The organism is Guyparkeria hydrothermalis (assembly GCF_023555375.1).
Taxonomy (GTDB): Bacteria; Pseudomonadota; Gammaproteobacteria; order Halothiobacillales; family Halothiobacillaceae; genus Guyparkeria; species Guyparkeria hydrothermalis.
Map to the genome: position 1 here is coordinate 113,829 of NZ_JAJSEE010000003.1, position 55,683 is coordinate 169,511.

The 55,683-nt window shown below is 63.8% G+C and carries 55 protein-coding genes and 1 tRNA gene (1 of these 56 cut by a window edge); 23 read left to right on the forward strand and 33 right to left on the reverse strand.

Annotation, left to right across the window (positions count from 1 at the left end):
- Positions 1–442 precede the first annotated feature (442 nt).
- From lspA to ispH, 3 genes are read left to right on the forward strand one after another with little or no spacing between them, the layout of a single operon-like run.
- Positions 443–940 carry a signal peptidase II gene (lspA, locus tag LV475_RS05435; RefSeq protein WP_250105885.1) on the forward strand — a complete coding sequence of 166 codons (498 nt, stop codon included), beginning with the start codon at positions 443–445 and terminating at the stop codon, positions 938–940.
- On the forward strand, positions 933–1,430 hold the full coding sequence (locus tag LV475_RS05440) for an FKBP-type peptidyl-prolyl cis-trans isomerase (protein WP_250105886.1): 498 nt from the start codon (positions 933–935) through the stop codon (positions 1,428–1,430). Before lspA ends, LV475_RS05440 begins: the two co-directional genes overlap by 8 nt.
- Positions 1,427–2,368: a 4-hydroxy-3-methylbut-2-enyl diphosphate reductase gene (gene ispH, locus LV475_RS05445; RefSeq protein WP_250105887.1), complete on the forward strand. Its 942-nt coding sequence runs from the start codon at positions 1,427–1,429 to the stop codon at positions 2,366–2,368. Before LV475_RS05440 ends, ispH begins: the two co-directional genes overlap by 4 nt.
- A gap of 69 nt (positions 2,369–2,437) precedes the next feature.
- Here the strand turns inward: ispH and LV475_RS05450 are convergent, their stop codons facing one another.
- Both LV475_RS05450 and LV475_RS05455 read right to left on the reverse strand, forming a co-directional pair.
- Complete coding sequence (locus LV475_RS05450) at positions 2,438–2,749, reverse strand: DUF3817 domain-containing protein (RefSeq protein WP_250105888.1); 312 nt, start codon at positions 2,747–2,749, stop codon at positions 2,438–2,440.
- 65 nt (positions 2,750–2,814) lie between these two features.
- Positions 2,815–3,180 carry a metalloregulator ArsR/SmtB family transcription factor gene (locus LV475_RS05455; protein ID WP_250105889.1) on the reverse strand — a complete coding sequence of 122 codons (366 nt, stop codon included), beginning with the start codon at positions 3,178–3,180 and terminating at the stop codon, positions 2,815–2,817.
- Positions 3,181–3,302: 122 nt separating this feature from the next.
- Between LV475_RS05455 and LV475_RS05460 the strand changes: the two genes are divergently transcribed.
- On the forward strand, positions 3,303–3,536 hold the full coding sequence (locus tag LV475_RS05460) for a CsbD family protein (protein ID WP_250105890.1): 234 nt from the start codon (positions 3,303–3,305) through the stop codon (positions 3,534–3,536).
- 114 nt (positions 3,537–3,650) lie between these two features.
- Here LV475_RS05460 and glnA read toward each other — a convergent pair whose 3' ends face one another.
- From glnA to LV475_RS05500, 8 genes are all read right to left on the reverse strand, one after another.
- On the reverse strand, positions 3,651–5,042 hold the full coding sequence (gene glnA, locus LV475_RS05465; protein ID WP_430886865.1) for a glutamate--ammonia ligase: 1,392 nt from the start codon (positions 5,040–5,042) through the stop codon (positions 3,651–3,653).
- Positions 5,043–5,661: 619 nt separating this feature from the next.
- Positions 5,662–5,991, reverse strand: a complete 330-nt coding sequence (locus LV475_RS05470; RefSeq protein WP_156227364.1) for a hypothetical protein — start codon at positions 5,989–5,991, stop codon at positions 5,662–5,664.
- A 119-nt stretch (positions 5,992–6,110) separates the two neighbouring features.
- Positions 6,111–6,809, reverse strand: a complete 699-nt coding sequence (locus LV475_RS05475) for an SDR family oxidoreductase (protein ID WP_156227366.1) — start codon at positions 6,807–6,809, stop codon at positions 6,111–6,113.
- Positions 6,810–6,846: 37 nt separating this feature from the next.
- On the reverse strand, positions 6,847–7,602 hold the full coding sequence (locus LV475_RS05480) for a hypothetical protein (protein ID WP_250105892.1): 756 nt from the start codon (positions 7,600–7,602) through the stop codon (positions 6,847–6,849).
- 57 nt (positions 7,603–7,659) lie between these two features.
- Positions 7,660–8,433 (reverse strand): metal ABC transporter permease, encoded by a 774-nt coding sequence (locus LV475_RS05485; protein ID WP_136866837.1) that lies wholly within the window; start codon positions 8,431–8,433, stop codon positions 7,660–7,662.
- Positions 8,430–9,002: an ATP-binding cassette domain-containing protein gene (locus LV475_RS05490; RefSeq protein WP_136866836.1), complete on the reverse strand. Its 573-nt coding sequence runs from the start codon at positions 9,000–9,002 to the stop codon at positions 8,430–8,432. The genes LV475_RS05485 and LV475_RS05490 overlap by 4 nt, the downstream gene beginning before the upstream one ends.
- Complete coding sequence (locus LV475_RS05495; protein ID WP_136866835.1) at positions 9,003–9,878, reverse strand: metal ABC transporter substrate-binding protein; 876 nt, start codon at positions 9,876–9,878, stop codon at positions 9,003–9,005.
- 12 nt (positions 9,879–9,890) lie between these two features.
- Positions 9,891–11,180, reverse strand: a complete 1,290-nt coding sequence (locus LV475_RS05500) for a TonB-dependent receptor (protein ID WP_136866834.1) — start codon at positions 11,178–11,180, stop codon at positions 9,891–9,893.
- Between the two features lie 202 nt (positions 11,181–11,382).
- Here LV475_RS05500 and LV475_RS05505 point away from each other — a divergent pair, with 202 nt between their 5' ends.
- Positions 11,383–13,032 (forward strand): methyl-accepting chemotaxis protein, encoded by a 1,650-nt coding sequence (locus tag LV475_RS05505; RefSeq protein WP_156227378.1) that lies wholly within the window; start codon positions 11,383–11,385, stop codon positions 13,030–13,032.
- A 94-nt stretch (positions 13,033–13,126) separates the two neighbouring features.
- Here LV475_RS05505 and gpmI read toward each other — a convergent pair whose 3' ends face one another.
- The 10 genes from gpmI to hisB form a co-directional block, all read right to left on the reverse strand.
- A complete protein-coding gene (gene gpmI / locus LV475_RS05510) occupies positions 13,127–14,662 on the reverse strand; it encodes a 2,3-bisphosphoglycerate-independent phosphoglycerate mutase (RefSeq protein WP_156227380.1) in 1,536 nt (511 codons plus the stop codon).
- Positions 14,663–14,828: 166 nt separating this feature from the next.
- Entirely contained in the window at positions 14,829–15,980 is a 1,152-nt protein-coding gene (gene tatC / locus LV475_RS05515; protein ID WP_250105893.1) for a twin-arginine translocase subunit TatC, read from the reverse strand.
- Entirely contained in the window at positions 15,949–16,509 is a 561-nt protein-coding gene (tatB, locus tag LV475_RS05520; RefSeq protein WP_250105894.1) for a Sec-independent protein translocase protein TatB, read from the reverse strand. Before tatB ends, tatC begins: the two co-directional genes overlap by 32 nt.
- A gap of 26 nt (positions 16,510–16,535) precedes the next feature.
- Positions 16,536–16,826 (reverse strand): Sec-independent protein translocase subunit TatA, encoded by a 291-nt coding sequence (tatA, locus tag LV475_RS05525; protein WP_156227386.1) that lies wholly within the window; start codon positions 16,824–16,826, stop codon positions 16,536–16,538.
- Between the two features lie 26 nt (positions 16,827–16,852).
- Positions 16,853–17,188 carry a phosphoribosyl-ATP diphosphatase gene (locus LV475_RS05530; RefSeq protein WP_250105895.1) on the reverse strand — a complete coding sequence of 112 codons (336 nt, stop codon included), beginning with the start codon at positions 17,186–17,188 and terminating at the stop codon, positions 16,853–16,855.
- Positions 17,175–17,615 (reverse strand): phosphoribosyl-AMP cyclohydrolase, encoded by a 441-nt coding sequence (gene hisI, locus LV475_RS05535; protein ID WP_136866828.1) that lies wholly within the window; start codon positions 17,613–17,615, stop codon positions 17,175–17,177. Before hisI ends, LV475_RS05530 begins: the two co-directional genes overlap by 14 nt.
- A 112-nt stretch (positions 17,616–17,727) precedes the next feature.
- A complete protein-coding gene (hisF, locus tag LV475_RS05540) occupies positions 17,728–18,501 on the reverse strand; it encodes an imidazole glycerol phosphate synthase subunit HisF (RefSeq protein ID WP_136866827.1) in 774 nt (257 codons plus the stop codon).
- Positions 18,502–18,504: 3 nt separating this feature from the next.
- Entirely contained in the window at positions 18,505–19,260 is a 756-nt protein-coding gene (gene hisA, locus LV475_RS05545; protein ID WP_136866826.1) for a 1-(5-phosphoribosyl)-5-[(5-phosphoribosylamino)methylideneamino]imidazole-4-carboxamide isomerase, read from the reverse strand.
- Positions 19,261–19,303: 43 nt separating this feature from the next.
- Positions 19,304–19,936, reverse strand: a complete 633-nt coding sequence (gene hisH / locus LV475_RS05550; RefSeq protein WP_136866825.1) for an imidazole glycerol phosphate synthase subunit HisH — start codon at positions 19,934–19,936, stop codon at positions 19,304–19,306.
- Positions 19,936–20,529, reverse strand: a complete 594-nt coding sequence (gene hisB, locus LV475_RS05555) for an imidazoleglycerol-phosphate dehydratase HisB (RefSeq protein WP_136866824.1) — start codon at positions 20,527–20,529, stop codon at positions 19,936–19,938. The genes hisH and hisB overlap by 1 nt, the downstream gene beginning before the upstream one ends.
- A gap of 244 nt (positions 20,530–20,773) precedes the next feature.
- Between hisB and LV475_RS05560 the strand changes: the two genes are divergently transcribed.
- The 5 genes from LV475_RS05560 (at position 20,774) to LV475_RS05575 (ending at position 25,468) form a co-directional block, all read left to right on the forward strand.
- Positions 20,774–20,849 (forward strand) — tRNA-Phe (locus tag LV475_RS05560).
- A 188-nt stretch (positions 20,850–21,037) separates the two neighbouring features.
- On the forward strand, positions 21,038–22,246 hold the full coding sequence (locus LV475_RS05565) for a tyrosine-type recombinase/integrase (protein WP_250105896.1): 1,209 nt from the start codon (positions 21,038–21,040) through the stop codon (positions 22,244–22,246).
- Between the two features lie 81 nt (positions 22,247–22,327).
- The gene (locus LV475_RS05570; protein WP_250105897.1) at positions 22,328–23,104 is read left to right on the forward strand and encodes a hypothetical protein; all 777 of its coding nucleotides are present in this window, start codon (positions 22,328–22,330) and stop codon (positions 23,102–23,104) included.
- A 104-nt stretch (positions 23,105–23,208) separates the two neighbouring features.
- The gene (locus LV475_RS11180) at positions 23,209–23,463 is read left to right on the forward strand and encodes a helix-turn-helix transcriptional regulator (protein WP_430886864.1); all 255 of its coding nucleotides are present in this window, start codon (positions 23,209–23,211) and stop codon (positions 23,461–23,463) included.
- A gap of 463 nt (positions 23,464–23,926) precedes the next feature.
- On the forward strand, positions 23,927–25,468 hold the full coding sequence (locus LV475_RS05575) for a YfjI family protein (protein WP_250105898.1): 1,542 nt from the start codon (positions 23,927–23,929) through the stop codon (positions 25,466–25,468).
- 392 nt (positions 25,469–25,860) lie between these two features.
- Here LV475_RS05575 and LV475_RS05580 read toward each other — a convergent pair whose 3' ends face one another.
- On the reverse strand, positions 25,861–26,472 hold the full coding sequence (locus LV475_RS05580; RefSeq protein WP_250105899.1) for a hypothetical protein: 612 nt from the start codon (positions 26,470–26,472) through the stop codon (positions 25,861–25,863).
- A 582-nt stretch (positions 26,473–27,054) separates the two neighbouring features.
- Between LV475_RS05580 and LV475_RS05585 the strand changes: the two genes are divergently transcribed.
- Positions 27,055–27,201 carry a hypothetical protein gene (locus LV475_RS05585; RefSeq protein WP_250105900.1) on the forward strand — a complete coding sequence of 49 codons (147 nt, stop codon included), beginning with the start codon at positions 27,055–27,057 and terminating at the stop codon, positions 27,199–27,201.
- A 2,541-nt stretch (positions 27,202–29,742) separates the two neighbouring features.
- On the opposite strand, the gene LV475_RS11050 is transcribed toward LV475_RS05585, so the two are convergent.
- The 6 genes from LV475_RS11050 to merT all read right to left on the reverse strand — a co-directional run bounded on the left by LV475_RS11050 (position 29,743) and on the right by merT (position 32,834).
- Complete coding sequence (locus tag LV475_RS11050; RefSeq protein WP_008957399.1) at positions 29,743–29,877, reverse strand: hypothetical protein; 135 nt, start codon at positions 29,875–29,877, stop codon at positions 29,743–29,745.
- Between the two features lie 81 nt (positions 29,878–29,958).
- Complete coding sequence (merA, locus tag LV475_RS05590; RefSeq protein WP_082051506.1) at positions 29,959–31,608, reverse strand: mercury(II) reductase; 1,650 nt, start codon at positions 31,606–31,608, stop codon at positions 29,959–29,961.
- The gene (gene merF, locus LV475_RS05595) at positions 31,601–31,840 is read right to left on the reverse strand and encodes a mercury resistance system transport protein MerF (RefSeq protein ID WP_027965777.1); all 240 of its coding nucleotides are present in this window, start codon (positions 31,838–31,840) and stop codon (positions 31,601–31,603) included. The genes merA and merF (LV475_RS05595) overlap by 8 nt, the downstream gene beginning before the upstream one ends.
- Positions 31,841–31,913: 73 nt before the next feature.
- Positions 31,914–32,171: a mercury resistance system transport protein MerF gene (gene merF, locus LV475_RS05600; RefSeq protein ID WP_033988342.1), complete on the reverse strand. Its 258-nt coding sequence runs from the start codon at positions 32,169–32,171 to the stop codon at positions 31,914–31,916.
- Positions 32,172–32,173: 2 nt separating this feature from the next.
- Complete coding sequence (merP, locus tag LV475_RS05605) at positions 32,174–32,470, reverse strand: mercury resistance system periplasmic binding protein MerP (protein ID WP_022519794.1); 297 nt, start codon at positions 32,468–32,470, stop codon at positions 32,174–32,176.
- Positions 32,471–32,483: 13 nt separating this feature from the next.
- The gene (merT, locus tag LV475_RS05610) at positions 32,484–32,834 is read right to left on the reverse strand and encodes a mercuric ion transporter MerT (RefSeq protein WP_027965778.1); all 351 of its coding nucleotides are present in this window, start codon (positions 32,832–32,834) and stop codon (positions 32,484–32,486) included.
- A gap of 73 nt (positions 32,835–32,907) precedes the next feature.
- On the opposite strand from merT, the gene merR reads away from it, so the two are divergent.
- A complete protein-coding gene (merR, locus tag LV475_RS05615) occupies positions 32,908–33,354 on the forward strand; it encodes a mercury resistance transcriptional regulator MerR (protein ID WP_006911920.1) in 447 nt (148 codons plus the stop codon).
- Positions 33,355–33,432: 78 nt separating this feature from the next.
- Positions 33,433–34,734 (forward strand): ISL3 family transposase, encoded by a 1,302-nt coding sequence (locus LV475_RS05620; protein WP_250105901.1) that lies wholly within the window; start codon positions 33,433–33,435, stop codon positions 34,732–34,734.
- Positions 34,735–34,809: 75 nt separating this feature from the next.
- Here LV475_RS05620 and LV475_RS05625 read toward each other — a convergent pair whose 3' ends face one another.
- Genes LV475_RS05625 through LV475_RS05640 form a run of 4 tightly spaced genes read right to left on the reverse strand, consistent with a single transcriptional unit; the run spans position 34,810 to position 41,809 of the window.
- Positions 34,810–35,979 (reverse strand): GIY-YIG nuclease family protein, encoded by a 1,170-nt coding sequence (locus LV475_RS05625; RefSeq protein ID WP_250105902.1) that lies wholly within the window; start codon positions 35,977–35,979, stop codon positions 34,810–34,812.
- Positions 35,972–38,026 (reverse strand): DEAD/DEAH box helicase, encoded by a 2,055-nt coding sequence (locus LV475_RS05630; RefSeq protein ID WP_250105903.1) that lies wholly within the window; start codon positions 38,024–38,026, stop codon positions 35,972–35,974. The genes LV475_RS05625 and LV475_RS05630 overlap by 8 nt, the downstream gene beginning before the upstream one ends.
- 13 nt (positions 38,027–38,039) lie before the next feature.
- Positions 38,040–39,050: a virulence RhuM family protein gene (locus LV475_RS05635; RefSeq protein WP_250105904.1), complete on the reverse strand. Its 1,011-nt coding sequence runs from the start codon at positions 39,048–39,050 to the stop codon at positions 38,040–38,042.
- On the reverse strand, positions 39,047–41,809 hold the full coding sequence (locus LV475_RS05640; RefSeq protein ID WP_250105905.1) for a class I SAM-dependent DNA methyltransferase: 2,763 nt from the start codon (positions 41,807–41,809) through the stop codon (positions 39,047–39,049). Before LV475_RS05640 ends, LV475_RS05635 begins: the two co-directional genes overlap by 4 nt.
- Before the next feature lie 544 nt (positions 41,810–42,353).
- On the opposite strand from LV475_RS05640, the gene LV475_RS05645 reads away from it, so the two are divergent.
- From LV475_RS05645 to LV475_RS05660, 4 genes are all read left to right on the forward strand, one after another.
- Entirely contained in the window at positions 42,354–44,018 is a 1,665-nt protein-coding gene (locus tag LV475_RS05645; protein WP_250105906.1) for a diguanylate cyclase domain-containing protein, read from the forward strand.
- A gap of 20 nt (positions 44,019–44,038) precedes the next feature.
- On the forward strand, positions 44,039–45,124 hold the full coding sequence (gene dinB, locus LV475_RS05650; protein WP_136866822.1) for a DNA polymerase IV: 1,086 nt from the start codon (positions 44,039–44,041) through the stop codon (positions 45,122–45,124).
- A gap of 63 nt (positions 45,125–45,187) precedes the next feature.
- Entirely contained in the window at positions 45,188–45,934 is a 747-nt protein-coding gene (locus tag LV475_RS05655; protein ID WP_136866821.1) for a ZIP family metal transporter, read from the forward strand.
- A gap of 233 nt (positions 45,935–46,167) precedes the next feature.
- Positions 46,168–46,926 carry a tetratricopeptide repeat protein gene (locus tag LV475_RS05660; RefSeq protein ID WP_136866820.1) on the forward strand — a complete coding sequence of 253 codons (759 nt, stop codon included), beginning with the start codon at positions 46,168–46,170 and terminating at the stop codon, positions 46,924–46,926.
- An 81-nt stretch (positions 46,927–47,007) separates the two neighbouring features.
- Here LV475_RS05660 and cls read toward each other — a convergent pair whose 3' ends face one another.
- Positions 47,008–48,438, reverse strand: a complete 1,431-nt coding sequence (gene cls, locus LV475_RS05665; protein WP_250105907.1) for a cardiolipin synthase — start codon at positions 48,436–48,438, stop codon at positions 47,008–47,010.
- Positions 48,438–49,298 carry an SDR family NAD(P)-dependent oxidoreductase gene (locus LV475_RS05670; protein ID WP_250105908.1) on the reverse strand — a complete coding sequence of 287 codons (861 nt, stop codon included), beginning with the start codon at positions 49,296–49,298 and terminating at the stop codon, positions 48,438–48,440. The genes cls and LV475_RS05670 overlap by 1 nt, the downstream gene beginning before the upstream one ends.
- Positions 49,299–49,407: 109 nt before the next feature.
- On the opposite strand from LV475_RS05670, the gene LV475_RS05675 reads away from it, so the two are divergent.
- The 6 genes from LV475_RS05675 to aspS all read left to right on the forward strand — a co-directional run.
- Positions 49,408–50,076, forward strand: a complete 669-nt coding sequence (locus tag LV475_RS05675; RefSeq protein WP_250105909.1) for a Bax inhibitor-1/YccA family protein — start codon at positions 49,408–49,410, stop codon at positions 50,074–50,076.
- A gap of 119 nt (positions 50,077–50,195) precedes the next feature.
- The gene (locus LV475_RS05680; protein WP_136866817.1) at positions 50,196–50,384 is read left to right on the forward strand and encodes a hypothetical protein; all 189 of its coding nucleotides are present in this window, start codon (positions 50,196–50,198) and stop codon (positions 50,382–50,384) included.
- Positions 50,385–50,558: 174 nt separating this feature from the next.
- The gene (locus LV475_RS05685) at positions 50,559–52,568 is read left to right on the forward strand and encodes a methyl-accepting chemotaxis protein (protein WP_250105910.1); all 2,010 of its coding nucleotides are present in this window, start codon (positions 50,559–50,561) and stop codon (positions 52,566–52,568) included.
- Between the two features lie 161 nt (positions 52,569–52,729).
- On the forward strand, positions 52,730–53,206 hold the full coding sequence (locus LV475_RS05690) for a DUF3429 domain-containing protein (protein WP_136866815.1): 477 nt from the start codon (positions 52,730–52,732) through the stop codon (positions 53,204–53,206).
- The gene (locus LV475_RS05695; RefSeq protein WP_250105911.1) at positions 53,203–53,949 is read left to right on the forward strand and encodes a DUF502 domain-containing protein; all 747 of its coding nucleotides are present in this window, start codon (positions 53,203–53,205) and stop codon (positions 53,947–53,949) included. Before LV475_RS05690 ends, LV475_RS05695 begins: the two co-directional genes overlap by 4 nt.
- Positions 53,950–54,032: 83 nt before the next feature.
- Positions 54,033–55,683, forward strand: partial view of an aspartate--tRNA ligase gene (gene aspS / locus LV475_RS05700; RefSeq protein WP_250105912.1) — the 5' portion only. It continues 143 nt past the right edge of the window; 1,651 of the gene's 1,794 nt are visible here — the first part of the coding sequence; its start codon is at positions 54,033–54,035; the stop codon falls past the right edge of the window.

Sequence of the window (55,683 nt, forward strand, 5' to 3'; positions counted from 1 at the left end):
CGATGACGTCTCTGCGGGACCTCCAAGGGCCCAGATGCAAGGCGCAGTCCGCCGTGAAGGGTCGTCGCCCTTTACAAGGGCTGCAACGCCGCAGATGGACCCTTGGAGGCCCGCCCGGATGGGGCTCGCGGGTTTGCCCGCACTCGGCGTTGCCGTCCCTCGACGGGCAACGAGCCCGTCTTCGGGCCGGCACCAGAAAAGCGAGCAAACCCGCGAGCCAGAGATGCCATCGAATCGTGCAGAGTTTCCCTAATGGTGGCCACGGCGAGGTGTCGCGCCTGAAGGCGCTCCTACGGTTGCCCTTTGCCTTCGTGGGAGCCCGCCTTGCAAGCGAAACGCGCCGGCAGGCGCGTGTGCCGTTTTCCTCTTGCTGCCACTCTCAAGCGGGGACGGCGGCTAATGCCGCCTTCGCGAGCGAGGCTCGCTCCCACGGGGGGCTCGCATGAGCATCGACAAGGCGAACCTTCGCTGGCTGTGGTTGTCCTTCGGGGTGCTGGTCGTCGACCAGCTGACCAAGTGGGCGGCGCTCGTGGGGCTGACCTACGCGCGTCCGGTCGAGATCCTGCCGTTCTTCGATTTCACCCTGCTGTACAACACTGGCGCGGCGTTCTCGTTCCTCGCCGATCACGACGGTTGGCAGCGCTGGTTCTTCGTCTTTCTGGCGGTGGTGATCACCGCGGTCCTGCTGGGCTGGCTGGCGTTCGTCGCGATCCGCGACCGGCGTATCCAGGCCGGGATCACGCTGGTGATCGGCGGGGCGGTTGGGAACGTGATCGACCGGGTGCTCTATGGCCACGTGGTCGATTTCCTCGACTTCCACGTCGCCGGCTGGCACTGGCCGGCCTTCAATATCGCCGATGCGGCCATTACCATCGGCGTGGCACTGATCATCTGGGCCGAGTTGCGGCCCGTCGACCGGGAGAGCGCATCCGATGAGTGACGCCAAGTCCGACCTGCCGACCATCGGAAAGGACTCCGAGGTGACCATTCATTACGAGATCCGCCTGCCCGACGACCGGGTGGTCGACAGTAGTTTCGATACCGACCCGTTTACCGTGAAGCTGGGCAGCGGTGCCTTCGAGCCGCGCCTCGAGGAGGCGCTGATCGGCCTGCCGCTGGGCGAGTACACCCGCATCCTGCTCACGCCGCAATACGCCTTCGGTCAGCCGGACCCGGGCAACGTGCACACCATGCCGCGCGGCCGGTTCCCGGACGACATGAACCTCGAGCCACAGCTGGTGGTCGAATTCGATCTGCCCAACGGCGAATCGGTGCCGGGCACGATCACCGCCGTCACCGAGGACGCCGTGACCGTGGATTTCAACCACCCGCTGGCCGGGCAGAACATCCAGTTGATCGTCCAGGTGCTGGCCGTCGACGGACAGGCCGCACCCGCCGATTCACCCGCACTGCAGGGAGAGGCGCCATGAAGATCCAGCTTGCCAACCCGCGCGGCTTCTGCGCCGGCGTCGACCGCGCGGTCGAGATCGTCGACCGGGCACTCGACTCCTTCGGCGCGCCCATCTACGTGCGCCACGAGATCGTCCACAACCGCTACATCGTCGACAACCTGCGCGACAAGGGTGCGATCTTCATCGAGGAGCTGGCGGACGTGCCGGACGGCGCGACCCTGATCTTCTCTGCCCACGGGGTGTCAAAGGCGATCCAGGACACGGCCGCCGAACGCGGGCTGACCGTTTTCGATGCCACCTGCCCGCTGGTCACCAAGGTGCACATGGAGGTCGCTCGCCATGCGCGTGCCGGGCGTGACGTGGTGCTGATCGGTCATGCCGGGCACCCGGAGGTCGAGGGCACCATGGGCCACTTCGACCCGGCCTTCGGCGGGCAGATCCACCTGGTGGAGAAGATCGCCGACGTCGAGACGCTCGAGGTGGACAACCCCAAGGGCGTGGCCTGGGCGACCCAGACCACGCTCTCGGTCGACGAGACCCGCGCGATCATCGGCGCGCTGCAGGAGCGCCTCCCCCACATCGAGGGGCCGCGCAAGGACGACATCTGCTACGCCACGCAGAACCGTCAGGACGCCGTGCGCGAACTGGCCGAGAGCTGCGACGTGGTGCTGGTGGTCGGTTCGAAGACCAGCTCCAACTCCAATCGCCTGCGCGAGCTGGCCGAACAGGCGGGCACGCCCGCCCACCTGATCGATGGGGCGGAGGACATCGACCCATCCTGGTTCGGCGATTGCAGTCGCGTGGGCGTCACGGCCGGCGCCTCGGCCCCGGAGATCCTCGTGGGTCAGGTGATCGAGCGGCTCAAGCTCGAGTGCGACGCCACGCTAGAGGAGCGCGAGCCGACCGTGGTCGAGAACATGGTCTTTCCCATCCCGGTCGAGCTGCGTTCCTCCTGATCGTCCCGGGCGCGCAAAGCGTAAAAGGCCGGACGGGGGTGGCCCCGGTCCGGCCTTTTTGTTGGATGGTCAGTTGCCCTCAGCGAGGCGACGTCTGACCAGGTGGTGCGAGAACAGCCCGCCGAAGGGGATGAATGCGGCGATCGCGACCACGGCCCCGTGGGGGATGGGCAGCAGTCGCCGGTAGAGCGTGATCGCCAACACGGCCATGGTCCAGAGGAAGAGCACCCCGTGAACCGGGCCCACGACGCTCACGGCCTCCGGTAGGTCGGCCATGTATTTCAACGGCATGGCGATCGCGACCAGGGCGATTAGCGAGCCACCTTCGAGTAACGTCATCACGCCGAGGTGGCGGAGTGCGGGATTGGCCTGGCCTGCCATGCGGATTGCCCTTTCATCGATTGGCCAACCAGCTTATCTCAACGGCTCGTCTCGATGGGATGTGATTAGCCCCGTGCCGGCCGGCCGACCATCTTTTTCAGTCGGTCGAGATCCTCGACAAAGGTCTCGCCGGTCGCGTTGCCCTCGAAGGTCGCCTTGAGCACGGCGCGGGCCCAGCTGGGCAGGTTCTCGGCAACGCGGTAGAACACCCAGGTCCCGTCACGTCGCACGTCGGTGATCCCGGCGTCGCGCAGGTGGGCGAGGTGCCTGGAGATCTTCGGCTGGCTCAGCGCCAGCGCCTCGGTGAGTTCGCAGACACACAGCTCGCCTTCGCGCAGCAGTAGCATGAGGCAGCGCAAGCGGGTGGTGTCACCAAGGGCTCGGAAAAGGGCCTCGGGCGGCATGGCGGTCTCTCTGATTTCTGATGTCATTAATAGGGCTGATCATTAACTACGGTCATTGTAACCCGGCCTGACATTGCTTCGCATTCAGGTAAGCAGGGCGTTGGCGATTGCCTACAATGAAGAGGGCAAAACCGCACAGGAGTTCCGTAATGAAGTGGGATCACATTGCAGGCAACTGGCGTTCGTTCATCGGATATGCCGAGGAATACTGGGGCAAGATCACCGGTGACGAGTTCGCGGTGCTCGAGGGCAAGAAGGACGAGCTGATCGGCAAGATCCAGTCACGTTACGGCGTCAGCGAGCGGGAGGCCCGTGAGCAGATCAAGGAATTCCAGAGGCGGATGAAGGAGGAGCTGGGCCCCGAGGGTGTGCCGAAGAAGTAGACCGAGTCCTCCACCGCGCTCGGTGGTGATTGCACCTCACATGAAAAACGCCCCGCAATGCGGGGCGTTCGTGGTTCCGTTGGCCGGGAGAGGTTCCCGGCCCGACGGCAGCGGTTACAGGCTGTAGTACATGTCGAACTCGACCGGGTGCGTGGTCATCCGCAGCAGCTGGACTTCCTCGCCCTTGAGCTCGATGTAGGCGTCGATCAGGTCGTCGGAGAAGACGTCGCCACGGGTCAGGAATTCGCGGTCCTCGTCCAGCGCCTTGAGCGCCTCGTCCAGCGAGAAGGCCACCTCGGGGATGTTCTTCTCTTCTTCCGGCGGCAGGTCGTAGAGGTTCTTGCTCGCGGCCTCGCCCGGGTGGATCTTGTTCTGGATGCCGTCGATGCCGGCCATCAGCATCGCCGCGAACGCCAGGTAGGGGTTGGCGGTGGAGTCCGGGAAGCGGAGCTCGACGCGACGCGCCTTCGGGTTGGAGACGAACGGGATCCGGATGGACGCCGAACGGTTGCGGCTGGAGTAGGCCAGCTTGACCGGTGCCTCGAAGCCCGGGACCAGGCGCTTGTAGCTGTTGGTCGACGGGTTGCAGAAGGCGTTCAGGGCACGGGCGTGCTTGATGATGCCGCCGATGTAGTACAGCGCCATTTCCGACAGGCCCGCGTAGCCGTCGCCGGAGAACAGGTTCTTGCCGTCCCGGGTCATCGACTGGTGGACGTGCATGCCCGACCCGTTGTCGCCGACGATCGGCTTGGGCATGAAGGTGGCGGTCTTGCCGTAGGCGTGCGCGACGTTGTGGATCACGTACTTGAGGTCCTGGACCTCGTCGGCCTTCTTGACCAGCGTGTTGAACGCCACGCCGATCTCGCACTGGCCGGCGGTGGCGACTTCGTGGTGGTGGACCTCGACGTTCTGGCCCATTTCCTCGAGCACCAGGCACATGGCCTGACGGATGTCGTGCAGGGAGTCGACCGGCGGGACCGGGAAGTAGCCGCCCTTGACGCCCGGGCGGTGGCCCATGTTGCCGTCCTCGTAGACGCGCTCGGCGTTCCAGGCGGCTTCCTTGGAGTCGATCTTGACGAACGAGCCGGACATGTCCGAGCCCCAGCGCACGTCGTCAAGGATGAAGAACTCGTTTTCCGGGCCGAACAGGGCGGCGTCGGCCAGGCCGGAGGACTGGATGTAGGCCTCGGCGCGACGGGCGACCGAGCGCGGATCACGGTTGTAGCCCTGCATGGTGTCCGGCTCGATGATGTCGCAGACGACGATCAGGGTCGGTTCTTCGGAGAACGGATCGATGTTGGCGGATTCCGGGTCCGGCATCAGGATCATGTCCGAGGCGTTGATGCCCTTCCAGCCGGCGATCGACGAGCCGTCGAACATGACCCCTTCCTCGAAGGTCTCTTCATCGATGTGGCTGGCCGGGTAGGTGACGTGCTGCTGCTTGCCCAGCGTGTCGGTGAAGCGGAAGTCGACGAACTTGACGCCGTTTTCTTCCATCATGGTCATGACTTTGTTGGTCGCGTTGGACATGGAATCCTCCGATGAACGTTGAATCTAGTAAGGAAGGTCTGCACGAATACCATGCCACTCTGGCCTGGCGAGTCGCTCGTGATCAAGGCGCAATGCCGCCGGCGTGCCGGTGGCCACGTCAAGGCATCGCAACGCGGAGCACGGGCGACTCGCCAGGCCCCGCAGGGCGTGCCTTGAGCCGAGCACCTGCTGCGTTGTCGTCCTTGGAAAGGGAATCACCCTTCCGCGGCGGACGAACGCCTTGCATCTGCCCGGCGCAAGGCGCGCAGAGCGGTATGGCATTCGTACAGACCTTCCTTCATGGCGGGCGTGAGATCGCGCGGCATGCTGCCGACATGATCCGCCGATGCCCGGCTTGGTGCAAGAAAAGCAGAAACCGTGCCTGTTTACGGTGAGCGCGCCGGGGTGGGTTCCGCCGGCCATCGCCCCCGGCGTGCGCCCGGGGTGGTTTGAGCTAAGTGGTTGTTGTCAGGCGGTCTCTCGTGACTCGGATTTGCGGTCGATCTGGCGCGTGGGGAGACGGAGTTGGCGAGGGGTGCGCACCATGGCCGAATATATGCACCGTAGTAGTGCATTGGCTTGATTGGCAGCCCCTTTATGGTGCACTGGATCGGCGCGATGTCGTCGGCAGGCTATCGAGCGACGGAATGACGGGCCGCGGCCTCGCCGGGTGGTAGGGGCAGTCCGTGGCCAGACAGGCCATGCCGTGGCGGCACTCCCGGGCGCAGGCCAGCAGGGCAAGCTGACGGCAGAGTGCGGCCTGGCCCGACGGGCGCCGGTCGAACAGCGCGGCGGTGGACAGCTTGCCCTCGGCAATGAAACGGTCGAGTTCGGCATAGCGAAACCGGGCGATCTCCCGGTCCCCGTCGGGCGAGGCGACCACGATCTGATCGGCCTTTTCCCCACAGTGGTGCAACAGCTGCATGGTGGTGGCCTCCCGGTTGGTTCTGGGCGAGCGCGCTGCGTTGAGCGGCATGGGATTGGAATGATAACGATTCCCGTTTGCGCCAACAAGCCTGCCCGTCGCGAGCCTGGCCGCTGCCGTTACCAGGGGATCGTGGTGCCGTCGATGTCGATGAACCGACCCCGGTCGGCCTCGGTCAGGCCGGCCATGTTGCGACGTAGCCCCGCGGCGCTCTGGGCGGTGGTGATCTCGGCGTGGGGGCCGCCCATGTCGGTCAGCACCCAGCCCGGGTGCAGGGCGACGACGTTGATGCCGAGCGGTTCGAGGTCGATCGAGGCGCTCTTTATCACCGCGTTGACCGCCGCCTTGCTCGAACGATAGATGTAACCGCCGCCCGAGCCGTTGTCGCCCATGGAGCCGACCTTGCTCGACAGGATGCCGATCTTCTTCTCGCCGCTGCGCGCCACCTGCTCGACGAAGGCCTGCATGATCAGCATCGGGGCGATGCTGTTGATGCGGAACACCTCCAGCCAGGCCTCGACGTCGTGGACGTTACCGAAGGCCACGCCGCGCGGGCCGTAGATGCCGGCATTGTTGATCAGCCAGTCGATCGATTCGTCCGCCAGTCGATCGGACAGCGCCCGGATGGCCTCGGCATTCCCGACGTCCAGGGCATGCAGTTGCAGGGTGTCCGGATGGTCGACGGCCAACGCCTTGAGCTCGGCCGATCCCTCCGGATCGCGCGCGGTGGCGTGTACGCGCCAGCCGTCCTCGAGCAGCTGGCGGGCCAGTTCCAGGCCGATGCCTCGGTTGGTGCCGGTGATCAGGGCGGTTTTCATGCGCGTGCCTCCTGTGTATTCGGGTAGTGGGTGATCGTCATTCGGCCAGCCGGAACACGAGCTGGCCTTCCTCGACCTGGACGGACTCGACCCCGTCGGCAAGCGACTGCCAAAAGCCCGGTTGGCCCCCGAATTCCGCGACCAGGTCGACGCCCTTGAGCCCACCGATCCAGGCGTTGGGTAGCGGCACGCCCCACAGGCTCACGCCGGTCACGACCACCGCCAGTCGCGATCCGTTCGGTGTCGGCACCTGTCGCACCTCCGCGCCGGCATTCAGGCGCAGCGTCTGTCCGCCCATGATCGGGAAGTCCGGCGGCAGCGGCACCAGGAGCTTGACGCTGACCAGGTCCTCGGAGAGGTCGATTGCCAGGCGCCGCGCCATCGCCGGGTCGCGGGCGATGATGGCGTTGAGCTCGCGTTCATCGAACTGCACCTCGCGCGGGGCGTCCTGCTCGCGGTAGGCCTCGGGCTTGAGTCGCCCCTGGGCATCGAACTCCTCCGGGCGGGCCGCGTACCGATCGCCGGCAGGGGGCGGGGTGCGTTCGGTCTGCACGCCAATGGCGGCGAGCTTGTCGTCGAGCCGCTGTTGTTCGGCCGTATCGAGTTCGACCGGCTCGAACGGTGACGGGAACAGGAAATACCGCACCGCGACCGCGCCCAGGGCGAGCGTGACGACCATCGTGCCGACGACAATGAGGCTCACGCCCAGGCAGCCGACGCCCCGTTTCGGCTCAGGCACGTGGGCTGGCGATGCGCCTTGGTCGTCGTCCGGTGTCCGTGGTGGCTGGTTCATGCGGCCCCTCCTGCGTGCATCGCCGGCAAGCGTAGCACGCGGGCAGTTCAGTGGACTTTACCGGCCCCGGGGCGCGAGCTGGCGGACCGCGCTGGCCAATACCAGTAGCGTGGCGACCAGTACCGCGGCGAAGGGTTGGTCGAACATCAGCGCAAGGGCAAAGGCGGCCAGGTAGCCGATCACTCCGATGCCGACGGCCAGTCGGCTTGCCTGGCGCCAGTCGGTCGCGCAGCGGAACGCCGCCCAGGCGGGCAGCAGTACCAGGGCGAAGGTGGCCATCAGGCCGATGGAGAGGGTGCCGGCGGCCAGCAGGGCGGCGAGCAGCAGGTCGGTGATGAGTGCGAGTCGGCGGCGCCGGGATCGCTCGGCCGCATCCGCGGGCGGGAGCAGGCGGGTGGCCAGCTCCAAACGGTCGATGCGTCGGCGCAGGGCAAGGGTCAGTCCCAGCAGCACGACCGCGGCGCCCAGTTCGATTGGGCCCGTGAAGTAAAGTTGCCCCTCGATTACCTGACGGGCCAGCGTCTCGCCCAACGGGCTGTTGGCCGCGATCAGCAGCGTGATTGCCCAGCCGGCCAGGATCAACCAGCCGTAGGCGGAGTTGCCGGCGCCGGGGATGTGACGGCCCAGCATGCCCAGCATGGCGGCGACCAAGGCCCCGGGCAGTGACGGCAGGGAGAGCGCCAGCGCGATCACGGCCCCTGCGCCGGCGAGATGGGCCACGGCCAGCGCGGCCAGCCATTCCTCGCGCAGCCGCAACCACACCCCGGCGATCGGCAGCAGCACGGCCAGCGCCAACCCGGTAAGAAACGGCAGGCCGAACAGCTCGGTCATGTCCGTCCCGCCGGCATGGTCACCTGGCGCTGGCAACCGAGGGCAAGCAACTCCGGGTCGTGGCTGACCAGCAGCAGGCCGCGGTGAGTCGGCCGGTCGCGCAGTAGGCGGTGTAGCTGGGCGCGGGCGCCTGCATCGAGGTTGTTGCTCGGCTCGTCGAGCAGGACAAGGTCGCCCGGGGCGGTCAGGCCCGCCCAGACGCGCAGCAGCTGGCGCTGCCCGCCGCTCATGGCATCGAGGCGGCGGTCGAGCCAGTCGTTCAAGGGCGCGGGTGGGTGCGGGTCGGCCCCGGTGGCGGCGAGGAAGTCGCGGCCGCTGACCGGCAGATCGCGATCATGCGGGTGGGCCTGTTCGACCAGTTGCACGCGGGTGCCGGTGGCGAGGTGGCATGCGCCTGAGAGGACCGGCGCGCGCCCGGTGATGGCGGCGAGCAGGGTGGACTTGCCCGCGCCGTTGGGGCCGGTGAGCGCGACCAGCTCGCCGGCATCCACCGACAGGGAAATCGGGCCGATACGCGGTGTCGACGCCCCCGGCGGGGCGGTGACAACCTGGTGCAGGTCGAGCAGCATCTAGTCGCGGGGGGCGAGCGCGTCGACCCAGCCGTCGATCAGGTCGACCCAGCCCTCGAGGGTTGGCTCGCTTGGCTCGGTGTAGCGTTGCTCGATGGGCCAGCCAAGCGCGTCGCCGAGCTTCTTCGGCCCGCTTTCGGGGTAGTAGGGCGCGTGGATGATCACCCCGTCACGCCCCTCGAGCGACTCGGCCAGCTCGCTGATGTGTCGGGCGGTGGGCGGCACGCCGGGCACGGGCTCGAGGTAGCCCAGGGTGGGCAGCTCGAGCCAGTCCATCAGGTAGCGGGTGTCGGCGTGGTGGAATACCGCGCCGGGTGCTCCTGCCACCGTTGCCTGCCACTGGGGCATCCGGGTTTCGATGCGCGCGACCGCGGCGGCCGCGTTCGCTTCATAGGCCGGTGCGCCGGCCGGGTCGATGTCGGCCAGCCGCTCGGCCAGCGCCGGCAGCAACGTGCGCATCCGGCGCGGATCGAGGTTGAAGTGCGGATTGCCCGAGGCGTGCGTATGGCCGGCGCCGGACTCGCCCACGTCGAGCAGTTCGACGTGCTCGGCGGCCTGGAAGTGGCCGGGCTGGCCAGGCTGGATATCACGGTTGGCGGCCCGCTTGACCGCCACCGGCAGCCAGCCGGCCTCGAGTCCGGCGCCCACCGCGATGACGAGATCGGCGCGGCGCAGGTCGCGCATCATCGATGGTCTGGCCTGCAGGAAGTGGGCGTCGCGGTCCGGTGGGGCGAGCACGGTCAGGCTGATGCGCTCGCCCCCGACGGCCGTGGCCAGTGCGCCCATCGAGTTCGTGGTTGCCACGACACGCAGATCCGCGGCGTGGAGCGAGCCCGGCAGCAGGAACGCCAGCGTGATGAGCAGCCGTTTGAGCATGATCCGTCTCCCTTAGAAGGTGTGCGCGCCGTGAGCGCCGAGGCTCATCTGGTACTGCAGGTAGAACTGCGTGTAATCCTCGCGGTGATCGCCGACGGCCCCGCTCACCTGCGCGACCTGGGCACGGATGCGGCTGGTCTCGCTGATGTGCCAGGTGGCTGCCGCCGTCCAGCGTTCGCTTTCGTCGTAATCGGCGTTGACGGCCGGGCGCGGTCCCCGCTTCTCGTTGGTAAAGCCGACGGCATCGTAGCGCAGACCGACCTCCCAGCGCGGCGCGATGCCGTAGGTTGCCTGAACATACAGGCCGTCCTCGGAGAAGTCGCGCGCCTCGCCAATCACGCCCGGGTTGCTCTCGTGGTGGGCGACCTCGAGGTTCTTGTCCACCCACAGGTACTCGCCGGAGACGCGCCAGTCGCCCTGGCCGTAGGCCCGGCCGGAGTCGTACTTGTAGACGGCATCCACGCCAACCAGGCGTGCGTCACCGTCGAGGCCGTGCTCGTCCGGTTCGCCATGGTGGTGCATTTCCTGGTGACTGCGGAAAAAGGCCGCCGAGGCGCCCAGCTGTACGGCGTGATCGTGGCCGAGGTCCGGGGACCACTTGGCGAACGCCGTCCACAGCCGCGGGGCCTTGTCGCGGTCGGGCAACTCGTGGGCATGCTCGGCCTCGGTGCCCAGGCGTTCGTTGTTGTCGCCCTGGAATGCCTCGATACCGAACAGCGTGTAGTGATCCCAGGCCGGCAGCCAGGTCAGTTGCAGGCCGGTGTCCGACAGGCCATGGTCGCCCAGCAGGGTGCGGTAGGCCAGGTTCTGATCGACGAAGTCCCATGCGTGCGGGTGCTTGTCATTCGTGTAGCCGATGCCGGAGTAGAACTTGCCCGCCTTGATCCGCAGCCCGGCCGGCAGGCCGGTGCTGGCGACGAAGGCCTCCTCGAGCTCCACGTCGCCCTCGTCGGAGATGGCGACGTTCAGGCGCGCGTCAACCATCCCGTCGACGCTGCCACTAAGGACCACCTCGGTGTGGCGAAGATTGAATCCCTGTTCCAGCCCGTGTTCGTGCCCGCCGTGATCGTCTTCGCCCTCATCCTCGTGACCATGCGCGGCGAAGATGCCGGCGGTCTCACCGAGCATCGCATCACCATGGCCGTCGAGGCTGTCGTCGTAGTAGACGCCATCGACGATGACCGAAAGCTTCGGGTTCAGCGGCAGGGGCGAGTCCTGTGCCTGGACGGGCTGTGCGGTCAGCCACACCGCGGCCCCTGCCAACGCGTAATGACTGGTTTTCAGACGAAGGTGGCGATTCATGCGGACAACTTCCTGGTCAACGAAAACGAGCCAATGTTATAACATAACGTCCACGAGCGATGGAAGGCCCGCCATGTCCTGTCGACCAGGTCGTGTCCGCCGCCTCGGCCTTTAATGGCCGTCGTGCGCATGGTTCGGGTTGTCATGCGGTTGCAACGCGGCCGTCGTAAGGTGCGCCTCCTTTTAATTCACGGGAGTGACCATGCGGGGGTTCAACTGGGGGATAGCGCAGCGACTGTGGCTTGGGTTCGGGGCCTTGCTCGTGCTGCTGATTACCGTCGCGAGCGTGTCGGTGTTCCAGTCACGGGATCTGGCCACGGTCGTGCAGCGGTTGAGTGTCGAGGTGATCGAGCGCGCGCAGCTCTCGCAGATGCTGGTCAGTGAACTGGAGACGTTCCAGACCGCGCAGAAAAGCGGGCTGCTGGCCCGTGCGACCCTGAGAATCCCGCAATCGCGCGCGTATTTCGATGCCGCGGAAGCCGCCGCGTTACGCATCGAGGAGCAGGTCGAGGCGATGCGTTCCGGGCTGAGCCAGCGCGAGCGGGGGTTGATCGAGGCCTTCCGTGCCCCGTGGACGGGGTACCTCGAGGTGCATGCCGCCGTGCGCGAGAAGGCGGATCAGGGCCAGATCGAGCCGGCGCTGACCCTGCTGGAAAACGACGGCGCGCCGAAGCTGGACGAGGCGCGCGCCTCGCTGGCGCGGTTGACCGATTTTCTACGCGAGGATCTGGCCATGCAGCGCGAGGCAGTGGCCGATCGCATGGAGCGCAATCGCCTGGTTCTGATCGGCATCGTGGTGCTCTCGTTGTTGATCGGAGGGTTGCTCGCGGTCACTACCACCCGCTACCTGCGGGGCAGTCTCGATCGTGTGCTGGCCGTGGCCGCCAGAATCGTGGATGGCGACCTGACCGCCCGCACCGGGCTGGCCCGCAACGACGAGGTCAGTGCCATGGGCCGGGCCCTCGATGACACCTGCGGGCAGTTCGAGTCCGTGGTCGGCCAGGTGACCGAGGTGGCCGCGTCCATGAAGGCCCGGTCGGCGGCCCTGAGCGAGGCCGGCGCGCGGGTGGTCGACGGCATGCACCGCCAGGAGCGCGCCACGGCGCGGGCGAACGAGTTGATGGAGCGCAACCTGGCCGAGGTCGACGAGGTGGTGAGCCACTCGGAGCACGCCGCGCGCTACGCCGGGGAGGTGGACCGCTTGTCGACCGGGGGCATCGAGCGCATTGACGCCACGCTCGGATCGCTCCAGGCCCTGACCGATCGGCTCGAGCAGGCCGGCGCGATCATCCATCAGCTCGATGAGCACGGCGGCGAGATCGGTTCGGTGGTCGACATGATTCGCGCGGTGAGCGAGCAGACCAACCTGCTGGCGCTGAACGCGGCGATCGAGGCGGCGCGGGCCGGCGAGCACGGACGGGGGTTCGCGGTGGTGGCCGACGAGGTGCGCACCCTGTCCAAGCGCACGCGCGAATCGACGGACCGTATTGCGGAGATGATCGGGGCGCTCAAGGCCACCATGCATGAGGCGGCCGCCCTGATGGCGGATTCGGGCGAGTACGCGACCCGCACTCTGACCGAGGCGGAGAAGGCCGGCGGGCAGTTGCGCGAGATCGATCAGGCCGTGGGCAAGATTCGCGACATGAACGCGCGCATTGCCACGGCCGCCGAGTCGCAACGCGGTGAGGCCCATGACCTGGGCGCCGCCCTGCAGGAGATCGCGGTACTCGCCGGCGAGGCGATCGAGGTCAGCCGGGAGAACGAGCGGATGGGCGAGGCCATGCGCGAGCAATCCGACGCGCTCGGCGAGCGGGTGGGTCGGTTCCGGCTGTCCCGCCTATCCGAGGTCTAAACGGCTCCCGCCGCCGGAGCGGCAATCAGCTGGGCAAACAAAAGGCCGCCCCATCCACTTTGGAGGGGGCGGCCTTTTTGCTGTTCGCGGGTGGTTAGCTCGACGGCTTGTCGAGCAAAAGCGAGCGCTTCATCTTCTTCGGCAGGGGCAGACCCATCAGTTCGAGCACGGTGGCGGCGATGTTGGCGATGCCGCCGCCGGTGCGCAGGCGCACCGGGGTCTTGTCGATGACGATGCAGGGAACCGGGTAGGTGGTGTGCTGGGTGTGCGGGTCGCCGGTGACCGGGTCGACCATCTCGTCGCAGTTGCCGTGGTCGGCGGTGAGGATGATCGAGTAGCCCTGTTCGCGCGCGGCGTCGACCAGGCGACCCACCTCGTGGTCGACGGTTTCCATCGCCTTAATCACGGCCTCGCGCACGGCGGTGTGGCCCACCATGTCGCCGTTGGCGAAGTTGACCAGCACGAAGCCGTACTGATCGGCGCGCACCGCGTCGATGGCGGCATCCGCCACCTCGCGCGCGCTCATCTCCGGTTGCAGGTCGTAGGTTGCGACCTTGGGCGAGGGCACCATGACGCGGTCCTCGCCGGCGAAGGTCTCTTCCTTGCCGCCGTTGAAGAAGAACGTCACGTGGGCGTACTTCTCGGTCTCGGCGCAGTGGAACTGCTTGATGCCGGCCTGGCTGATCGCCTCGGCCAGCACGTTCTTGGGTCGTTCCGGCGGGAAGCCGATCGGCGAGAGGAAGCGCGGGTCGTACTCGGTCAGGCAGGTGACCACGATCGGCTGGTAGTCGCCGCGGTCGAAGCCGGTGAACTCCGCCTGGCCCAGCGCCTCGGTGAGCTGGCGCGGGCGGTCGTTACGGAAGTTGAAGAAGATCATCGAGTCATCGGCCGACAGCGGCTCAAAGCCGTCCAGCACCGCCGGGCGGACGAACTCGTCGTGTTGTTCGGCCTCGTAGGAGGCGGCCAGCGCCTCGCGGGCGTCTTTGAAGCGCGGACCGTCGCCACGCACGATGGCGTTGAACGCCTCTTCCGTGCGCTCCCACCGCTGGTCGCGGTCCATGGCGTAATAGCGGCCGCTGATCGTGGCGATCGCGCCCTTGGCGTCCTTGAGCTTGGGCTCGATCTGGTCGAGGTACCCCAGCGCGGATTTCGGTGCCGTGTCCCGGCCGTCGGTGATCATGTGGATCAGCGGCCGGGCGCCGACCTTCTTCGCCATCTTGATCAGGGCGAGCAGGTGGCGGACATGGCTGTGTACGCCGCCGTCGGAGACCAGCCCGATCAGGTGGATCGGGCGACCGGCATCCGCGGCCTTCTGCATGGCCTGATTGATGGCGGCGTTCTCGTAGAAGCTGCCGTCCTTGATCGCGTCGTCGATGCGCACCAGGTCCTGGCGGTTGATCGCGCCGCTGCCCAGGGTCAGGTGACCCACCTCGGAGTTGCCCATCTGGCCGTCCGGCAGGCCGCAGGCCCGGCCCGAGGCCTCGATCACGGTATGCGGGTGGTGGGCGAACAGCTCGTCGAGGCGCGGGGTGTCGGCCAGACTGACGGCATTGTGCTTGCGGCTCGGGTTGACGCCGACGCCGTCCATGATCACGAGCAGGACGGGGCGTCGCGGGGCGATATTGGACATGGATGTGCGTTCCTTGTTCGTGTTTCGGTTGGGTTCACCGGAACGAATCGGGTGGCGCGTGCCGGCGTCCGCGCGGCGGGGGCAGCGGGCCATCCGATTCATTCTGGGTTCGGCGGGCGGTGATGCCCGCCCTCCCGTGCGCCGAAGGCGACGGGATCGACCGGGTTCAGCGCCGGTCGTTGCGTTCGTCGTCCGAGGCGGGCGTCGGGCCGGTCGTGTCGTCACCGCGCTTGTCGTCGGCCTCGGACGGGTTCGGGTTGGGGGCCTCGTCCTTGTCGGCTCGATCCTTCTCGGCCTCGTCTTCCTCGGACTCGCGCCGGGCCTCGGCCTCGATCGCCTCCAGCGACTGCTGCTCGCGCTCGATTTCCTCGAAGGCGCGATCGAAGTCGAAGTCCTCGTCCTTCTCGGTCTCGTAGGCTCGCCCCGTTCCGCTGGCTGACGCGCCACCGGTGCCGGCGGGTGAGCCGCCACCCGGGCCCTTGCCCGATCCATCGCCTGCGCCAGCACTCGGGCCGCCGTCCGGCGGCGTGCCGTCGGGCTCGTCGTCCGTCGGCAGTACCGGGCCGCCCTGCTGTCGCAGCAGCAGCCGGCCGATGATGATCCCCAACTCGTAGAGGAACCACACCGGGATCGCCATCATGAACTGCGACAGGATGTCCGGCGGGGTGAAGATCGCGCCGATGATGAACGCCACCAGGATGGCGTAGCGGCGCTTCTCGGCCAGCTGCTGGGGCGTGACGACGCCGATCAGGATCAGGAGCACCACCGCCACCGGCACTTCGAAGACGAAGCCGAAGGCGAAGAACATCGTGATGACGAAGCTCAGGTACTCGTTGATGTCCGGTGCGTAGCTGACCTCGGCCGGGCCGGTGCCCGAGAGGAAGCCGAAGACCACCGGGAACACGGCGAAGTAGGCGAACGCCGCGCCGATGTAGAACAGGATGGTGCTGGAGAAGACCAGCGGGATCACCATCTTGCGTTCGTGCTGGTACAGCCCCGGGGCGATGAAGGCCCACAGCTGGTAGAGCAGGAACGGGATGGAGATGAACAGGGCGGTGAAGCCGGCGAGCTTGAGCGGGATGAAGAAGGTCGAGGCCACCTGCACCGCGATCATGCCCGTGTCTTCCGGCAGGAAACGCGAGAGCGGATCGGAGAGAATCCGGAACAGGTCGTTGCGGAACGGGAACAGGGCCAGGAACAGGACGAAGACCACGCCCACCGACTTGATCAGCCGGTTGCGCAGTTCGACCAGGTGCGAGACGAAACCCGCCAGACCGGAGGGTTCGTCAGTTGTCGCGTCCGCGTTCCGTTGGCTCATCTTGGTCTTTTGCCGTCGATTCCTGGGTCGTGGCCGGCTCGGCCGGGGTGTCGGGCTCGGCCGGCTCGAACGGGCGGCGGAAGCTCTCGCCGGTCTCCGATTCCAAGCGGCTCAGCTCGTCATCGAAGTCGTCTTCCTCGCCCGGGGCGCGGCCGCTTTCATCCAGGGCCGCAAGCCGTCTGGCCGAGTCCTGGCGCGCCTTTTCGCCGGCGGCCGAGTCGCGCATGGTCTGCTCGGCGTCCGAGAGCGCGCCCTTGACGCTGTTCTCGGTGTCCGAGAGGTCGTGGCGGGTCTCCTCGACCATCGCGCGCAGCTTGCTGATCTCGGATTCCTGCGAGTTCAGCAGCTGCTTCATGTCCTGCATGTTGAACTCGCTGTCCATCTCGGCCTTGGCGTTGGCGACGAACTTGCGAACCTTGTAGGTCCACTCGCCGGCCTTTCGCGCCACACCGGGCAGCCGTTCCGGGCCGATGACCAGCAAGGCCACGACCAGAACGAGGAAGACTTCCCAGAAGCTGAAACCGAACACGGATCAATCCTGCGCCAGGGCGGCGATCAGCTGCCCTTGCGCTCGTCGGACTTCTCGGCAGTCTTTTCCTTGCCCGCCTCGATGGTCTCGCTCTCGATCACCCGGTTGGCGTTGGGCTGCTCGCCCTCCTTGTGCTCTAGGTTTTCGGTGCGCTTGGCCTCGTCCTCGTCCTTCTCGGACTCTTCCTTGACGGCCGACTTGAAGCCCTTGATCGCGCTGCCGAGATCGGAGCCGAGGTTTTTCAGGCGCTTGGTGCCGAACAGAAGCAGCACGATGGCGAGAATGATCAGCCAGTGCCAGATGCTAAAAGTACCCATGATCGCGATCTCCTACTTATGTCCTGTCAATCTTGTGCGCGCCGTGCCTTTTCTTCAAGGCCCGACAGTCCGAATCGGCGTTCGAGCTCCGCGAGCACGTCCGCCGGGGTTAGGTTGGCATCGGCCAGCAGCACCAGGCTGTGGAACCACAGGTCGGCCATCTCGTTGATCAGTTCGTCTCGATCGTCGCCCACCGCGGCGAGCGCGACCTCGACCCCTTCCTCGCCCACTTTCTGGGCGATCTTGGCCCGGCCTTTCTTGTACAGGCTGGCGACGTAGGAGCTGCCCGCGTCCGCGCCCTTGCGCTCTTCGAGCAGGGCGGCGAGCTGTTCCAACACCTGATGGTGATCAACCGTTGCCATAGATCGCCCCCGGGGATTTCTTGACCTCGTCGGTCGTCTGCCAGCGGCCGTGCTCGAGCCGGCGGAAGAAGCAGGACTCGCGGCCCGTGTGGCAGGCAATGCCGCCGTGCTGTTCGATCGCCAGCAGCAGCACGTCGCCGTCGCAGTCGAGCCGGATCTCGCGCACCGTCTGGGTGTGGCCGCTCTGCTCGCCCTTGTGCCAGAGTTTCTGGCGCGAGCGCGAAAAGTACACCGCCTCGCCCAGCTCGACCGTCTTTTCGACCGCCTCGCGGTTCATCCAGGCGAACATCAGTACCCGGCCCGTCTCGGCGTCCTGCGCGATGGCCGGCACCAGGCCGTTCTCGTCGAAGACGATCGCCTCGATCCAGTCGCGCGATTCGCGGAATGCCGGGGGTGTGGTCGGCGAACTTGCCTGGGATTCGGTCACTGAACTGCCATCGTTGTCGCGGTGGGCGGGCGGCGCCGGAGTATATCAGGGATGGACGGGGATGGCCTGCACGGTTCCAGGCGGGCCGCCCCCGAGGTGCGCCGCATCGGGGTCAGTCGCGCACCTCGATGCCGGCCTCGGCCATTACGGCCTTGGCCTCGCCGATGCTGTGGGTGCCGAAGTGGAAGATGCTGGCCGCGAGTACCGCGTCGGCGTGGCCGTCGATGATGCCCTCGACCAGGTGATCGAGGTTGCCCACGCCACCGGAGGCGATCACCGGGATCGGCACGGCATCACTGATGGCGCGGGTCAGCTCCAGATCGAAGCCCTGCTGCATGCCATCGCGGTCCATGCTGGTGACCAGCAACTCGCCGGCGCCCAGATCGGCCATGTGCTCGGCCCATTTGACCGCGTCCAGCCCGGTCGGGTTGCGCCCGCCGTGGGTGAAGATCTCCCAGCGCGGCGGCTCGTCCTCGCCGGAGACGCGTCGGGCGTCGATGGCGACCACGATGCATTGCGAGCCGACCGCGTCGCTCATCTCCTTGATGCGCTCGGGATGATGCACGGCCGCGGTGTTGATCGAGACCTTGTCGGCGCCGGCGTGCAAGAGCCGGCGCACGTCGGCCAGCGTGCGGATGCCGCCGCCGACGGTCAGCGGGATAAACACCTCGGCGGCGACCGCCTCGACCACGTGCAGCATGGTCTCGCGCCCCTCGTGGGAGGCAGAGATGTCGAGGAAGGTCAGTTCGTCGGCGCCGGCCTGGTTGTAGCGGCGCGCCGCCTCGACCGGGTCGCCGGCGTCACGCAGGCCCTCGAACTGCACGCCCTTGACCACGCGGCCTTCGGCCACGTCCAGGCAGGGAATGATGCGCTTGGCGAGCCCCATGGCCTACTCGGAGAACGGCGGGATGCCCGCGCGGTCGTCGATGCGCTTCTGCGCCTCCCGGAGGTCGATGGTGCCTTCGTAGAGCGCCCGGCCGATGATCGCCCCGGAGACGCCGTCGTCGGCCGCCTCGATCAGGCGGTCGATGTCGTTCATGTCGGTCACGCCGCCCGAGGCGATCACCGGGACGCGCACCGATTTCGCCAGCTTGCGCGTGGCCTCGATGTTCGCGCCCTGCATCATGCCGTCGCGCGAGATGTCGGTGAACACGATCGCGGCCACGCCGTCCTGCTCGAAGCGCTGGGCCATGTCGTAGACGTCGTGGTGCGAGAGCTTCGACCAGCCGTCGATGGCCACCTTGTCGTCACGCGCGTCCAGGCCGACGATGATGTGGCCCGGGAACGCGAGGCAGACGTCCTCGACGAAGTGCGGTTCTGAGACGGCCTTGGTGCCGATGATCACGAACTCGACGCCCAGCTCGAGGTATTGCTCGATGGTGGCCTCGTCGCGGATGCCGCCGCCGACCTGGATCGGCAGGTCCGGGTAGGCCTCGCAGATGGCCTTGATGACCTCGCGGTTCTTGGGGCTGCCGGCGAAGGCGCCGTCCAGGTCGACCAGGTGCAGGCGGCGGGCGCCGGCCTCCACCCAGCGACCGGCCACGGCGACCGGGTCGTCGGAAAAGACGGTGTCGTCCTCCATGCGGCCCTGGCGCAGGCGCACGCATTTGCCTTCCTTCAGATCGATGGCGGGGATCAGGAGCATGATTCGGGCGTCCTCGATACGCGTCTGTCGTGTTTTGAAGCGGTCAGGACCACGGTCCGGACCAGCGGGTGAAATTGGCCAGGAGCCTGAGGCCGTCGTCGGCGCTCTTCTCCGGGTGCGCCTGGATGGCGAAGACGTAGTCGTCGGCCAGCGCGGCGCAGTAGGTCTGCCCGTAGGTCGCGGTGGCCACCGAGTGCGCCGGGTTCGCCGGCTCGCAGTAATAGCTGTGCACGAAGTAGAAGCGCGCGTCCTGGCGGATTCCGTCGAACAACGGGTGCTCCTGCGCCTGATGCAGCTGGTTCCAGCCCATCTGGGGCACCTTGAGGTGCTCGTCGCCCGGCTCGAAGCGCTTGACCTGGCCCGGGAACCAGCCCAGCAAGTCGACGCCGTCGTTTTCCTCGGAGCGATCCAGCAGCACCTGCATTCCCATGCAGATGCCGAGGAACGGCCGGGTTCGCGCGGCCTCGCGCAGGGCCTCGGGCAGGTGCCGCTCCTCGAGTTTGGCCATGCACTGGGCTGCCGCGCCCTGGCCGGGGAAGACCACCTTCTCGGACTCCAGGATCACCTCGGGGGCGTCGGTCAGCACCACGTGGGCGTCGTCCGGGGCGACGTGCTCGATGGCCTTGACCACCGAGCGCAGGTTGCCCATCCCGTAGTCGACCACCGCAATCTGCATTACAGCGAGCCCTTGGTCGAGGGAACGACGTCGGCCTGGCGCTCGTCGGCGCTCAATGCCATGCGCAATGCCCGACCGAAGGCCTTGAACATGGTCTCGGCCTGGTGGTGCGCGTTGCGCCCGCGGATGTTGTCGACGTGCAGCGTGGCCCCGGCGTGATTGACGAAGCCGCGGAAGAACTCCTCGACCAGCTCGGTCTCGAAGCGGCCGATCAGCGAGCGGGTGAAGTCGCAGTGGAACTCCAGCCCCGGGCGACCGGACAGGTCAATCACCACCCGCGAGAGCGCCTCGTCGAGCGGCACGTAGGCGTGCCCGTAGCGGATGATGCCGCGCTTGTCACCGACGGCCTTGGCCACCGCCTGGCCCAGCACGATGCCGCAGTCCTCGACCGTGTGGTGATCGTCGATCTCGGTGTCGCCGTCGCAGGTCAGGGTGATGTCGATCAGCCCGTGGCGGGCGACCTGGTCGAGCATGTGCTCGAAGAACGGAACGCCGGTCTCGAGCCGGGCCCGGCCCTCGCCGTCGAGGTTGATCTCGATGGCGATGCGGGTCTCGTTGGTCTCGCGGCGAATCTGCGCGGTGCGTGCGGCCATGTCGGTTCGCGTCTCGGGCGGATTGAATGGGTTGGGTCGGGAAAGCTCCCCGAACCCGGAGCATACAATGCCCGCCGCGGCGCGTCAGCCTTTGCTCGGAAAACGTCTCGACTCGCGGCGCCCCGATCTGCGCTGATCCGCCGCCGGCGGGGTTGACCGCGCGTCGATTTTGCCGTTAAATGCGCAGCCTCGTCGCCCGGCGACGGCGCCTGATCTCAGGCCGCCGGCAGCGACAAGCGACCTTGGCCAGATAGCTCAGTTGGTAGAGCAGGGGATTGAAAATCCCCGTGTCGGGGGTTCGATTCCCTCTCTGGCCACCAAATACCCATCCCAGCGGTTCTCCGCTGACCCCGAACCCCGCATTCCTGCGGGGTTTTTTGTATCCTGTTGGTTCCAGTCAGTCCCACCTGATCTCATCAGAAAAGGGGACATTGCAGGGGACAAATTTTGGGGCGTCGATTCTGTCCCCCTTTTTTGCCCCAAATCTCTGCAAGCTAAGGGGTGTGGCATGGGTGCCATCAACAAGCTGACCGTTGCGCAAGTGCGTAACGCCAAGTTCTCGGGGAAGGTCAAGAAGCTGCACGACGGTGGAGGCCTGTTCCTGCGAGTGCGATCTTCCGGATCGGACTGGGTGTTTCGCTTCAGCTTCCATTCGAAAACCGGAGAAATCTCTCTGGGCAAATTTCCGCTCGTTTCACTTCGTGACGCGCGACAGCGCAGAGATGATGCGAGGAAGTTGCTAAGTGACGGGGTTGATCCTCGTGATCACCGCCGTGAGCAACAGCGCCTGGCCAGGCAAAAACAGTCATCGCAATCGACCCTAAGGTGTGTTGGAGAGGGCTGGCTGGCAGCTCAGAATTACGCCGCCAGTTATGGGAGCAAGGTGCAGGGTCGATTGGAGCTTCATATCTACCCTCGGTTGGGTGATCGGCCAATCGGTGAGATCACTCCGCCAGAGCTTTTGGATGTGCTTCGGGTTATTGAGACGGCAGGTACTTCCGAGACCGCTCGGCGAGCTCGGCAGCATGTCTCAAGCATTTATCGATACGCGATCGCCAGCGGGCTTGTGATGCACGATCCCGCAGCGCACTTGTCTGCAGCGATGGCCGCAAAGAAAAAGCCCAAGCACCATCCCGCCATCACCGACCCGCAACGGCTCGGTCAATTGCTTCGCGCAATCGAGGGGTTCCCCGGTCAAAAACAAGTAAGAGCCGCCCTTCAGTTGGCGCCCATGCTCATGGTTCGTCCAGGAGAATTGCGTGGCGCTGAGTGGAGTGAGGTTGATCTTGAAACCGCCACTTGGACGATTCCTGCCGAGAAAATGAAGATGCGGGAAGACCACATTGTGCCGCTGCCGCGACAAGCCGAAGCCATCCTTCGATCCCTGTTGGTAATCACTGGCCATCGCCAGCATGTCTTTCCGGGGGTCAGGAGTCCGACTCGTCCAATCAGCAACAACACCTTGAATGCCGCACTGCGAAGCCTTGGGTTTGGTGGCGATGAAGTGGTGATGCATGGCTTTCGTGCAACCGCTAGAACTCTGCTGGACGAGGTGCTCGGAGAGAGGCCGGATCTGATCGAGCACCAACTGGCTCACTCCGTGAGGGATGCCAACGGGCGCGCGTACAACCGGACCCGGCATTTGTCAGAGCGTCGCAACATGATGCAGCGGTGGGCTGATTATTTAGAGAGCCTTCGGTCGCCAGAAGAGCATTAGCCAACCCTTCTGGCGCTCACTTTCATGTAAGGGCGGTATGCCTAAGCCTGATTTTCGATTTGCAAACACGTGGTGAACGACATGGAGCAAGCGAACAACTCCCCGATGAAGGATAGCTGTGAGGATCTCCGTCTCTATGCGGTGCCTCACGCCGCGGCTCTTTGGTGTGGTGTCCCGCCAGAGAAGGTCGACGAAGTATTGGCGGCCGCGCAGCCTCTTGGTGAACAGACCGCCCGAGCAAAGGCGACTTTGACTCATCCCGCTTATCCTTGCCTTGAGGCGCGAATAAGCGCCATGCATAACGCGATCGACGAGGACGAGCTGGCAGCGACCCGTGAGGATGGGCGTCCGACTCGTGGCTCGGGGGTTGCGGATTCAAGGCGCCATGTCCGCGGGACTGCCTTGCGAGAATGGGCGCGTCAGTTTCGTCGTGAGGAGCGTCCAAGCTTCCTTTTCACTGAGGCAGATCACGAGGAGAGTGACGCCGTCAGGCTCAAGGTGCATCAGGCACTCAAAGCCGAGCGAGACCGGCTTAGACAAGATTTGGCCGACTCAAGGAAAGAGCTTGAGGAACACCAAAAGATGATCTCCTCGCTCGAGGCTGACGCGGAGCATCGCAGAGAAGGTGGCGAATCGGAGTTGGTGAGGCTGCGGCGGGTGCTCGGGGCGCTTTGTCTCGGTGTTGCTGCGAGCAACCCCAAGTGGCGAGCCGGTGAACAGCCGAATATTTCCCAGATGACTTCAGCCGCCCAGAAAGCCGTCGCTGATATAGATGGCTCTCTTCCCCACGGGTACGGCAAATCGACCATGATGAGCGCTTTGAAAGAGGCCATCGCTCTCGTTGAGCGGGACAGGTAGCCGAAATTTCCAATTGGAAATTCAGATTTCCAATTGGAACATCGAGTCCCGCCTGCTTCTTATCGTCTGCCCCGTAGTCATTCGCAACCTACGGAGCAGAGCAGATGTCTCGAGATCCCAAACAGTCCTTAACCCGCCTGGGCAAATCCCACCACGTTGCCCAAGACCGCATCCAGTCGAATGTCATTCTTCGCCCACGTGAAGCTTGGCAGTATCTCGGAATCAGTCGGAGCAGCCTGTATCGCTATGTCGACACCGGCTTGCTGCCCAAGCCAATTCGCCTAGGTCCCCAGACCACCGGATGGCGGCTCTCCACCTTGGAAGCGTTTCTCGATGAGCGCGAGCGAGGGGAGTCATGAGCAGTGCGATGTACCCGTTTGACTTGGTCGCATCTTGTGTTGACGGAGCCAAGGAGGAGAAGCCTGCCCCAGGTCTGTCTCGGGCCATGACCTGCCTGTGCCCCGCGCATGCGGACCGCCGTCCTTCATTGCTTGTCAGCGAGAGAGAAGATGGAAGTGTCTTGATGCACTGCCGTGCGGGCTGCTCCTTCATGGAGATTCGTGACGCGCTAGGTGTTGACCCTATCGATTTGATCCCGGAGCACATACGGTTTTCGCGGAGTAGCCGTTGGCAGAGACCTCAACGAGGTCCTCGGTTTTCTGCATGGCACGCGCTTCGAGCGATGGCGGTCGATGTGATTGTTATAGAGCTCGCTGCGGCCCAGCTTCGTCGTGAGGAACAACTCGATGACGACGATATCAAGGCGTTAGTAGAGGCACATGATCGCATTCAGAGAACGATCCGAGCAGGAGGGTTTCGGGGATGAGTATCAAAGAGAGAGCTGAGGCTGTCGCTTGGAACCCGCTCGACTCTTGGCCGCGAATCAAAACACTAAAGTCTAATCACCCACCCGTTCAGTCGTTTGATTTCGCACTTCTGCCCGATGCTTTCCGGCCATGGGTGGCCGACGCAGCGGAGCGTATTCAGTGTCCGCCGGACTTCATCGCGGTTGCGATCATGGTGGCAGCTTCCAGTGTGATCGGCAGAAAGCGGACGATACAACCAAAGCGCCGTGATGATTGGCGGGTGACCCCCAATCTTTGGGGAGCAATAGTTGGCCGTCCCGGTGTAATGAAATCACCTGGAATCAAAGCCGGACTTGTCTTCGTCCAGCGCCTAGCGACTAAGGCTGGTGAAGAGCATGAGGACGCCAAACGGAAGCATGAGATCGATGTTGAGGTGGCGGCCTTGGTGCGAAATAAAGCCAAGACCGATGCGAAGAAAGCGACAGATAAAGAGGATCATCAGAAAGCTCGCGACTATCTCGAAGATGCGCGGCAAGCGGACAACCTGCAAGCGCCGCCTCTCCGTCGTCCCCTTGTTAATGACACGACCGTTGAGGCGCTGGGTGAGATTCTTATCGACAACCCCCATGGAACTCTGGCCTTTCGTGACGAGTTGGTGGGGCTACTCAAGAGTCTCGACAAGGATGGTCAGGAGGGCGCCCGTGGGTTCTACCTGCAAGCTTTCGATGGAGACCAGGGGTATACCTTCGACCGTATCGGCCGTGGAAAGAATCTACATATACCTGCCGTCTGTCTTTCACTTCTGGGCGGCATTCAGCCTGCCAAGTTACAAGGATATGTAAGGGATGCTGTTGTGGGGGCGGCTGGAGATGACGGTCTGATTCAGCGATTTAGCATGATGGTCTTCCCTGATGTTTCCAAGGGGTGGCGAAATGTGGACCGCTTTCCGGATAGCGCAGCCAAGGCGAGAGCCGGAGAGGTATTTGATCGTCTTGAGGCAATGAATCCCGATCCAGATGAGAGCGGGCAGGTTAAATGTCTTAGATTCGATGAGGAGGCGCTGGAGATTTTCGTCGAGTGGCATACTGAGATGGAGATGCTGCTCCGTTCCGACCAATTGCACCCCGCGATTGAGTCGCACCTGTCCAAATATCGAAAGCTTGTCCCTGCTTTATCTCTCATTTGCGCACTGGTGGATGGTCGAAGCGACGCTGTCTCCTCGGCCGACCTGGAGCGCGCCATCGCTTGGGCCAACTATCTCCGTACTCATGCGGAACGTATCTATGCGGAGGGGAGCAACCAGACAGTTGAGAATGCGAAGACTGTCGCGGGCCACCTTCGCAAGGGCGCCCTTAAGAGCGGCTTTACTGCAAGCGAGGTGCGTCGACGTGGATGGTCAGGCTTGTCGACCCCCCAGGCGGTAGTCGACGCGCTTGAGACTCTTGAGGAGCATGGTTACATCCGCGGCGAGCAGACAATCGAAGGTGGCCCTGGCCGACCAACAATTCGCTACCAGATCAATCCGGAAATAGGGCCGGACGACAGGACAGGTGAATAGCCGCTTTGGCCAAATCGCGCCGCGGGCTAAATTTCTGTGTATCCATCTGATTTGGCAACTGCAGAAACCCCAGAAACCGGGGTTTCTGGGGTTTCTGCAGTGTTTAGTTGGGCTGATTTGCAAACATCGAGGATGAGGGGAGCTCGAGCGGTGCGATTCTTTGTGGAGCAAAAATTCTTGATGAATAGCCATGAGCGATCTCTCGTGGGCAGCTGGCGCTGACCGGTGCAGCTGTGATCTTGGCCTACTTCTTCCTGACGTGGCTGGAGAAGAAAGGCGCTGAGGCGCGTTACAAGATCGGCGTGGCTAGATGAAAATTTCCAGCCGCAAAAAAACCCCGCGAAGCCAAAGACTTCACGGGGCTGGTTCAGTCACGCAAGGGCGACCATCGATCACACGCTCTCGGCTGGAATCGCAGCCTTGCTCGTGTGTTCCATGCGGCGCTTGTAAAGCGCCTTCTCGGCTTTCAGCAATCTCAACTGGAAGCGCTCGTCGGGCTCAACCCGGACGAGTGCCCTCGGTTGCCAGTCATCAGGCTTCCAGGACCAGTAGTGGTACTCCTCAGCCTCGGGGGTGATCATCATGCAATGCTGCATTCGAACCCAGTCTCTGATCGGGACTTTGCCTCGAATCGCCGCCTGATGGTCCGCATCACTCCCTGAGCCGAAGATCGCCACCGTCTCTCCGGTGATGTTGAGCGCCTCAAGTCGTGCACCAAGCCACTCTAGGCCACTTTGATTGGCCTGAACCGTTACCGGCGCGGCAAACTCTTCCACCTGATTCCGGTAGGAATCGAGCCTGTCGCCAACGCGCGATACGCAGTCAGTGTTACCAATCACTACGCTTTTTGCGTCCGGTTGGATGGGAAGGTCAATTCCCAACGCATCTCGGAAATCGGCGTCGTTTTCCAGGGCATCCAGGAGATCCCAGTCGGAAAACACCGATTGATGCCAGAACAGCCACTCGGCCGGGTTGCTTCCAACGTTCACAATGTCATAGGTCATGATTCTTTCCTCATTTCACGGGGTTCAAACGCATCTCGGTCGTCGAGATGCTCCTGTTCACACGACATTGCTGTGTGTTCGTTGGGGTATTGCAGGAAAGAAAAAACCCACCACATGCGGGTAGTCGGTCGACGTCGGGAGGGGGCGGTCTTGTCTCGCCGGTAATCGTGAACGGGCGGTTGCCTTTCTAAACCCGGTCGGGCATGCGGCCTGACACCGATTGGAGTCAGCTTGGAACGACTACGAGTGCGCCTGACGGCTCGGGTTTTGTTGGTCTGTCAGGGGGGGGCAGGAAGGAAAAAACCCACACACGGAACTGGAAGTCGGAGCAAGCAAGACAGGTTGAGTCGCCGGGCTCGCTTCATCTGCGCGATCGCGAACGGAACCCGCACGCAAAAGCCCCCGGGGCTCGTGGCCTGGCACGGATTACGTGAAGCCAGACGGAGGCCCGGGGGCGGATGATTGAGCTAGGCTACGAGTTGTCGTGGTGACGTTCAAGCGGCCTGTTCTCTAAGCCCGCGAACCTGACGTTTAGTGCTGGCAGGCTGGCCTGAACGAGCCGATCTGGCCGAGGGAGAAACAATGAGCAATCTTTCGTTGGCAATCATCGTGACCGGGTCTGCGGTCATTCTGGCGTACTTCGCGCTGATGCGTCTCGGTACAGGAATCGCGAACGGTTTGAACGGAACAGCCAAAGGTAGTCTCGCGTCGCTGGGCGAGGCGCTGTGACTGTTGAGTCGCAACATGCCATGTGACAGTCACTGTCACCTTGATGGTGACTGTCACAGTGACAGTGACAGTGATTGTGGCTGTTACAGCCTTGGCGCCAAGGCCTTCATGACTGCTCTGCGCGAACCTTGAAGGTGCCCAGCCACGGGAGGTTTTCGGGGGGTGTGGCGGGCCACGGTTGGCCATTGCTGTGTTTCGACCACACGCGCCTGGCGCGGCGAAGCATCTTCGCAACTTGTGTCCGCACGCCGGAATGCATTGGCCGGCGCAGGAGTGACTGCTCGAGGTATGCCCTCATCCGTGACGGGTCCCGGCTACTCCCGGCCGCCTGAGCGAGCGAGGTCACGTAGTTCGCTTCCTGTTTCTCGATCTGGGGCGCAAGGCACCAGGTCCAGCGGCTGCCCCCTCCATGCTTGCGAGGGCGAGTCAGGTGCATCAACACGTAGTCCCCCCAGATGATCCGGTCTTTGTGCGCGTCCTGGAGTGTCTCTTGCTCCTTGACGGCGCCCTTGCCGGTTCTGGTTACCAAAAGAACCCATCGAATCTTTGTCTGTCCGGCCGCGTCTGGTGGTAGCTGAGCGCCGATTAGGCGTGACGAGCACCGGCCTTTCCGCTTTCGATGTTGCCGAGCTGCGGCTGAGATATCGATTTCGTACCGAGCGGAGAACTTCTCGACGAGGTGCCCCCACTTCTCGATAGGGACCTCGCCCGATACGTAGAGCGGGTTGGTGTGAACGGCCTTGGAGATGGCGCGCTGCGCTTCGACCTGAGATGGATAAAGGGCTTTCATGCTCATGGGCAAAGTATAGCGCAGGAATCACGTAAGTGATTGATGCAAAAACGTGATGATCTTCGATCATCATCCTGTAAATAATGTTCCTATGAGCGGTTCCGAAGCCAGCCTTGTGGTGGGTTTTTTCTTTCCCGCAATACTGTCGTGAAGGCCATCCCATGGCCAGGCGATCCGGCTCGGTACTCGGGGCGGATCGCATGACGATTTGGTGGGCACGGCTGCGTGATTGGCGGTCTCACCCATGTCGCCCCTCGGGGCGATATCGGGAGGCCGCCAACCTCACGCCATGCCAAACAACACACCATGGGCTGAATAGCCCCAGGGGATCGCCAATCCCCAGGCCGAGGACTGCCAACCTCGGCCAGCGTCACTTCGCGCCCGTTACGGGTAATTCCGTTCGGCGGGTGCAAGGGAGGCTCCGGCGAGTAATCCCGCTCCCACGTGGAGCGGAGTAATCCGCCGGTTCTATCCCATCCCACGGTCCGTCTCGGATCGAGTTGGGATGCTGGGTGACTCGGAAACGGACACGGGGAGGAAATGCCCCGTGATCCTGTCCCGGCAAAATCAGGTAACCAGTCCTGACCTGGGGGTGCGGGAAACCGCGCAACCAGTGCCACACACGTGGGCCGTCCACGCTGTCTGTGAGGACAGCGCCGGAATCACGCATCAAGTGCTGCGGGGATTCCGGTGTACCTGCCGGTGAGCCATGAGGGCAAAGCCGATGGGGCAGGCGGGAGCGTAAGCGTGTAACGGCACCGTTCGGGTGCTGTGTGGAGCTGTCAGAGCCGACTAGGGTAGCGACCTGCGATGTTTGCAAAGTCACACGGGCGTAAGCGAGCCGTTGTGGAGCATTGGGCCGCCGAAAACCGCAAGGATGTGCGGCGATGGTAACCGTGTGATGACGAGCAACTAGGCGCTGACAGAGTGATGCCGACGACTAACGAGGGAAAGGGCCGAGAGGGTCGGACGGGTGGCACCGTTCGGCACGGGAGTGACGATCCCGATAAGACCTCGACGCCTGGAGAGCGATCCGCCAGTAGGCAAAACCTCGATCTCGAAAGGATCGAGAGAGCCGGGCAATCCGCAACGGATTGGCCCGGCACTGTCAGGTGGCACTGACAGGCCGAAAGCGGGCGGTGACGTGAAGGTGTGTCTCCGGGATTGGCATCCCGTTGGCATGTAGGCGTGCGCAGACAGGTGGAACTGTCTGCACATACAGTGTATCCGGCTTGGCCGCCGGATTAACCAATCAATTTAGGAGGTTGAGATGACCAGAAGTAGGGCAGTCTTCGCGCCACGCAGTGGCTCGGCGGCTTGTTTCTTGAGACCGGCTCCAGGAGCCGAACGATGAACCATGGCGGTTTGTTCCGCCATAAACCAAACCCACCTTGCCTTTGGCCTGGTGGGTTTTTCTGTTTGTGCTGGGATCGTTCTTATGAGGCGGTTTGACTGGGCTAGACTCGTTTTGTGGCGTTTAGAGAGGAACAGCGATGAGCGATCTTTCGTGGGCGATTGTGTGGACGGCGCTGGTTGCGATTTCGATCATTCTGCTCATGCGATACGTCATCGGCCCATGGGCTGACCGGGTTTATGAGCGAAGAAATCGGCAAAGCAATCGCACGGATGAGTGAGGCGGCTGGGCTTGATTCGGGGGGTATCCGGATTATCTGGTTGGTATGCGAGAGAGAAAGGTGGCCGACAAACTCAACCCACAACGGATTAGCTGGTTGATGGCTCGCTCAGTACGCTCACTTGCTAGAGAGCAGATACTTCACCAAACAGGCGATGCCCAGGACCAGCAGCAATAGTAGGGCAATTCCGATCACTGGCATTATCCAGCCCATCGCCCCCATCATCCCGCAATCGGGTAGTGTCGTGTTCATCGTGACAGAGCTCCCTGTGGTGTCCATGCCCAAAACCCGTGGTGCCGCCGCCCAGTGGCACCACGGTCGCGCTCATATCGTTCACCCGGCACAGCAGGACAACTGCGTCACATCCTTGGTGAAAGTCTGGGCACAGAGCTTGAGCCCTTCCACCATGGTCAGGTAGGGAAATAGCTCATTGGCGATGTCGTGTACGGTCATGCGTGCGCGTAGCGCCATCACCGCCGTCTGGATCAGCTCACCGGCTTCCCCCGCCACCGCCTGCACCCCCAGCAACCGGCCCGAGTCGCGTTCGGCCACCAGCTTGATGAAACCACCGGTGTCGAAATTCACCAGCGCACGCGGCACGTTTTCCAGGTCCAGCTCGCGGGTATCGACGCTGAAGCCTTGCTCGATGGCCTCGGCTTCCGTCAGGCCGACGGTGGCCACCTGGGGGTCGGTGAAGATCACCGCCGGCATGGCGCTCAGGTCCAGGGTGGCTTCGCCCCCGGTCATGTTGACGGCAGCCCGGCTGCCCCCGGCGGCGGCGACATAGACGAACTCCGGCTGATCGGTGCAGTCACCGGCGGCATAGAGCCCCGGCACCGTGGTGTGCAGATGCTCATCGACCAGAATCGCCCCACGTGCGGTTTCCACGCCGAGGCTCGCCAGGTTCAGGGCCTCGGTATTGGGTGTCCGTCCGGTGGCCACCAGCAGTTGATCCGCCCGCAAGGTGCCGGCGTTGGTGTCGACAATGAATTCATTGTCGGTGTAGTCCACGCGGCTCGCCTGGGTCTGCTTGAGGACCTCGATGCTCTCGCGGCGAAACGCCGCCTCCACCGCATCCCCTACCGCCGGGTCTTCCTGGGAGAGCAGGCGGCTGCGGGCCAGCACCGTGACCCGGCTGCCCAGCCGGGCGAAGGCCTGGGCCAGTTCCAGGGCCACCACCGAGGCGCCGATCACAATCAGCCGCTCGGGAAGGGTGTCCAGGGCCAGCGCACTGGTAGAGGTCAGGTAGGGGGTGTCGGCAAGACCCGGGATCGGCGGTACTGCCGGTCGGGCGCCAGTACCGATTAAGGCGCGGTCGAAGTGGACGACCTGCTCGCCGCCCTCGTTCAGCTTGACCATCAGGCTATGGGCATCGATAAACCGGGCCTCGCCGTGCAGGACCGTGATGGCCGGGTGGTCGCGCAGAATCCCCTCGTACTTGGCGTCACGCAGTTCCTCGACACGTCGCTGCTGCTGCTCGAGCAGCTTGGCCCGATCCACCACCGGCGCCTGGGCGCTCAGGCCTGCATCGAAGGGACTTTCCGTACGCAAGTGGGCAATATGGGCCGCGCGAATCATGATCTTCGAAGGCACACAGCCTGTATTGACACAGGTACCGCCGACGGTGCCGCGTTCGATCAGGGTGATCCGGGCGCCGCGCTCGGCGGCTTTCAGGGCCGCCGCCATGGCGGCGCCGCCGCTGCCGATCACCGCGATGTGCGGGGCGTCTTCATCACGGCCCTTGGACACCGATGCGCCTGCCGGGGAAGTGGGCCCACTGTTGGCCAGTCGAGCTTGGTAGCCAAGTCGGGTCACGGCAAACGTCAACGCCGAGGCCGGTGTCTCCGGATCAACGGCTACCGATGCCGTCCCCTGAGGATAGGATACCTCCACCGACTGCACGCCGGGCAGCTTCTCCAGGGCTTCCCTGACATGATCCGCACAGCGGTCACAGGTCATGCCACTCACGTTGAGTTCAATCATCACGTTTCTCCGAGTCTTCATTAGTAAAGCCGGCATCCTGCTTCCGCTTGTGGTATCGCGCGTAGAGAGGTAAGCCGATGGCCAGGGCGGCAAACAGCAGGTAATCGAGATAGCCTGCCAACGCGGCCAGGCCCGCCGTACCGAATAGCACCAGGGCGATTGGCGCGGCGCAACACAGCACCATCAACCCGGTGCCAAGCACGACGCTTAAAAATTTCTGCGAATCTTTCACGCTTATTCCTTCACCGTGGCGGGCAAGCTCGTAAACAACTCACCCGATGACCGCGATGTGCAGCTGCTTGATGTCACTCAGGGGGCGTATTCCTTGATTTGATAGAGCCGTTGTCACAACAGGCGTCGAACTGCTTCTTACGCCAAATCGCATAAATGGTCAGGCCGATGAAGAAGGCCAGGGCCGGCAATAACACAACGTCGAGATAGCCCGTCAGCCCCGCCAGGCCCACCGTGCCAAGCAGGATCACCAGGATCGGCGTAAAGCAGCACAATGCCACCAGGACGGTGCCGATCACGCTCACGCGCAGCAGGGGCTTGGGATTCTTCATGATCACTCTCGATCCGCTTGCGAGGATGTCGGGGTTGATGGATACCCAGCGTTGATGGTGGCCTCGGTCAATGCCTCCACCGACGTTCGGGCGTCGTCAAAGGTGACCACGGCCTCCAGATCCGCGTAGCTCACGTCGACTTGCGAGACGCCGTCCACCTTGTTGAGGGCGGCCTTGACGGTGATCGGGCAGGCGGCACAGGTCATGCCCGGCACCGACAGCGTCACGGTCTGCAGGGCCGCTAAGGCGGGCGTGCTGAGCAGGGCGAGTAGCGCGATGAAGGCGAAACGAGCTTTCATGGTAGATCTCCTTTTAATAGAACAGGGGCAAGATGTAGGGGAATACCAGGGCGATTAGCACCAGCAGCGATACGAGCCAGAAGATCGCCTTGTAGCCCGTCCTGACCCGTGGCACGGCACACACCTCTCCCGGCTGGCACTTTTCCACTGGCCGAAAGACGCGACGCCAGGCGAAGAACATCGCCACCAGCGCGACGCCGATAAAGAGCGGGCGATAGGGCTCCAACGCCGCCAGATTGCTGATCCAGGCGCCGGAAACGCCCAGCGTGATCAGCACCAGCGGGCCGAGGCAACACGCCGAGGCCAGGAGGGCCGCGACTCCTCCGGCGGCCAGGGGCCCTCGCCCCGTTTTAGATGTCCGCATTGACGATTCTCCTTTCGGGATGGGGGGAGCTACGATAAGGTTACTTCCGTAGCTTGGTACGGAGTCAAGCATCATGAAGAGACATGCAGATAAAGTGGCGGACACCATGACCATTGGCGGCCTGGCCAAGGCGGCCGGCGTCAATGTCGAGACAATCCGCTATTACCAGCGACGAGGGCTATTATCGGAGCCCGAACGCCCTCCCGGAGGTATTCGACGCTATAGTGCCGCCGATATCGACAGGTTGACGTTCGTGAAAACGGCGCAGCAGCTGGGCTTTAGTCTGGATGAGATCAGTGACCTACTTCGGCTGGAAGATGGCGCCCACTGTCAAGAAGCCAGTGCTCTCGCAGAGCACAAGTTAGGGGACGTTCGCGAGAAGATCGACAGGCTTGAAAGAATTGAGAAGGTGCTGAGCGAAATGGTCGACAGATGCCATGCACAACAAGGCAATATCACTTGCCCGCTAATTGCGTCATTGCATGAAGGGCTCAGAGAAGCAGAAGACCCAAGGGAGTAACTCACCTTCAGTTCGTTGAAAACAACGCGGTCAAAGAGTCGCGATCATCTATGGACCATGTCGACAAGGAAAGTTTGCATGGCTAGCTTGCCTGACAACATCCTTCACCTTCCCGAGTACCACGTCCTAGGCACCAAGATGGAAGAGCATGATCTCCACTACCAGGTCGAAGCTCCTGAGCCTCTAGCTTGCGAGGAATGCGGCGTTGAGAGTGAGTTTGTCAGGTTCGGCAAGCGCGATGTGGCCTATCGCGACCTACCCATCCACGGAAAGCGGGTCACCCTCTGGGTGGTCCGTCGCCGCTACACCTGCCGGGCGTGTGGAAGGACGTTCCGGCCAGCTCTTCCGGAAATGGTAGACGATCACCGCATGACGCGGAGGCTTTACAACCACGTCGAGAAGGAAGCCTTCAATCACCCCTACGCCTACGTGGCTGATACCACGGGCCTCGACGAGAAGACTGTCCGCGAGATATTCAAGAAGAAGGCTGAGTTCCTGGCAGCCTGGCATCGTTTCGAGACACCCCGCTGCCTGGGGATCGACGAGCTGTACCTGAACCGCCGCTACCGCTGCATCCTGACCAACCTGGAGGAGCGTACCCTACTGGACCTGCTGCCCGGTCGCCAGCAGGACGCGGTGACGAGGCGCCTCATGAGCATGACCGAGCGCCACCAGGTCGAGATCGTCAGCATGGATATGTGGAAACCCTACCGCCGTGCTGTCCAGGCGGTACTGCCGCAGGCTCGCATTGTGGTCGATAAGTTCCATGTGGTGCGGATGGCCAACGAAGCCCTGGAGAAGGTGCGTAAGGGACTCAGGAAGGATCTGAAGCCAAACCAGCGGCGGACCCTCAAGGGCGATAGGAAGATCCTGCTGAAGCGTGCCCACGACGTTTCAGATCGCGAGCGGCTTATCATGGAGACATGGACAGGGGCCTTCCCTCAGCTCCTGGCGGCCTACGAGCACAAGGAGCGGTTCTACCACATCTGGGACAGCACCACCCGGCGTGATGCCGAAAAGGCGCTGGCCCGCTGGATTGACGACATTCCACAGGGGCAGAAAGAGGTGTGGAAGGATCTCGTCAGCGCCGTCAGCGGATGGCGCGAGGAGGTGCTGGCCTACTTCGAAACCGACACCCCAATCACCAACGCCTTCACGGAGTCGATCAATCGGCTGGCCAAGGACAAGAACCGCGATGGCCGGGGCTACTCATTCGAGGTGATGCGGGCCCGGATGCTCTACACCACCAAGCACAAGAAGAAGGTGCCGCAGATCAAGGAATCCCCCTTCCTGGGCAAGGCCACCATGACCTACAGCATGGGTCTTCCCGAGCCTGAGAAAAACTACGGCGTCGATCTATCAACCTTCTGGGAGAGTTAAGGGTTCGAAGGAGCAAGGGGGCTCCATCTACCACTTAATCCGGATACCCGATTCGGGCCGAGCCACCCTCATTCTCTAGCTTTTTAGCTGTGCTGTGGCAGGGTCATAAAGGACTTCCGTAATAGATCCGTCCTGAATCCGCTTGACTGCCTCATCAATCACATGCAATGGCACCAAAAACCATTCTCTGGGTTTCACCGGGTGTCCGAACCGGTCTTGAATTGTCAGGTCGAGTTGAGCTGGCGCAAAGATGCGATGGAACAGGGCTTCCAGTTTGCGTCGGTTAATGCCGGCGAGCTTGTAGGTGGCAACGACTTCGACGTCGGCCAGAAGGTAGGTGGCGTCATGAGGCGCATTGGCGAGACGGGTTTCCACCTTGCCGCCGGTCACCCCAATCTTGTGGACGAGCTCCCGGTGCTCGGCGACAAATGGGTGCTCCGATAGGCTGCGCAGGACGTAGATCGTTCCACTTTCAACGTCTTCTTCTTCCCAAGATTCACTGAAGAGGGGGCCGCTGTCGGCGTCCGTGATTCGGCGACCGGCTTCGTCCTTGTATAAGGCTCGTTGAAGTGAGCGAAGCAATAGGTTGCTTTCGGTTCCATTGGAAAAGACAACCCGCAGTCGTGCGTCGGGGTGCCCTTGCGGGGTCGCAAATTCGTCACCCTTCTCTGCGACAAACACTGTCTGACCGCTTAGGATGAAAAACTCACCTTGGTTGATGCCAGCATCTTGGCCGAAGCGCACTGTTTTTCGCAGCCCGGACTTGAGATCCGTTTCTACTTGATCAAATAGCGGTTTGAACAGATCAAAGTCTTCACACGCTTCCCGGTTGGCGACTTCTTCTGCGGCACGGACTTCGGCACGAGACCGGACATGACGAAGCTCAGTCAGATCGGATGCTCCGGCAGCGCCTGCTAGTTCAGCGAGCAAGGTTTCGTCGTCAATCGACTCATCGGGGTCGGTTTGGATAGCAGCTTTCTCGTCGAGAAGCCCCTGATGGTCCATCGGGCCAACGAGGGTCCGACATTCCTCGAGAGATCTGATGCGGTCGAGTCGTACTGCGTAAAGTCGCTCGAAAATGTCTTTGTCTTCGCCATGCTCTGGCGGATGACCATGCTCCTCGACAAAGCGTTGAATTTCCTCGAAACCCGCCATTATCCGCTCCTCACGAGCGGAGTGGCTCTTGTTCTTCTTGGGCTGCGCGAACTCATCTAGCTCTGTGCGCAAATCGTCCAGATCAGTCATAACGCCCCTCATCTTTGAACCTGACGAATGCAGCTGCGCCTTCGGCCATGCGTTTCTCCCACGCATCTGTCGCACTGATTGACGGCAAGCGTCCACGCTCTTTTTTGAACTTAAGCGCTCTGAGTGCGAGGTCTTTGGCCTCGTCCGGCGTCAAAGTGGTTCGTTTTCCAGATATTGCTGCAGCAACCTGCTTCAGGCTGTCCTCGCTCATCGTTTTGGCAAGGATGGCGTAGGCCTCGCTGAAGGGATTGATGCGGTCGATTAGGTCGATATCGAGATCCCGAACATCCATTGCAAACTTGCGAACGCCGGCGATCAGCGAGGTGTTGGGCTTAGGCTCGTCACCGCTTTCGCTCTCGCCCTCATCTTCCAGCAATTGTTTGGCTCGCTGAGTAATGTTCAGTGCAGCGATGGCATGCTGTCTGACGGCCTCCTGATCCTCATCGCCAAGGTCGGGGTAGCGGTCCTTAATGATCTTGCCCAGGCGAGCTTGGGTGAGCTCCTCGGGCACCAGTTCCTCGTCGAACAACCCCCGCTCGACGGTGGTTTTGTCTTGCACGAAGCTTGCAATCACCTCATTGAGGTCTTCACGGCAAATTCGGCTCGCTTCATCGCTTTTGGGCTCCGCAAGCCCCTTCACCTCGATCTGGAACTGTCCGGTTTCCTCATTAACGCCGACGTTGCATTTCTCCGGGTCGTAGCCGTCTTCCCCGTAGTCGAAGCCCTCTTGAGGACCGCTGGTGGGGTTTTTGGCCTTGAACTCGAAGCGAGGTGCTAGCACCTGCTCCATCAAAAGACTGGCTGCAATCGCTTTAAGCGTGTCATTAACCGCCTCAGTCACCGCTTGTTCGGCGGCGTCCGGTTCGGCGATCAGGTTGGTAAATCGCGCTTTGCTCTTGCCCGGTGCGTCACGTGTCGCGCGGCCGATGATTTGCACGATCTCCGTCAGGCTGGAGCGATAGCCAACGGTCAGGGCATGCTCACACCAGACCCAGTCGAATCCTTCTTTGGCCATGCCGAGGGCGATAATGATGTCGACATAGTCCCGGTCGGTTTTCATCAAGGGCGAGCGGAGGCTTTCCTGGAGGCGGCTCTGGTGCTCTGGGTCAACCAGGTCTGCGATTCTCAATACGCGGCCATTTGGCGTCCTCACCAATTGGAACCCCGTCTTTGGATCGGTGCCTTGCCATTTCCCCAGCTCTTCGAGGATGTGCTCGACCTCCCGGATCTTATCTTTCGTGCTCTCCCGGGAATTCACGTTCGGGATATGAACGATGGTCTTCTCGGCAGGGTCGAGCACCTCGAGTATGTCGTCGGCGTAGGAGCCAGAGTAAAAGTAGTAACCGATGTCGAGCTGCTTTAAGTACTGATATCCGTTGAGCTGTTCGTAATAGGTGTAGGTGACCGTATCGAAGCGCTCCTCGTCCTGAGGGTGCAGCACGGCTTCGGCGTCACCCCGGAAATAGGACCCTGTCATTGCGACAATGTGAACCTGGTCACGAGCAATAAACTCACCCAAATGGGCGCCCAGTTTATTGTCGGGGTTCGCCGAGACGTGGTGGAATTCGTCCACAGCAATCAGTCGGTTGTCGAAGGCGCCAACACCAAACTGATCGACCGCAAAGCGGAAAGTGGCGTGGGTGCAGACCAGCACCTGGTCGTCACTGGCAAGGAATGCCCCCAATGACTTCACCTTGCCGCCATTGTCCGATCCTGGGGCGTTGCACAGGTTCCATTTTGGCTCCACGTGCCAGTCGGCCCAGAAGCCATGGTCGCTGAGCGGCTCGTCATTGAAGCTGGACCCGATGGATTTCTCCGGCACCACGATAATCGCCTGCTTGAGGCCTTGGTTGTGGAGCTTATCCAGCGCTATGAACATTAGAGCCCGGCTCTTGCCCGATGCCGGCGGGGACTTGATCAGCAGGTACTGCTCGCCACGTCGCTCATAGGCGCGCTCCTGCATGGGGCGCATGCCCAGCGCGTTGGACTCGGTAGAGCTGCCATTGCTTGCATAGTTGACGGAAACTGACGGGACGGTCTTTGTCATAGAGCGGTACCTGTTAGGACTTCTTGCCCTTGTGTCTGAGTTCTTTTTCCAGTTGTTCGATCTCTTTCAGATCAGCGGCATCGGCTGCCGCCGCCTCTGCGATACGCCGTTGCTGGTCGAAAGCCTCATAACGTTCACGAACGATTTTTTCCATGTTCTCTCGGCTCACTGAGCCCGCACCTTTAAGGATCGGTTGGTCGTTGAAGTCCAACATTTTGTCGACGTTGTTGCGCCAGAAATCGAGGGTCAGCTTTTGCTTCTGCTTGACTCGTAACTCGGCCTGCTCGAGGAAGATCACCACAAGCCGGTTGAGTGTGTCGATCTCGTCCGCACTCAGGTAATTCTTGGCGACGATGACATCCTGCTTGCGCACTCGCGCCCCACTCCAATTGGTCAAGGCCATATTGGGCTGGCTAGGGTCTGAACGCTTCACAATTAGCTCTGCAGCGGTGTGGCCCGTGGTGGCGTAGAGCAGCTTGTTTTGTACCTCGGCAAAGAACTGAGCGGTCTCTTTTTCGCGAGCTGTGTAGTCAGAGCTCAGAGCGAACAGGTCACGGACTTTCTGGTAGAAGCGCTTCTCAGAAGCCCGGATGTCCCGGATGCGCTCCAGTAGCTCGTCAAAGTAGTCCCAACCCCCAGCGTTTTTCAGTCGCTCGTCATCAATCACGAAACCCTTGAGCAGGAACTCCTTGAGGTGAGTGCTCGCCCATTGCCGGAACTGCGCGCCTCGTGGCGAACGCACCCGGTAGCCGATGGCAAGGATCAGGTCCAGGTTGTAGTAACTGATCCGTCGCTTCACCTGACGTTCGCCTTCAGCTTGAACTGTCAAGGATTCCTTGACAGTTGCCTCTGGAGTTAACTCTTTGTCCTCAAATATGTTTTTCGCGTGAAGGGATATGTTCTGCTTGGTGGTCTGGAAAAGCTCGGCGATTTCCAACTGGCTCAACCAGATGCTGTCAGACTCCGCTCGGAGGTGGAGCTCGGTTTGGCCATCCTCCGTGGTGTAAAGGATTAGTTCACTCATGCCTTGGCCTTCCCCGTATTGTTCTCCTCGGCCGTCATTTCTGTGTACAGCTCGAACAGCTTTTCCAGCCGCTCGGTGTCGTTCTTGAAGCGCCGACCTATGTAGATTCGCTCCAGTACTTCGTCGTTTCGCTCATGTGCCTCGCGCAGGTCGGCTGGCATTTTTTCCGGATCGTAGAGATCGGCAATGGTGGCAGGGAAGTGGGCTTCCCTTGCCAGTAGTATGTTTTCTGCACAGCGAGTCAGGTCAGCCTTATTTTTCTCAGTCAAAGTGGGAAGAGGGAAAGTGTTCCAGCCAAGAGTGTTGGAGTAAGAAAAACGCATTTCCAAACGGACGCAGACCGTGCCAATCCATATCCAATGCATGCGAGAGGCGATCAAGGCCATGTTCCAAAGAGGGGCGTCGTAGAGAGCGAAGTTTCTGTCGCCGATAATCGCTCCGGCGGAAAGATAGTCCACTGGAAGAAATGGGCGGTTCTCGGAGCTAACGCGGGGCGTGACAATCACCGATGATTTAGCGCTGCGAGGCGTCTTAAATTGATGGGGGCGTGCAGCAAGACTGCGAGCGTACGCGTCCTTGCTTTTTAGGCGAGCTTGCCGGACTTTTTCAATCTGCGCTCTAAGCGACGGAATAGAGCGCGCTTCTTCGAGTTGTTCGTCTTCTATCCAAAGGCAATTCCGCGGCTCTCCTTTGATTAGCTCTTTAGATCCGATGAATCTTTTTATGAATTTGGATTTTTGTTCTTTCGTTAAGCCAAGGTCTTCGACTTCGGTTGGAGTCAAAGTCAGGTGGCCGCCGTCGTCCGCTTTGTTTCCGAAATCCATAATCCCAACTTCGGTTAGTGGCTTCATGGCTTTTTCGACAATTACGTTATCGCCCGAGATGAGGTAGGGGTTAATGTTGTCGGCGTTTTTCCGGACGGTTTTTCCTTCTGAGTCTTCGCTGAATATAGCTGCCTGGCGATTTGTTCTTGCTATTCCAATGATCACAACCGTGACCCCTGCGTTATAACTCGCAAGGTTGGCCCACTTGAAGCTTCTGTGGGCAAATGCGATTCTGTGGCCTGTCCCAAGAATAAGGGGCCATAAAAAAGAAACTTGTTGGCCTTGGCTAATCGAGTTAGTCGCCACGAAAGCTGAGACTGTCGGTGTGTGTAGTCCATAGTCGGCGGCCTTCATAAGCCAACCAGCAACATAATCGAGCGTTTTCCACGTTTTTGTGCGCCCTTCAAAAATTCGGCGCAAGTCGTCTTTCTGCTCTGCTGACTGCCACGTCGAGCCCAAATAAGGCGGGTTGCCACAAATATATGTCTCCCCACCTTCGTTCTCGAAGTTGATCTCGGCCTGATCCAGTGGAGAACCAAACAGATCATCCGCATGGAGCTTTACCGCCGTTCCTGCGGGCGGACATATGCCAAGCCAATTCAGTCTCAGGGCGTTACCGCATACAATCCAGTTATCCGAACTAAGGGGGAGAAACTCGGCTAAAGCGAGCCTTTTCCCGCGGTAATGCAGGTCGCATTGGTATTCGGCAATGATTAGGGCCAGCCGAGCGATCTCAGCTGAGAAATCCCGCAGCTCAATGCCGCGAAAGTTGGTCAGAGGAATTTCGGTAGGACGGTTTATCTCTCCCCGGCGTTTGTTTATCTCTGCTTCTATGGCGCGCATTTGTTTGTAAGCGATAACCAGGAAGTTTCCACTGCCACACGCTGGGTCGAAGACGCGAATTCTGGCCATGCGGTTGCGCAGGTTGAGTAGTTTTCTAGAGTTGTCGCCGGCTTCTGAAAGCTGTTTGCTTAAGTCATCTAGGAATAACGGATTCAGAACTTTTAGGATGTTGGGCACGCTCGTGTAATGCATGCCCAGAGTGCCGCGCTCGTCATCGTCCGCGACTGCCTGGATCATCGAACCGAAGATGTCGGGGTTGATCTGGGTCCAGTCCAGGCTTCCGATATGCAATAGGTAGGCGCGCGCAATCTTGCTGAAGCGTGGCACCTTCAGACTGCCCGAAAAAAGCCCGCCATTCACATAGGGGAAGCCGTCCGCCCAGCGAGGGATGCCGGCTGCCGACCGCTCTGCCTGCTTGATGTTCATGGCGCGGAAGATTTCGCTGATCACCTCATGGGTGTTGGCGGAATCTCGTGCGCTCATCTGCGCAATGGTGTCGGTAAACAGGCCGCTGCCTTCGAAGATATCGGTGTCTTCGGCGAAGAAACAGAAGATCAGCCGCGCCATGAAATGGTTCATTTCATGGCGCTGTGCTTCTGTGCTCCACTCCGGATTGTCATTGAGTAGTTCGACATACAAACGGTTGAGCCGGCTGGTGGCGCGAATATCAAAGGAACTGTCGCGCACCTGTTTGACGGTACTGATGCCGGCGAGGGGTAGGAAGAAGCCGAAGTGATCCGGGAAGTTCTCGTATGCGCAGGCGGCGGTCTCGCCTGTCTGGAGATCTTCTGCCTCAAAGTCTTCGCCGTCGGTGGCCAGGACGTAACGCACTTTGTAGCGTGCCGTGGCTGGGCTGTCTTTGAGCGCGGTTAGTGTTTCGTTGACGGCGCCTGTGTCTGCGACGGCGATATGGATATTGTTGGTTTGTAGCACCCCGCCAAGGTCAGACTTGTTGGTGCTCCCCGATCTCAGGCGCTTAATTGTGGTCGCCTTGTTCCCAAAGGCTTCCAGAAAAGCGTATGGGAACTCGTTTGAGTCGAAAGGTTTAGAGGCCAGGTCTGTGATGGCCGATTCGATCTCTACTGCGTTCATTGTGTCTGCTGTCTTGTCGCGGAAGTGGTGCACACGTCGTGCGTGCTCGCCTTGACTACTTTGTGTCTCGCGGTGGCGTCCATAGAAGAACGGTCACTGTTGACATGTCGCGCCCAGTCCCTGGGTGGCTTAGGCTGGAACTGTACCTGAGACGACGCATTGCCATCGCCGGATAGCCGATATTCGAGCGTGGACTCAGTCCGCCTAGTAGTTTAACCAGGCTTGCTAAACCGGCGAGGCGTGCCTGTTCGGTGCGAGGCGGGTCGTCGAAAAATGGGTCGGCAGTCGTCGTGGTCGTGGGGGACAATCGAGGGGACAGGTTCGAGGGGGTGATAGGGAAAGCGAGTAAAAACAATAAGACACGGGGGCATTTCAGGGGGCTCTCTGGCCACCACAGTTTTCCGTCAAACCCCCGATCCCCGGATCGGGGGTTTTTCGTTGCGGGTATCGGGCACCGTTCCCGCGCCGTGTTTTGTCCCCCCGTGGTTGGCCGCATACTGCCCATACTCGGCACATCCAGTGCGGGCGGATAATGAGGGCAGCAATGCCGCAAGATTCCTACCAGGCCTGTTTCGAGCAGTCTCAGGACGTGCTCTTCGTGATCGGGCGTCGGGCCGACGGCGATTTCGTCTATCGCGAAGTCAACGCCGCCCTGTTGCGTGACACCGGGCTTTCCCGCGAACAGATCGTGGGCAAGACGCCGCGCGAGCTGCTGCCCGTCGATCAGGCCGCGCCTCTCGAGGCCGTGTACGCCGGGTGTTTCGCCAGCGGCGAGCCGGCCCTGATCGAATCGATCCTCGATGTGCCCAGCGGCAGTCGCAGCTGGCAGGTCCAGTTGAGTCCGTTGCGCGACGGGCGTGGCGAGGTGATCGAACTGCTCGGCTCGGCCCGGGATATCACCTGGAGTCGCGACTTCGCCCAGCAGCTGCAGACGGTCGCGCCGCATCTGCCGGGCTTTGTCTACCAGCTGAGCTGGTCGGGCGGCGACGATTGGCGCTTTCTGTTCGTCGGCGAGCGCGTCGAGGTGATGTTCGGGGTCAGTCAGGCCGAGGTGCTTGCCGATGCGGGCGCCCTGCTCGATCGAATCCACCCGGAGGACTACGAGCGGGTCATCGGCGAAAGCATCGCCCACGGCGAGTCGCTGACGCCCTGGCAGGGGGAATTTCGCATGCGGCATCGTGACGGAAGCCTGCGCTGGGTCGAGGCCAACGACCTGCCCCAGCGGCTGGCCGACGGCACGATCATCTGGACCGGCTACGTCAACGACATCTCCCGGCGCAAGGCGCTCGAGGCGGAGGTCTGGCGGAGCGAGACCCGCTTCCGCCAACTGGTCGAGAACGCCAACGACATCATCTACACCCTGACCCCCGACGGGGTGCTCAGCTACGTCTCTCCCAGTTGGGTCACGTCGCTCGGTCATGCCGTCGAGGACGTGGTGGGCACGCACATCCGCGATTACCTCCACCCGGACGACCTGCCGCGGTGTCTCGCGTTTCTCGAGGAGGTGCTGGGCAGTGGCGAGCCGCGCGGCGGCATCGAGTACCGGGTGCGCCACCGCGACGATGGCTGGCGCTGGCACACCAGCAACGCCGCGCCGCTGCGCGACGATGACGGCCAGGTCACCGCCTTTCTGGGCATCGCCCGCGACATCACCGAGCGCCGTGCCATGGAGGAGCGCATCCGTCATCTCGCCCAGCACGACGCGCTCACCGGCCTGCCCAACCGCGCGCTGTTCTTCGAGCATCTCGAGCAGGCATTGCGCCTGGCCGCGCGCCACGGCGAGAAGGAAGCCCTGCTGTTCATCGACCTCGACGAGTTCAAGCCCATCAACGATCGACTCGGCCATGCCGCGGGCGACGAGGTGCTGCTGACCACCGCCCGGCGGCTGCTGGCCGGCGTGCGCGAATCCGACCTGGTGGGGCGACTGGGCGGCGACGAGTTCGTCGTCCTCCTGCACGCCGTCGGCGACAGCGACGAGGCCCTGGCGGTCGCCGGGGCGCTCTGCCGGTCGCTGGCCGAGCCGATCGGGGTCGAGGGACAGACGGTGGCCGTCTCGGCGAGTATCGGCGTGACCCTCTACCCCGACCATGCGGTCACCGGCGATGACTTGGTGCGCGCGGCCGATCGGGCGATGTACCGCGCCAAGGCAGCCGGGCGTAACCGGGCCGAACTGGCTCAACGGGCCCAGCGGGCCGGACGGCCGCGCTGAGGCGGCGCGGGAAGACGGCGATGCGCAAGATCATCCACGTCGACATGGATGCCTTCTATGCCTCGGTCGAGCAGCGCGACCGGCCCGAGTTGCGCGGGCGGCCCGTGGTGGTCGGGGGGGACCCGGCCGGGCGAGGCGTGGTCGCGGCGGCGAGCTATGAGGCGCGTCGGTTCGGCATCCATTCGGCCATGCCGGCGGCGCGCGCGGCACGCGCCTGCCCGGAGGTGGTCTTCCTGCGGCCGCGCTTCGATGTCTACCGCGCGGTCTCGCGCCAGATCCACGAGGTATTCCGGCGCTACACCGAGCGGATCGAGCCGCTTTCGCTCGACGAGGCGTACCTCGACGTCAGCGACAGTCCGGCCTGTCGCGGATCGGCCACCCTGATGGCGCGCGAGATCAAGGCGGCGATACGCGAGACCACCGGGTTGGTCGCCTCGGCGGGCGTGTCCTACAACAAGTTTCTCGCCAAGCTCGCCTCCGACGTGGACAAGCCCGACGGGCTCTACCTGATCGACCCCGAGGCCGCGCCCGGATTCATCCAGGACCTGCCGGTGGGCGACTTTCACGGCGTTGGCCCGGCCACCGAGCGACGCATGAAGGCCCGCGGTATCCACACCGGCGGCGACCTGCGCCGCCACGAGCTGCACGAGCTGGTCGAATGGTTCGGCAAGGCCGGACGGCACTACTACCAGATCGCGCGCGGCATCGACGAGCGCCCCGTGCAGAGCCGGCGCGAGCGCAAGTCGCTCGGTCACGAGACCACCTATCCGAACGACCTGGTCGGCCGCGAGGCGGTCGAGGCGGCCCTGCCGCCGCTGGCCGAGCGCGTGGCCCGCGACCTGGCGGCGCGCGAGCTGGTCGCCTGCACGGTCACGCTCAAGGTGAAGTACGCGGATTTCGTCCAGATCACCCGCCGGCGCACCTTCACTCGACCGTTGTCGTCGGCGGGCGAGTTGCTGGGTGCCTTGCCGGGATTGCTCGATGACACCGAGGCCGGTCGCCGGCCGATTCGGCTGCTGGGTGTGACCTGTTCGGGGCTCGAGGCCCGGGAGGCGCAGCCGCTGGGGGAGCTGGATCTCGGTTGGCCGTCGGCGGGCTCAAGGTAATGCGTGGATTTAGGGCGGTCGACGATCTAGGGTCAACCGACATTCGCTCATCAGGGCCCGATCATGGTGCTTGAGGTCAGTCTGCTGACGGTCTTTATCGCCGCGTTGATCACGGCGCTGGCCACCGGGCTGGGCGCCATCCCGCTCGCGTTCGCCCGGCACGTGGACGAGCGTTGGCTCGCGGCCGGCGCGGCGATGGCGGCGGGCCTGATGCTGGCGGCCAGCCACAGCCTGGTTGCCGAGGGCAGCGCGATCGGTTCCTGGCGGACGCTCGCGGGGATGGCCTCGGGGCTGGTGCTGGTGGTGTTGGCCGATCGCTGGCTCGATCGGCACCACACCCCGGACGTCAGCGACCTGCAGGCGGCGGATGCCAAGAAGGCCCTGATGATCGTCGGCGTGATGACGATCCATTCCTTCGCCGAGGGCGTCGGCGTCGGGGTCTCCTACGGCGGTGGCGAGGAACTGGGAATGTTCATCACGGCGGCGATCGCCGTGCACAACATCCCGGAGGGGCTGGCGATCGCCCTGGTGCTGGTGCCGCGCGGCGTGCCGGTCTGGCAGGCGGCGGGCTGGGCGATCTTCTCCAGCCTGCCGCAGCCGTTGATGGCGATCCCGGCCTACCTGTTCGTGACCGCCTTCGAGCCCTTCCTGCCGATCGGCCTGGGTCTGGCGGCCGGGGCGATGATCTGGATGGTGTTCGCCGAGCTGCTGCCCGACGCCAACCGCGGGCTGTCGGCCGGGCGTGTGGGGACGGTGGTGGTGCTGTCGTTCATGGTGATGTTTGCCTTCCAGCTGGCGATCGCCCACTGACCTCGTTGCCGAGCCGCGTTCCATCACGATGTGCTGATGCGCGGATATGCGATTGCGGTGATATTTTTTCCTGCGAAATCAGTCACTCGGCGTGACATTTTGTGATTGAATTTCCACCTTTTCGTGGGCATGCTTAGTTGACGGAGCCGCTGCACGAATGCCATACCGCTCTGCGGGGTTCGGCATTCGTGCAGGGGTTCCCCAGGTATCGGAGCAGAACGAGGGCAGGGATCATGGAACGCATCAACACATTCGGCGCCGGCCGGCTGGCACGGGCGGTGGCCTTTTCGCTGGCGGCCGGCGGCCTCGCCGTGCCGCTGTCGGCGCAGGCGGCCGACGTCCCCGCGGCGGTCGCGCAGGATCTCTACGAGAACGGCGGGGTCGAGCACTGGCTCCCCAAGGCCGAGAAGGGCGACATCTTCGCCCAGTACGTGCTGGGTCACATGTACTGCAACGGCAAGATGGTCGAGACGAACCACGAGCTCGGCATGCGCTGGTATCGCGCGGCGGCCGATGCCGGCTTCGCCCCGAGCCAGCTGGCGGTCGGCACCATGTACTTCGAGGGCCAGGGCGTGGAGCGCGACCGGGCCAAGGCGCTCGAGTGGTTCGAGCGGGCCGCCGAGAAGGGTTACGCCCGGGCGCAGAGCAACCTCGCCGCACTCTACCTCGGCGAAGAGGGCGTCGAGCCGGACTACGACAAGGCCCTGCACTGGTACCGCGAGGCCGCCGCTCAGGGTCACACCGTGGCGCGCTACAACCTCGGCATGATGTACGCCCACGGCCTGGGTCTGGACGAGCCGGACTACGTGGCCGCCTACGGCCTATTGAGCCCGATGGTGGAAAACGGCCACCGGGCTGCCGACGAGCTGATGCAATCGTTCCTCGGCGAGATGGACGAGCAGGAGCTGGTCGCCGCGCGCGAGCTGTCGAAGGAGCTGCGCGCGCAGGATCGCATGCTGGTCGCTCTCGACCAGCGGGCCGCCAGCCGCTGATCACGCGGTCAGGCCTTCCGTAACGAACGGCGCCCGCCATCGGGCGCCGTTTTTCGTTGTGTCTGCCATCTTGGCGTGGGCTCAGAGCAGCGGGGAGGTCAGGCGGGCGAGGTTCTGCGCCAGGATGCGTCCCCGGCCGCGCGCCTGCCAGTCCTCCGGGGACAGCCGAGGGCAGTCGCGCCGGTAGCGTTCGATCTGGTCGGCCAGTCGCGCGGCCGTCTCGCTCGAATAGCACAACAGGCCGAACTCGGCGTTGATCAGCGAGGAGCGCACGTCGAGGTTGGCGCTGCCGACCAGCGAGATGCGGCCATCGCACAGGGTGACCTTGCTGTGCAGCAGCCGGGCTGGGTGGCGGCGGATGGTCACCCCGGCCTCGAGCAGCTCGTCGAAGTAGGATTCCTGCGCCAGCTGCACCAGCGGGTGGTCGAGCGACTCGGGCAGGATCAGCTCGCAGTGCACGCCGCGCCGGGCGGCGGCCTTGAGCGCATCGAGGGTGGATTCGTCCGGGACGAAGTACGGCGTCACGATCTCGACCCGCTCGGTGGCGGCGTGCAGCAGCCCGAGCAGCAGGCGCTGGAGCAGCGGCTCGGGGTATTCGGGCCCGCTCGGCAGCCCGACGCAGGATTCGTGCCCGGCGGTGACCGGTGTCGGGAAATAGCGTTCGGTGTCGAGCAGGAGGCCCGTCTCCAGGTACCAGTCGCCGGCGAAAATCGCCTGGAGTTCGAGCACGACCGGTCCCTCGATGCGCAGCATCAGGTCCTCGTAGCACTGGCCGCGGCGGAATTCCGGGTGCACCAGGTTCATCGAGCCGGCGTAGCCCACCTGCCCGTCGATCACCACCAGCTTGCGGTGATTGCGCAGGTCGAAACGGGCCGACTTGCGTGGCAGCTTGGAGCGCGGGAAGGCCCGGCCCACGGCGATGCCGCGGCGGGCAAGCCGTCGCAGTCCCCGCATGGTCTCCTTCGAGCCGAAGTCGTCGACGATCAGCCGCACCACCACGCCGCGGGCGGCCGCCCGTTCCAGGGCATCGAACACGGGGGCGGTGGCCCGGTCGACCGCCGCGATGTAGAAGGTCAGGTGGACGTGATCGGTCGCCCGGTCGATGCCGTCGACCAGTGCCGCGGCGAAGGCGTCCATCGAGTCGATCAGGCCGATGCGGTTGCCGTCGAACAGCGGGAACTGACGCCAGCGGCGCACCATCTGGTCCACCGCCGCGAAGCGCGCCGGCAGGTTGCCGCTGCCCTGCGGTTCGGCCCGTGACAGTCGCTCGGTGATCGGCCGCAGGGTCTGCGCGAGATGGGCGATCTTCTCGGCGCGGTCACGCGACAGGCGCGGCCGGCCCACCAGCAGGTACATGACCAGTCCGACGATCGGCAGGAAGAACAGCAGCAGCAACCAGGCGGTCGCGGCGGTGGGCGGCCGGCGCAACGGCACGATGAACAGGGCGGCGAGCCGGATCGTCCACTCGATCAGGACATAGAGCTGAGCGATGGGCGAGTCGAGCGCGTTCATCAGCGCTTGCCGCCCCCCGAGGCACGCGCCAGCACCCGGTCCATCGCGCGGGTAGTCAACAGGCGCTTGAGCACGGCGAACAGGTAGGTCGGCACCGTCACCGGGTAATGCGCCTTCGGCCGGCGCGACTCGATCGCGTGGATTACCCGCCGGACCACGGCCTCCGGCGGCAGGGTGAACGGTGCGGCCGGGCCGGGTTTCTTCAGTCGCTCGAGCTGGCGCTCGTAGGCCGCGCGGTGCACCGAGCGCTGCCAGTCGATGTTCGCCTCGAAGGCGCGCTGGGCATTGGCGCGAAAGCGCGAGGTGATCGGCCCGGGCTCGATCAGGGAAACGTCGATGCCGCTGCCGGCCAGCTCCAGGCGCATCGTGTCGCTCAGGCCCTCGAGGGCGAACTTCGAGGCGACGTAGGCCCCGCGGAAGGCCAGCGCGCTCACCCCCAGCACCGAGCTGTTCTGCACGATCCGACCGAAGCCCGCCTCGCGCATCGACGGGATGACGAGATTGGTCAGTTCGAGCGTACCCAGCAGGTTGGTCTCGAGCTGCGCGCGCAGGGTGTCGCGGCTCAGGTCCTCGACCGCGCCCGGCTGGCCGTAGGCGCCGTTGTTGAAAAGGGCCTCGATCGGCCCGCCGGCTGCCTCGACCGCCGCGGTATGCCCGGCGCGAATCGACTCGGGGTCATCCAGGTCCAGCACCACGGCCGGGATGTGGGCGTGCGGCCAGTCGGCCACGTCGGCCGGGGCGCGCAGGCTGGCGACCACCTGATGCCCTCGCTCGGCGAGCATCTCGGCGGCCCGCCGGCCGATGCCGGACGAGCAGCCGGTGATCAGGACGCGGCGGGCATGGATGGCGTGGTCGGACACGGAACACTCCTTCGGGTCAGGACGGACGGGCGATTGCGCCTGAGTTCATAGCACTTATACTCCGGGTTCAATCCGAATCACATGATTACCAGAGACGAGGTGAGGTTGCATGGCATTCGAGAATCAGGCCACCGTCCAGACGGGGGTCTCCCAGCTCGAGACCCACAAGGTCATCCGCAACACCTACATGATGCTGTCGCTGACGCTGCTGTTCTCGGCGCTGATGGCGACGGTCTCCCTGCTCGCCGGCGTGCCCGGCTGGACCTCCCTGCTCACCCTGGGCGGCGCACTGGTGCTGGTCTGGTTCGTCCTGCCGCGCACGGCCCACTCGGCCGCCGGCCTCGGGGTGGTGTTCGCCATCACCGGGTTGCTGGGCTTCGGGCTGGGGCCGATGCTGAGCCATTACCTGGCCCTGCCCAACGGCGGGCAGATCGTGATGACTGCCCTGGGCGGCACCGGCGCGATCTTCCTCGGCCTGTCTGGCTACGCGCTGGTCTCGCGCCGTGACTTCTCCTTCATGGGCGGCTTTCTCGTGGTCGGCCTGGTGGTGGTGCTCGCGGCCATGCTGGGCAACATCTTCCTCGAGATCCCGGCGCTGTCGATGGCGATCTCCGCGGCGGTCGTGCTGCTGATGAGCGGCTTTATCCTCTACGACACCGGCCAGATGGTGAACGGCGGCGAGGACAACTACCTGCTGCTGACCGTCAGCCTGTACCTGAACATCTTCAACCTGTTCGTGCACCTGCTCAGCCTGCTGGGGATGAACCAGAACGATTGATGCCGGTGATCGCTTCTCGGCCCGACCGGGCCGGGGAGGCCGGCGAACCGGGCCCCTTGTCACCGCAAGGGGCCTTCTTTGTATGCGTCGACAGGCGTCGGGGCGTGAAGGAGGGCGCAATGGATCTCTGGATGAAGATCGGCATGGCGGTACTGCTGGGCGCCGTGCTGCTGTTCCTGCTGCCGCGGGTCAAGCCGATGATGGCGGCCAGCCGGAAGGGTTCGCGCGAGGAATGGCTGGGGGTGGCATTGATCCTGCTTGCCGTGGCCGGGTTCGTGGCGTTCCTGATGAATGCCGTGGGCAGTTGACGGGATTTTGTCGCCATCTTGTCGACGTTGGGGTGCCCCGGGGACAAGGGCGTGGATGACGCCGGTCAACTCGGGCTTCAAGTTTTCGCCCCCCAGGTCGATAACCCGGCTTGCCCACAAGAAACGCGCGGGTATTAGCCCGACCTGATAAAGGCACGAGGGCAGGAGGAGCAGATGCTAGGTTGGTTGAATCGTTTCAGTTTGTCGCAGAAGAACCTGCTGGGGTTCGGGTTGATCCTGGCCCTGATGGTCGCGATTGCCGTGCTCACCATGGTGAACATGAGCAAGGTGGCCCACGAGGTCGAGGAAGTGGTCGAGCGTGGCCAGCCAGCCGCCTTCGCCGCCGACACCATCCGCATCCAGGTCGAACGCGGGGTCGGGGCGCTGGGCTTCTACCTGCAGAGCCACCGCGACGAGGACCTCGCCCGCTTCCGTGACGCGCTGGAAAAGGTCGAGGCCGCGCGGGCCGAACTGGCGCGCTACCGCGACAACGCCGGCGGCACCCTCGACGAGCAGATCGACCGCTTCACGACCACGGCCGAGAAGATCATCGCCATCTCCGGCGACGAGGCGGCCAACAACCCCGGCATGCAGTACGCCAACCAGCACGCCAACCCCTTGCAGCGTGAGATCTCGGGGCTGCTCGGCCAGCTGCTCAACGCCGAGGAGAACGCCGATGCCAGCCGCTACTCGCGTCGTCGGCTGGTGATCGACCTCGCCCGCCTGCAGGGCGACTGGGGCAATGTGGTCGCCGGCCTGCGCGGCTTTATCTCCTTCCGCTCACCGGCCCTGCGCGAGAACTTCAACCTCTACGCCAACCAGGTGCTCGAGCGCGCGCAGAAGATCGCCGAGGAGTACGACTACCTGCTGACCTTCGAGCAGCTCGATGCCGTCGAGCAGCTCAACGAGAAACTGCCGCAGTTCATCGAGGCGGCCGATCGCGCCTTCGACATCCACGCCTCCGAGAAGTGGCGCATGGACGCCTACCTGGTGCGCACCGAGCTCACCCCGGTGTTCAAGGAGATCGAGCAGAGCGTCGAGTCGATCGTCGAGCGCGAGCGCGGCCAGATCGCCGAGCGCTCCCGGAGCCTGATGGCGGCGCTGGAGTCGACCAGCAACTGGCAGATCGGCTCGGTGATCGCCGGGATCCTGGTCGTCGGCCTGCTGGCCTGGCTGTCGGTGCTGACCATCTCCCGGCCCCTGCAGCACATCGCCGGTCGCATGCGCGACATTGCCGAGGGCGACGGCGACCTGACCCAGCGACTGCCGGCCGAGGGCAACGACGAGATCGCTCAGGTGGGCGCGGCGTTCAACACCTTCGCCGACACCGCGCAGAACCTGGTGCGCGAAGTGGCCCGTTCCTCCGAGGCCATGTCCGAGGCCTCCGAGAGCCTCGAGCGCGCCTCGCGGCGCGGTCGGGAAGGGGCCAAGCGTGAAGAGTCGGCCATCGACTCGCTGATGACGGGCATGGGTCAGACCCTCGAGGCGGCCGAAGAGGTCGCCCGCGGGGCCGAGGAGGCGAGCTCCGCGGTCCAGCAGGCGAACCGCCAGTTGCACGATGGCCTGGGGCAGGTCAACGGCAGTGCCCGCAACGCCGAGGAGCTCGACGAGGTGCTCACGCGTGCCGAGGGCATCGTCGCCAACCTGTCCGAGCAGTCGCAGTCGATCGGCAAGGTGCTGGATGTCATCGGCGCGATCGCCGAGCAGACCAACCTGCTGGCGCTCAACGCGGCGATCGAGGCGGCGCGTGCCGGCGAGCAGGGGCGCGGTTTCGCGGTCGTCGCCGAGGAAGTGCGCTCGCTGGCCAACCGCACCCAGGACTCGACCCGCGAGATCACCGACATCATCGCCCGCCTGCGCGAAGGCGCCTCCGAGGCGGTCGAGGCGATGACCACCGGCCGCGAGGTGAGCAACAAGAGCCTCGAGGCGGTCACCGAGGCCGATCGCATGCTCAACGAGATCGCCACCGCCTTCGAGCGGCTCGAGGACATGAGCACGCGCATCGCCGCGGCCGCCGAGGAGCAGACGGCCGTCTCCGGCGAGATGAAGACCAGCATCGAGCACATGAGCGAGACCACCAGCGACAATGCCCAGGCGGCGCAGGAAACCGCCGATGCCGGCGAGTCGGTGGCCCGCTACGCCCACGAGCTGTCGCGCCTGGTGCGCAAGTTCAACACGGGCTGACGCGCGGCGCGGACCGATGCTGGCAAACGCCCGGGCTCCCCGGGCGTTGTTGTTTGCGGAGCTCGGGCGACGACTTCGTTCCGGTCCGGGCTTGGGCGTAGAATGCGGACAGTCCCACGTGCCGCCCGGCATGACGACGGCCATCGGCCAAGGAGATCGGAATGCGCACTACCGCCTACCTGCTCGCGTTCGGCTTGTTGATCCCGTTCTGGGTCCTGTCGGCCCTGACCTGGGTGGCCACGCCGGCCTGGTCGGCCCACGCGCTCGATGCGCTGTCGGCCTACGCGGCGGTGATGCTGGGGTTTCTCGGCGCGATCCACTGGGGCGTCGTGCTGGCAACCACGCCGGCCGAGCGCGCCCTGCTGGTCGGCGATGCGCGCCACCGCCTGGGCTGGGGGGCGCTGCTGGTGCTGGCCGCCTGGGTGGCGGCGATGCTCCCCTGGGCGGTGCTGTCGCTTTCGCTGCTGTTCCTGCTGCTGGTGGTGTCCTGGCAGATCGATCGCCACTGGCTGGATAGCTTGCCGGTGGGCTGGTCCTACCAGCGTCTGCGCCAGTGGTTCACGCTGCTCGCCGCATTGGCGCTGCTGGCGGCCATCGCCTCCTGGCTCCGGCCGTTGCTCCCGGTGGGGGGCGCATGAGCGAGCGGTCGCCGGGGCAGGAGCAAGGGCCGGAGCCGGATGACAAGCCCGGCAAGGGCGGGCGCTTTGTCACCCTGCGTCGCTGGCTGATCGCCGGCATCCTGGTCTGGGCGCCGCTGGCGGTCACCTTCTGGGTGGTCAACGCCCTGATCTCCTTCATGGACAAGAGCATCGTGCTCCTGCCGGCGGCGTATCGGCCCGAGGCCCTGCTGGGCTTCGAACTGCCGGGCATGGGCGCGTTCTTCGCCGTGGTGATCGTGCTGCTGACCGGCGCGCTGGTGGCCAACATCCTCGGGCGCAGCCTGATCCACGCCTGGGAGCGGTTGCTAAACCGCATCCCGCTGGTGCGCAGCATCTACTCGGCCGTCAAGCAGGTGGTCGAGACCTTCGTCTCGCAGGACTCGCGCTCGTTTCGCGAGGTGGTGCTGGTCGAGTACCCGCGTCGCAACGCCTGGTCGATTGCCTTCGTCTCGGGCGAGCCGATCGGCGAGGTGCAGGACCGTACCGAGGAGCACCTGGTGACGCTGTTCGTGCCCACCGCGCCCAATCCCACCTCGGGATTCGTGATCATGGTGCCGCGCTCGGAGCTGATCGAGCTTCACATGACCGTCGAGGAGGGCTTTCGCATGGTGGTCTCGCTGGGCGTGGTCGTCCCACCGCGGCGGGATGGCAACGGGCGCGTGCTCGATACCGCGCCGCCCGAGCCGTACCTGGGCCGGACGGATTCACGCGACGAGGGTTGATCCGACCGGCGGCGCTCGAAAAATCCCGCCGCTGGCGCTACCATAGCGGGCTTTTCACCATGACGGGTTTGATGACAATGCCGATGCGGACACACACCTGCGGACAAGTCGACCAGGCGCTGCTCGACCAGGAAATCGAGCTGGTCGGATGGGTCAACCGGCGCCGTGACCACGGCGGCGTGATCTTCGTCGACCTGCGCGACCGGGACGGCCTGGTGCAGGTGGTGTTCGATCCGGACGACCCCGAGATGTTCGCGGTTGCCGAGACGCTGCGCAACGAGTTCGTCATCCAGGTGCGCGGCCGGGTGCGCAACCGCCCCGAGGGCACCGAGAACCCCAACATCCGCTCCGGCCAGATCGAGGTGCTCGGTCTGTCGCTGACCGTGCTCAACCGCGCCGAACCGCTGCCGTTCCAGCTCGACGACGAGCGGGTCTCCGAGGACGTGCGCCTGCGCTACCGCTACCTCGACCTGCGTCGCCCGGAGATGCTCGAGCGCCTGCGCCTGCGCCACCGCGTGACCAGCGCCATGCGCCGCTTCCTCGACGACGCCGGCTTCATCGACGTCGAGACCCCGGTGCTGACCAAGGCCACCCCGGAAGGCGCGCGCGACTACCTCGTGCCCTCGCGTACCCATCCGGGCGAGTTCTTTGCCCTGCCGCAGTCGCCGCAGCTGTTCAAGCAGCTGTTGATGGTGTCGGGGCTCGAGCGCTACTACCAGATCGTCAAGTGCTTCCGCGACGAGGACCTGCGCGCCGATCGCCAGCCCGAGTTCACCCAGCTCGACCTCGAGATGAGCTTCGCCGACGAGGCGACGGTGATGGGCCTGATCGAGAACATGATGCGTCACCTGTTCATCGAGGCGGTCGAGGTGGCACTGCCCGACCCGCTGCCGCGCCTGACCTGGCATGAGGCCATGCGCCGCTTCGGCTCCGACAAGCCCGACCTGCGTATCCCGCTGGAACTGGTCGACGTGGCGGACCTGGTCAAGGACGTCGACTTCAAGGTCTTCAGTGGCCCGGCCAACGACCCGCGCGGTCGCGTCGCTGCGCTGCACGTCCCGGGCGGCGGCAAGATGCCGCGCAGCCAGATCGACGACTACACCAAGTACGTCTCGATCTTCGGCGCCAAGGGCCTGGCCTACATCAAGGTCAATGACGCGGCCGCCGGGCGCGAGGGCCTGCAGTCGCCGATCCTGAAGTTCCTCACCGACGAGGCGGTCGCCGGCATCATGGAGCGCACCAATGCGGCCGACGGCGACCTGATCTTCTTCGGCGCCGACAAGGCCAAGATCGTCAACGAGGCACTGGGCGCCCTGCGTGTGCGCCTCGGTCACGATCTCGACCTGGTCGAGCACGGCTACCAGGCGCTGTGGGTGGTCGATTTCCCGATGTTCGAGTACGACGAGAAGGACGGCCGCCACTACGCGCTGCACCATCCGTTCACCGCGCCGCACCCCGAGGACGTCGACCAGCTCGAGTCCGACCCGGAGAACGTCCGCTCGCGCGCCTACGACTTCGTGCTGAACGGCTACGAGCTCGGCGGCGGTTCGGTGCGTATCCACGACCCGGCCCTGCAGCAGCGCGTGTTCGCCCAGCTCGGCATCGACGAGGACGAGGCCAACGAGAAGTTCGGCTTTCTGCTGGACGCGCTCAAGTTCGGCGCGCCGCCGATGGCCGGCGTCGCCTTCGGTCTCGATCGCATTGCCATGCTGATGAGCGGCGCGACCTCCATCC

Coding starts and splice junctions, on each gene's coding strand:
- merR (WP_006911920.1), top strand. CDS start 32,908: ATGAAGAGACATGCAGATAAAGTGGCGGACACCATGACCATTGGCGGC.
- LV475_RS05640 (WP_250105905.1), bottom strand. CDS start 41,809: ATGAACGCAGTAGAGATCGAATCGGCCATCACAGACCTGGCCTCTAAA.
- LV475_RS05690 (WP_136866815.1), top strand. CDS start 52,730: ATGCGCACTACCGCCTACCTGCTCGCGTTCGGCTTGTTGATCCCGTTC.
- LV475_RS05460 (WP_250105890.1), top strand. CDS start 3,303: ATGAAGTGGGATCACATTGCAGGCAACTGGCGTTCGTTCATCGGATAT.
- dinB (WP_136866822.1), top strand. CDS start 44,039: ATGCGCAAGATCATCCACGTCGACATGGATGCCTTCTATGCCTCGGTC.
- LV475_RS05675 (WP_250105909.1), top strand. CDS start 49,408: ATGGCATTCGAGAATCAGGCCACCGTCCAGACGGGGGTCTCCCAGCTC.
- LV475_RS05470 (WP_156227364.1), bottom strand. CDS start 5,991: ATGCAGCTGTTGCACCACTGTGGGGAAAAGGCCGATCAGATCGTGGTC.
- gpmI (WP_156227380.1), bottom strand. CDS start 14,662: ATGTCCAATATCGCCCCGCGACGCCCCGTCCTGCTCGTGATCATGGAC.
- LV475_RS05630 (WP_250105903.1), bottom strand. CDS start 38,026: ATGACAAAGACCGTCCCGTCAGTTTCCGTCAACTATGCAAGCAATGGC.
- merT (WP_027965778.1), bottom strand. CDS start 32,834: ATGCGGACATCTAAAACGGGGCGAGGGCCCCTGGCCGCCGGAGGAGTC.
- tatC (WP_250105893.1), bottom strand. CDS start 15,980: ATGAGCCAACGGAACGCGGACGCGACAACTGACGAACCCTCCGGTCTG.
- LV475_RS05475 (WP_156227366.1), bottom strand. CDS start 6,809: ATGAAAACCGCCCTGATCACCGGCACCAACCGAGGCATCGGCCTGGAA.
- LV475_RS05660 (WP_136866820.1), top strand. CDS start 46,168: ATGGAACGCATCAACACATTCGGCGCCGGCCGGCTGGCACGGGCGGTG.
- LV475_RS05655 (WP_136866821.1), top strand. CDS start 45,188: ATGGTGCTTGAGGTCAGTCTGCTGACGGTCTTTATCGCCGCGTTGATC.
- LV475_RS05680 (WP_136866817.1), top strand. CDS start 50,196: ATGGATCTCTGGATGAAGATCGGCATGGCGGTACTGCTGGGCGCCGTG.
- LV475_RS05530 (WP_250105895.1), bottom strand. CDS start 17,188: ATGGCAACGGTTGATCACCATCAGGTGTTGGAACAGCTCGCCGCCCTG.
- LV475_RS05695 (WP_250105911.1), top strand. CDS start 53,203: ATGAGCGAGCGGTCGCCGGGGCAGGAGCAAGGGCCGGAGCCGGATGAC.
- LV475_RS05585 (WP_250105900.1), top strand. CDS start 27,055: ATGAGCAATCTTTCGTTGGCAATCATCGTGACCGGGTCTGCGGTCATT.
- tatA (WP_156227386.1), bottom strand. CDS start 16,826: ATGGGTACTTTTAGCATCTGGCACTGGCTGATCATTCTCGCCATCGTG.
- LV475_RS05500 (WP_136866834.1), bottom strand. CDS start 11,180: ATGAATCGCCACCTTCGTCTGAAAACCAGTCATTACGCGTTGGCAGGG.
- LV475_RS05635 (WP_250105904.1), bottom strand. CDS start 39,050: ATGAGTGAACTAATCCTTTACACCACGGAGGATGGCCAAACCGAGCTC.
- LV475_RS05490 (WP_136866836.1), bottom strand. CDS start 9,002: ATGCTGCTCGACCTGCACCAGGTTGTCACCGCCCCGCCGGGGGCGTCG.
- LV475_RS05450 (WP_250105888.1), bottom strand. CDS start 2,749: ATGGCAGGCCAGGCCAATCCCGCACTCCGCCACCTCGGCGTGATGACG.
- cls (WP_250105907.1), bottom strand. CDS start 48,438: ATGAACGCGCTCGACTCGCCCATCGCTCAGCTCTATGTCCTGATCGAG.
- merA (WP_082051506.1), bottom strand. CDS start 31,608: ATGATTGAACTCAACGTGAGTGGCATGACCTGTGACCGCTGTGCGGAT.
- LV475_RS05440 (WP_250105886.1), top strand. CDS start 933: ATGAGTGACGCCAAGTCCGACCTGCCGACCATCGGAAAGGACTCCGAG.
- LV475_RS05455 (WP_250105889.1), bottom strand. CDS start 3,180: ATGACATCAGAAATCAGAGAGACCGCCATGCCGCCCGAGGCCCTTTTC.
- LV475_RS05575 (WP_250105898.1), top strand. CDS start 23,927: ATGAGTATCAAAGAGAGAGCTGAGGCTGTCGCTTGGAACCCGCTCGAC.
- hisB (WP_136866824.1), bottom strand. CDS start 20,529: ATGGCCGCACGCACCGCGCAGATTCGCCGCGAGACCAACGAGACCCGC.
- LV475_RS05495 (WP_136866835.1), bottom strand. CDS start 9,878: ATGCTCAAACGGCTGCTCATCACGCTGGCGTTCCTGCTGCCGGGCTCG.
- LV475_RS05570 (WP_250105897.1), top strand. CDS start 22,328: ATGGAGCAAGCGAACAACTCCCCGATGAAGGATAGCTGTGAGGATCTC.
- LV475_RS05480 (WP_250105892.1), bottom strand. CDS start 7,602: ATGAACCAGCCACCACGGACACCGGACGACGACCAAGGCGCATCGCCA.
- LV475_RS05625 (WP_250105902.1), bottom strand. CDS start 35,979: ATGACTGATCTGGACGATTTGCGCACAGAGCTAGATGAGTTCGCGCAG.
- LV475_RS05505 (WP_156227378.1), top strand. CDS start 11,383: ATGCGGGGGTTCAACTGGGGGATAGCGCAGCGACTGTGGCTTGGGTTC.
- LV475_RS05485 (WP_136866837.1), bottom strand. CDS start 8,433: ATGACCGAGCTGTTCGGCCTGCCGTTTCTTACCGGGTTGGCGCTGGCC.
- LV475_RS05580 (WP_250105899.1), bottom strand. CDS start 26,472: ATGACCTATGACATTGTGAACGTTGGAAGCAACCCGGCCGAGTGGCTG.
- ispH (WP_250105887.1), top strand. CDS start 1,427: ATGAAGATCCAGCTTGCCAACCCGCGCGGCTTCTGCGCCGGCGTCGAC.
- LV475_RS05685 (WP_250105910.1), top strand. CDS start 50,559: ATGCTAGGTTGGTTGAATCGTTTCAGTTTGTCGCAGAAGAACCTGCTG.
- LV475_RS11180 (WP_430886864.1), top strand. CDS start 23,209: ATGTCTCGAGATCCCAAACAGTCCTTAACCCGCCTGGGCAAATCCCAC.
- hisA (WP_136866826.1), bottom strand. CDS start 19,260: ATGCTCCTGATCCCCGCCATCGATCTGAAGGAAGGCAAATGCGTGCGC.
- hisF (WP_136866827.1), bottom strand. CDS start 18,501: ATGGGGCTCGCCAAGCGCATCATTCCCTGCCTGGACGTGGCCGAAGGC.
- LV475_RS05565 (WP_250105896.1), top strand. CDS start 21,038: ATGGGTGCCATCAACAAGCTGACCGTTGCGCAAGTGCGTAACGCCAAG.
- merP (WP_022519794.1), bottom strand. CDS start 32,470: ATGAAAGCTCGTTTCGCCTTCATCGCGCTACTCGCCCTGCTCAGCACG.
- LV475_RS05645 (WP_250105906.1), top strand. CDS start 42,354: ATGCCGCAAGATTCCTACCAGGCCTGTTTCGAGCAGTCTCAGGACGTG.
- LV475_RS11050 (WP_008957399.1), bottom strand. CDS start 29,877: ATGAACACGACACTACCCGATTGCGGGATGATGGGGGCGATGGGCTGG.
- LV475_RS05620 (WP_250105901.1), top strand. CDS start 33,433: ATGGCTAGCTTGCCTGACAACATCCTTCACCTTCCCGAGTACCACGTC.
- lspA (WP_250105885.1), top strand. CDS start 443: ATGAGCATCGACAAGGCGAACCTTCGCTGGCTGTGGTTGTCCTTCGGG.
- glnA (WP_430886865.1), bottom strand. CDS start 5,042: ATGACCATGATGGAAGAAAACGGCGTCAAGTTCGTCGACTTCCGCTTC.
- hisH (WP_136866825.1), bottom strand. CDS start 19,936: ATGCAGATTGCGGTGGTCGACTACGGGATGGGCAACCTGCGCTCGGTG.
- merF (WP_033988342.1), bottom strand. CDS start 32,171: ATGAAGAATCCCAAGCCCCTGCTGCGCGTGAGCGTGATCGGCACCGTC.